We start from the raw sequence: 55424 nt of genomic DNA on the forward strand, positions 1-55424 counted from the left end.
AATGTCGCGGAGGGTGGGATCATCCTGAGTCCAGTCCATCTGTCTGCGGCTCCTTCGTGCCCTGGCTCAGAGGGATCCATCTGCGGTGTGTCCGTCCCATGTGGCCCGCAGGTATTCGCTTTCCATACGGGTCATGGCCTTGAGGAACTCCTCGAGCAGGTCGGCGCAGTGCTCCAGGCGCGCCCTCCCGTCGGCGATATCAAGCCAGTCGTTTCCGTGCATATCTTTCGTCGTCACGGCTGAATAACGAGCGCCATAGGGCGTAAGGCATTCGGGCATTCAGGGGAATGTGTGTCCATAGATCCACAGATCAATAGAGATGATCGTTGTGTTATCGAGGGGAGGCCCCGCCGGGTTTCCGGCGGGGCCCGTTGGGGGATCCGTGGGGGCGGACGTCAGCTCGTTTCGACGCCGACCGTCAGCGTGCCCGTGTAGCCCGACGCGGCCGTGCTGCCCAGCGCCGTCAGGGTGAGGAGGCCGGACGCGGCACCTCCGTCGTCGTAGATCGAGTCCTGGGCGAGGGTGGTGCGGTTGACCGTGTTCGTGGAGTACGGGGAGATCTTGGCCACCGCCGTGGTGATCGTCTCGTCGAAGAAGAGCTGGCCGGTGTGGAGTTCCCGGCCGCCGGTGAAGCTGCCGTCCGAGGTGAGCGTGACTCCCGTGTGCACCTTGAGGTGGATGTGGACGCAGCGGCCCCGGTACCAGCCGGGGTAGATCGTGGTGAGGTTCGCGACGCCGCTGGAGTTGGTGAGGACGCCGCCCCGCAGGAACGAACCGTCGTCCGGTTCGCTGTGGCCGTTGTTGCCGACGAAGCCGGAGTACTCGCCCAGTGCGTCGCAGTGCCAGATCTCCACGAGGGCGCCGGAGAGCGGGGCGCAGGTGTCGTCGTCGACGACGGTGAGCGCGAGCTTGAGCGGGACGCCCGGCTTGCTCTCGGTGATGTCGGCGCGGACCAGGGCGCCGTCCAGGTAGTAGGGGCCTTCGGTCATCTCCTTGGTGAGGGTGCAGACGGCCGCCGCGGCGACGGGGGCCGAGTCCACCGTCTTGGCCGTGTCGGTTGTGGGGGCTTCCGGCGCGGCGGCGCCCACGGCCAGGGTGGCGGCCGTGGCGCCGGTGGCGATCAGTACCGTGCGGCGACCGATCGGGTGTGCTGCTCCTGAAGTGTCTGTCATGAACACGGCAGATTAGGAACGGATGCTGTTGGCCAGCTGTCAGTACGGCAAAGTGATGGACCGTCAAGTTCCTTGTGAGACACATGAACCAGCTCCGAGCCGGATCGGTTCAGACGGTCGCCTCGAGGGTCACGTCGATGTTCCCCCGGGTGACGTTGGAGTAGGGGCAGACCTGGTGGGTGGTCTGTACGAGCTGGTCGGCGGTCGCCTGTTCCAGGCCGGGCAGGTGGACCGACAGCTTGACGGCCAGGGTGAAGCCCCCGTCCTCCTTGCTCAGCAGGCTCACGGTGGACGTGACGGTGGAACCGGGCACCTTCACATCCTGCTGGGCCGCGATCAGCCGCAGTCCGTTGTGGAAGCAGGCCGCGTAGCCCGCCGCGAAGAGCTGCTCGGGGTTGGTCTTGTCGCCGCCGGGGCCGCCCATCTCCTTCGGCACGGCGAGGACCTCGTCGAGGACTCCGTCGAGGGTACGGACCTCTCCGTTGCGGCCGTCGCCGGTCGAGAGGGCCTGGGTGGTGTAGAGCGTGGTGGTGGGCATGGTGTCTCCTTCTGGCTGGACTTGGGCAGGTTTGAGTAGGCATGTGTGGGCATGCCGAAGAAGGGGGTGAGGGTCACCCCGGCTACTGGACGGAAACGGGATCCGTGTCGGCGGCGGTCCGCGTGCGCGGGGTGGCATCGGTCGGGGCGGTGACCTGGGCGAGCAGGGTCAGCGCGGCCTGCGAGGAGGACCCCCTCGCCGCGGTGACCGCGACGATGCGCTGACCCGGCTCGTTCGGGACCGGCATCGCCTGCTGGATGACGTCCATCGGGCCGACCAGAGGATGCCGCATCCGGTGTGTCGCTATGTCCCAGGCGCGAACGCGGTGTTCGGACCACAGAGACGTGAACTCACGGCTCCTCATCGTCAGTTGACCGATCAGTTCGGCCAGCTCCGGATCGTCGGGGTACTCCCCGACCGCGAGCCGCAGCTTGCCCACCGCGTCCCTGGCCTTGCGTGGCCAGTCCTCGTACAGATCACGCGTGTGCGGATCCAGGAAGACGAGCCGGGCGGTGTTGGGGCGCCGGGCCGGCTGCTCGGGACTGTCCGGATCGAGATGCCCGGCGAACAGCGCGTGCCCGGTGCGGTTCCATGCCAGGACGTCGCTCCGGCGGCCCAGCACGATCACCGGGGTGTCCCCGAAGGCGACGATCAACTGCCTCGTCGCCTCGCAGACGCGCTCGGGTGCCGGGCGGCGGGGCCGGCTCCTGCCGCTCTTGCGCACCACCCCGGCGAGGTCGTGCAGGTGGCGGTGTTCGGTCTCGTCCAGGCGCAGTGCCCGGGCGATCGCGTCCAGTACCTCCACGGAGGCGTTGAGGGACAGTCCCTGTTCCAGTCGCGTGTAGTACGACTGGCTCACCCCCGCCAGCTGGGCCAGCTCGTCGCGCCGCAGCCCGGGCACGCGTCGGCGCTCCCCGAACGTCGAGAGCCCGACGTCGGCGGCCCGCAGCTGCGCGCGACGCGTACGGAGGAATCGACCGAGCTGGTCCTTGCTGTTCATGGACTCGAGTATGGGCGGGTCTGGCGTGGGTAGCCTGCCCCTCCCAGTGACACGTTGTGACTCCGTCGGTTCAGCGGTGGTTGGCGGAGGCGTAGGTGAGGAAGTCGGCCCAGGTGGTGGGGGAGAGGGTGAGGTGGGGGCCGTCCGTGTTCTTGGAGTCGCGGACGTGGATGGTGGAGGGGCAGGTGGCGACCTCGACGCAGTCGCCGTCGCCACCGCTGCTGTAGCTCGACTTGTGCCAGGAGAGGGCGACTTCGACGCAGTCGCCGGAACCGCCGCTGCTGTAGCTCGACTTGAACCACGTCAGTTCGCTGGTGCTCATAACGCTCCTCGCATCCGCTGCAACAGGCTCACGGAGTCCGGGATGGTGAGAGCCTGTGAACGCATCCTGGCATAGCGCCGTTGGAGGACGCTGATCTCCTTCGGATCGGGGATGAGTAAGCCGCCTCGCTGGCCCTCGCAGTAGGCGAACCAGGTGTTGTCCGGCGTCTCCAGCAACTGCATGGGACCGTCCAGTCCCGCATGCGTCTCCTGCACCTGCGGCATGACCTGGATCTCGACGTTGCGCAGCTCGGCGATCGCCAAGAGGTGATCGATGAGTCCCCGCGTGACCTCCACCCCTCCCATGCGTCGCAGGATCAGCCCCTCCTCCAGGATGAAGCTGAACGCCGTGTTCGGCCGCTCCCGCAGCAGTCGTTGCCGCTCAGCTCGCGCCACCCACTGCGCCTCAACCTGCTCGTCGTCCATTGGAGGCAGCTGGTTCGTGAACAACGTCCGCGCATACGCCTCCGTCTGCAACAACCCCGGAATCAACCGGCACTCATAGGTATAGAGAGTGATCGCCGTCGTCTCCAGCCTCGCCCACTGCCTGAACCACGCCGCCAACCCCGGCTGCCTCGCCAGATGCCCCGCCGCCTTGCGTAACGCCCCGGTGTTGCCCAGCACCTCCTCCGCCCGCTCGACGAACGTCGGATCCGGCATCCTCCGCCCCAGCTCCACCGACGCCACCGTGTGTTTGGAGAACCGCACCCGTTCCCCGAACTCCTCCCGGCTCAGCCCCGCGTGCTCCCGCAGGGCCTGTACGACCGCCCCGAACGTCCGCAGACTGTCCGACGACTCGGGCTCTCCACCCGTCCCCACCGCACCATCGACCACCATGGGTCACCTCCCACACCCCATGGTCACGCCCAGTGACCGGTACTGTCCAGCCCGTCACCGCGTACGCTCCCGCAGCGTACGCGGCGCCCACCTGGCGAAGTGGCCGTGATCACCGCCAGATTGGGCCCATGACCGCACCACCCACCCCCCAACAGCCGGTTACCGTACGTGTGTTCACGCAGCGCCTCAGTGCCACCCCACGCGGCGCCCGCCTCGCACGTCACCTCGCCCTGCACCAGCTGCACGCCTGGGGCATCCCGCACGGCACGGACGCCTCCGACATCGTCGCCGTGATCGTCGCCGAGCTGGCCGCCAACGCGGTCACGCACGGGCGCGTACCGGGGCGGGACTTCGAGCTGCGGCTGTCGCTCGTCACGGGCAGCGTCCGCGTCGAGGTCACCGACACGCGCAGTGGGCCGCGTCCGCCGGGACCCGGTGACGTACCGGCCGCACGCCCCCTCGACGAAGGCGGTCGGGGCCTCGTACTCGTCGAGGCGCTCGCGGACCGGTGGGAGGTGCTGGACCGGGAGCCGCCCGGCAAGACCGTACGCGCCGAGGTCGACCTGCCCGGGTGGCTGTCCCTGGTGAAGCGGTCGAGCGGGCCGTGAGCGGGGTTCCCGCGGTTCAGCGCGTCGTCGTCGCGATCGACGACAGGACCGATGCCGGATCGCCGCCGGGGGCCACCGCCTTGCCGATCCGTGCCCTGATCGACGCCGCCACCTGGGACCAGTTGGTCTCGGAGAGGGGGTAGAGCTCCATGTTGCCCAGGGCGTCCAGGCCGTTCCAGAGCTTGCTGTACTGCTTGTCCTCGCGCATGGCGCTGGTCGCCGCGGTGGTGACGGGCAGGAGCTGGTACTCGGCGGCCTGCTGGGTGACGTACTTGTCGTCGTAGAGGAAGTCGAGGAACTCGCCCGTCTCCTTGCGGTGGCCGGCCGAGCGGAAGGCGATCGTCCAGTCGGCGGTGCCCATGGTCGGCACGGTCCGGCCGGTACGGCTCGGGAGGGCGACGGTGCCGTAGGGGACGCTCAGGGTCGAGTCCTCGATCTGGCGCATCAGCGAGAGCGGGGCGTTGACCATGGCCGCCTTGCCGTCCATGAAGGCCTGGAGGGCGGCGCCGCGGTTGAGCCTGCCGGGGAGGGTCGGGCCCGTGAGACCTTCGGCGACGAGGGAGGAGCGCAGCCACTCCAGCGTGGAGACGTTCTCCTTGGAGGTGAGGGCGTAGCTGCCGCTGTTGTCGGTGTAGCCGCCGCCCCCGGCCAGCAGCCAGGTCAGGGTCTCGGCCTCCGCCTCCTCCGGGCCGAGGGGCAGCGCGATCGGGTACGTCACGCCCATGGCCTTCAACACGCGGGCGTCCGCGAGCAGTTGCTGCCAGGTGGTGGGAGGCTTCAGGCCCGCCCGGGAGAAGAGGTCCTTGTTGTAGTACAGGAGGCGGGTGCTCGCCGTGAACGGCAGACCGTACTGGACGCGGCGCACCTGCCCGGCCTGAGCGAGGCTCGGTACGAAGCTGCCCTGGGCGGAGATCGACAGCAGCTCGTCCGCCCGGTAGAGCATGCCCTTGGCCGCGTACTCGGCGTAGCTGTCGGTCTGCACGACGTCCGGCGCCTTGCCCTGCTTGACGAGGGCGGCGACCTTCGCGTCGACCTCGTCGGCCGGGTAGACCTTCGTGTCCACCCGGATATCGGGATGGGCGGCCTGGAAGGCGAGACCGACGCGGTCCCAGAAGCCGATCGAGTTCTTGTGGACGCTGTCGCCGTAGTTCGTCGCGACGACGGTGAGGGTCGTGGTCTTCGCCCCCGCCCCGGAGTCCTTGCCGCAGCCGCTCACGCCCACCGTGAGGCTCAGCGCGGCCGTCATCGTCATCATGATCCGGGCTCTGCGGCGCACGGTTCCCACCCTTGTTTTTCCAGCCACCCGCGAGGACGCGTGTGGACGAAGAGCGTTGATCGTAGGCCGCGAGAGGCCGCGGCCACAGGGCCGCCGCCATTGCGTTTTGGTTCCGGTGGTGTGACGGGACAGGTGATCTCATGGGCGCCGTCAGGTGCCCTCGGCTCCATCAAACGTCAAACCTTCACACGACCGCTCACAAGGAGATCGACCGTTGGTTGCCAGCAATCTTGTTCTCATCTCCAACGCCGGTGACGTGGGCCGCACGGTCCTCGACCAGCTGCGCGCGCAGAACGTGCCCGCGCGTGTGATGGTCCGCCGCGACGACGAGCGTGCGGCTGAGCTGCGTGCGCTCGGCGCGGAGGTCGTCATCGGAGATCTGACCCGACCCGAGACCGTCGCCGCCGCGCTGGAGGGTGTCGGGCGGATGTACTTCGCGATGCCCGTATCGCCGGACCAGCTGCTGGCGGCGGCCGTGGTGGCCAGCGTGGCGCGCGAGCAGGGGGAGCTGGACGGCCTGGTCGACATGTCCCAGATGACGGTGTCGCAGATGACCGCCACCAGCACAGGGGAGTCGCACCAGCAGCGGCTGCACTGGCTGTCGGAGCAGGTGCTGAACTGGTCGGGTCTGCCAGTGGTCCACATCCGGCCGACGGCGTTCCTGGACAATCCGCTGTTCACCACGCTGGCGGCGCGATCGATCCGGGACAACGGCACGATCACGCTGCCGTTCGGCACCGGACGCACCTCGCCGGTCGCCGTGGAGGACGTCGCCCGGGTCGTCGCCACCGTGCTGCGCGACCCGGCTCCGCACGTCGGGCACGTCTACGAGCTGACCGGGCCGCGCACGGTCGACATGACCGAGGTGGCCGAGGAGTTCTCACGGGCGCTGGGGCGTCCGGTGTCCTATGCCGACGTGCCGCTCGGCCAGTGGCGGACCGAGGTGCTCGCCGAGGCGGGCCTGCCGCCGCACACCGAACAGCACATCGCCACCATGGCCCGACTGCACCGGGAGAACCGCTACGACCGCGCATCCGACGACGTCGAACGCGTCACGGGTGTGCCTGCCCAGACGATCGAGGCCTTCGTGGCCGCGCGCAGGGACTTCTACCTGGGCTGAGCCCCGCGCACGCCGTGACGGACAGGCCCTAGCCGACCTGGTTGTACATCGCGCCCGCCGCCGGCCAGCCCGTGGGCTGGGGTGCGGGCGTGGGTTCCGGCTCGGTGCGGCCCCGTACCTGGGCGGCGGTCAGGCCCCGGTTGCGCAGGCCCGGCATGCCGGTCTGGCCCAGCCCGGCGGCCGGGGCGGGGGCCATGGCGGGCATCGCCGGTGCCTGCGGCGGCGGCTGCATCGACCGTGCCTGTGCCTGGGCCGCCGGTGACGGGGCCTGGGTGACGGCGGGGATGGGCGCCTGCTGTCGCTGTGCCTGTGCCTGAGCCTGTGCGGTCTGGGCCATCTGCGCCATCTGAGCGACCGCGGACATCGGCGGCGTCTGCGGCATCATCTGGGCGGCCGGCTGCATCTGCGGGGCGGGCTGCATCTGGGCCACCCCTGGCATCTGTGCGACACCGGGCATCTGGGCGACCGCGGGCATGGGCTGCTGCTGGGGCGGGGCAGGCGCGGGCATGCGTGCCGCGGGCTGCTGCTGGGGCGGCATCATCGCGGCGGCGGGGGCCGGAGCCGGGGCGGGGACCAGGCCCGGCATCCCGGTGGGGGCCTGCGCCGGGGCCGGGCCCGGCCAGGTCTGGGCGGGCGGCAGGCTCGGCATCGCGGTGGCCTGCGCGGCCAGCGGCATGCCGACCCCGTTCGTCTCGCTGATCAGACGGTCCACCGCCGCCGTACCCGAGCTGTAGCTGGTCCCTGTGCCCAGCTCGGGTACGGCGGCTCCCCTCCTGGACCCGTAGAGCACCTGTTCCATGCCGGACACCAGGCGACGCACGTCCGTCTGGGGGCGCACCACGAGTCTCAGGAAGCGACTGGACGAGCCGATCTTGTTGCCGCACTCACGGACCAGGATCCGGTGCTCGCTCAGCAGCCGGTCGCGGACGACGGTGCCCTCGGCGCCCACGGGAAGCCGTACGAAGAGGAAGTTGCCCTGCGAGGGGTAGACCGTCAGACCGGGGAGGGCCGAGAGCTGGCGGGCCATGTCGAGGCGGTCGCGGCGCACCAGGTGCAGGCTCTCCATGTATTCCTGTCCGTGCTCCTTGAGCATGAACACCACGGTCTCCGCGAAGGAGTTGAGGTTCCACTTGGGCAGCATGGAGCGGACCTTGCCCGCGAGCGCGGGGTTGGCCACGAGGTAGCCGAAGCGGATGCCGTGCAGGCCGAAGTTCTTGCCGAGGCTGCGCAGGACGATGACGTTGGGCCGCAGGACGGCCTCTTCCACGACGCTCGGGTCGTTCTCGGCGTCGGCGAACTCCAGGAACGACTCGTCGATGACGATCAGGTCCAGGTCCTGGAGCTGGTCCATGAAGTTGACGACCGCGCGGCGGCTGAGGAAACCGCCGTCGGGGTTGTTCGGGTTGCAGATGACCGCGACACGGGTGCCGCGGGCGCGGATGAACTGGATGTACTGGGCCGGGTCCAGAGCGAAGCCGTTGGACTCCATGAGCGGGAACATGTCGACCCGCTTGCCGGTCTCCATGGGCTGGTCGGTCCAGCGGCCGAAGGTGGGGACGGGGATGGCGAGGGACTCGCGCACGAGCAGATGGTCGATCCAGGTGATCAGTTCCGTGGAACCGTTGCCCATCGCGACGCAGCTCGGCGGGAGTTGGAGCAGCGCGCACAGCTCGGCCGTGATCGTGTCGGCGCTGCTCGGGTAGTACGTGATGATCTCGCGCAACCGCCCGGCCAGTTCGTCGAACATGCCGGGGGTGGGGAAGTACGGGTTGCACGGGATGCAGAAGTCGATCGGGCCGACTCCATCGCTCTCGCGGGCCAGCGCAGCCATCGAGGGGCTGTGCGCCGCAGTACCGCGGAACAGCGAGGCGACGTTGTCGGCCATGGAACCTCCGGTCTCTGGGTGGCCCGCGCGGGGGAGCACGGGCCGCCCTCTCATACGGAGGCGGAGGAGGCGCCGTTCAACTCGTGGGGATCGAGTAAGGGTTGACTTTCCCAGGCAACCGAAAGGGCCCCGGTGGCGTCACCCACCGAGGCCCCGATGTCACGCGGAGGTCACGCGCTGAACGAGTGGACCGTCGTCGTGCGGTACGTCTGCCCAGGTCGCAGCACCGTCGAGGGGAACGACGGGTGGTTCGGCGAGTCCGGGAAGTGCTGGGTCTCCAGGCACATGCCATCGCCCTGCCGGTAGGTGTGTCCGGAGGGGCCGACCAGGGTGCCGTCCAGGAAGTTGCCCGAGTAGAACTGCACGCCCGGCTGGTCCGTCGCGATCTTCAGGGTGCGGCCGGACTTCGGGTCTCGCAGGGTCGCGATGTGCTCGGGCCTGGCGGTGACGCCCTTGTCGAGGACCCAGTTGTGGTCGAAGCCCTTGGCGGTGACCAGCTGCGGGTGGCCGACGCGGATGTCCCGGCCGATCGGCTTGGCCTTGCGGAAGTCGAAGGGGGTGCCCGCGACCTTGGCCAGCTCACCGGTGGGGATCAGCCCCGAGTCGGTGGGCGTGAAGCGGCCCGCGGCCAGGTGCAGCTCGTGGTCGTAGATGCCGCCGCTGCCCTCACCGGCGAGGTTGTAGTACGTGTGGTTGGTGAGGTTGACGACCGTGGCCTTGTCGGTGGTGGCCCGGTAGTCGATGCGCCAGTCGCCGTGCCTGGTGAGGGTGTACGTCACCCGCACCTTCAGCGTTCCCGGGTAGCCCATCTCGCCGTCGACGCTGGTGTAGTGGAGGTGCAGGCCGACGTCGGAGCCCGAGGTGAAGCCCTCGATGTCCCACACCTTGGTGTTGAAGCCCTTGGCGCCGCCGTGCAGGCTGTTCACGCCGTCGTTGACGGAGAGCTGGTAGGCCTTGCCGTCCAGAGTGAACTGTCCCTTGGCGATGCGGTTGCCGTAGCGGCCGATCGTCGCCCCGAAGAACGTCGTCCCGGCGACGTACGAGGCGAGGTTGTCGTATCCGAGGGAGACGTTGGCGTAGCGGCCGTGCCGGTCGGGGATCTCCAGGGACTGGATGATGCCGCCGTAGGAGATGACCTTCAGGCGCGTGCCGCCGTTCTCCAGCGACCAGCGGTGGACCTTGGTGCCGTCGGCGAGCTTGCCGAAGAGCTCCTTCACCGGCTTCCTGCCTCCTGTGCTCGCGTGGGCGGTGCCGACCGTGCCGGCGGCGAGTCCCGCTGCCGCGGCCGCGGCGATGACCGTACGTCTGCTCGTTTCCATTGCGGCTCCTGCAATAGGTACGGGGGCCCGTGAGGACCCCCGTACGACCGGACTTACGAACCGACCTTGCGCTTGTTCCACACGTCGAAGCCGACCGCGGCCAGCAGTACCAGTCCCTTGATGACCTGCTGCCAGTCGGAGCCGATGCCGACGAGGTTCATACCGTTGTTCAGCACGCCCAGGACGAGACCACCGATGATCGCGCCGAGGACCGTGCCCACGCCGCCGCTCATCGACGCGCCGCCGATGAACGAGGCCGCGATCGCCTCGAGTTCGAAGTTCAGACCGGCCTTGGGCGAGGCCGCGTTGAAGCGGGCGGCGAAGACCAGACCCGCCAGGGCCGCGAGCATGCCCATGTTCAGGAAGACCAGGAAGGTGACCTTCTTGTCCTTCACACCCGACAGCTTGGCCGCCGGGAGGTTGCCGCCGATCGCGTAGATGTGCCGGCCGATGACCGCGTTGCGCATCAGGTAGCCGAAGCCGGCGACCAGGACGCCGAGGATCAGCAGGACCACCGGAGCGCCCTTGTAGCTGGCGAGCAGCATGGTGACGGTGGCGACGGCGGCGATCAGCGCGACGAGCTTCAGGAGGAAGAGGTTGCGCGGCAGGATGTCGAGCGAGAACTCCTGCTGCCGCTTACGGTCGCGGACCTCCTTGACCACCACGAACGCGATCAGCCCGATGCCCAGCAGCAGGGTGAGGTTGTGGTAGTTCGTGTGGGGGCCGACCTCGGGCAGGAAGCTGTTGGCGACCTTCTGCAGCCCCTCGGGGAACGGGCCGATCGTCTGGCCCTTGAGGAAGATCTCGGTCAGACCGCGGAAGGTCAGCATGCCCGCCAGGGTCACGATGAACGACGGTATGCCGAGATACGCGATGAGGAACCCCTGCGCGGCGCCCGCGGCGGCGCCCATGGCCAGACACAGCACCAGGGCGATGGGCCAGGAGATGGCGTGGTTGACCATCAGCACGGCTCCCACCGCGCCCACGAACGCCGTCAGCGAGCCGACCGACAGGTCGATGTGGCCCGCGATGATGACGAGCATCATGCCGATCGCGAGGATCAGGATGTAGCTGTTCTGCAGCACCAGGTTGGAGACGTTGCGCGGCAGCAGCAGGTCGCCGTCGGTCCACACGGCGAACAGCACCACGATCAGACCGAGGGCGAACAGCATGCCGTACTGCCGCATGTTGCGGCGCATGCCGTCCAGCATCAGCTGAAGCAGGCTCTCGCCCGCGGCCGAGCCGCTCTTGCCGGGCGGCGCCGGGGCCGGCGTCTTGGCGGTCACATCCGTGCTCATCGGGTTACCTCTTTGTCCTTCGTCATCTGGCGCATCAGCGTTTCCTGCGAGGCCTCCGCCCGCGAGAACTCACCCGTCAGCCGTCCCGCGGCCATCGTGTAGATGCGGTCGCACATTCCGAGCAGCTCCGGGAGCTCGGAGGAGATGAAGACGACCGCCTTGCCCTCGGCCGCCAGCTTGTCGATGACCGTGTAGATCTCGAACTTGGCGCCCACGTCGATCCCGCGGGTCGGCTCGTCGAGGATCAGCACCTCGGGGCCCGCGAAGATCCACTTGCTGAGGACGACCTTCTGCTGGTTGCCGCCCGACAGCTTGCCCACCGGCTCGAAGACGGTCGGCGCCTTGATGTTCATGGACTTGCGGTAGCCCTCGGAGACCTGCCGCTCCTCGTGCTCGTCGACGATCCCGCGCTTCGACACCTTGCCCAGGGCACTGAGCGTGATGTTGCGGTTGATGGTGTCGATGAGGTTGAGCCCGTAGTGCTTGCGGTCCTCGGTGACGTACGCGATGCCGTGTCCGACCGCTTCGGACACGGTCTTCGTACGGATCTCCTTGCCGTCCCGGAGCACCGTGCCGCCCGCGTACCGGCCGTAGGTGCGTCCGAAGACGTTCATCGCCAGTTCGGTGCGTCCGGCGCCCATGAGCCCCGCGATCCCGACGATCTCCCCGCGCCGCACGGAGACTGACACGTCGTCAACGACCTTGCGCTGCTGGTCGATCGGGTGGAACACGGTCCAGTCGCGGATCTCCAGGGCGGGCGCGGCTCCCTCCTGCGGGTGGTGCGGCGTCCGCTCCGGGAAGCGGTGTTCGAGGTCGCGGCCCACCATGCCGCTGATGATCCGGTCCTCGGTGGTCTCCGGGGCCTTCACGTCGAGGGTCTCGATGGTCCGGCCGTCGCGCAGGATGGTCACCGAGTCCGCGACCCGCGCGATCTCATTCAGCTTGTGGGAGATGATGATCGCGGTGATGCCCTGGTTCTTCAACTCCAGGATCAGATCGAGGAGTTTGCCGCTGTCCTCGTCGTTCAGGGCGGCCGTCGGCTCATCCAGGATGAGCAGCTTCACCTGCTTCGACAGTGCCTTCGCGATCTCCACGAGCTGCTGCTTGCCCACGCCGATGTCGGCGACGCGGGTCTGCGGGTTCTCGTCGAGCCCGACCCGCCGCAGCAGCTCCGAGGCGTGCCGCAGCGTCTCGGTCCAGCTGATGAGCCCGCGGGTGGCGTGCTCGTTGCCGAGGAAGATGTTCTCGGCGATGGAGAGATAGGGAACCAGGGCCAGTTCCTGGTGGATGATCACGATGCCGCGGTGCTCACTGGCCCTGATGTCCTTGAACGAGCAGACCTCCCCCTCGAAGAGGATGTCCCCCTCGTAACTCCCGTGCGGGTGAACGCCGGAGAGGACCTTCATCAAGGTCGACTTGCCGGCGCCGTTCTCCCCGCAGATGGCATGGACCTCGCCCTGCTGGACGGTCAGAGTGACGTCCGACAGCGCCTTGACGCCGGGAAAGGTCTTGACGATCGAGCGCATTTCCAGGACGGGTCCCGCCATGGTCGTGCCTTCCAATCACTAGGGGGTGGCGGTTACTTGAGGTCGCTGTCCTTGTAGTAGCCGGTGCCGACCAGTTCCTTCTCGTAGTTGGTCTTGTCGACGCTGACCGGCTGGAGCAGGAAGGCGGGGACGACCTTGGTGCCGTTGTCGTACGTCTTGGTGTCGTTCAGCTCGGGCTTCTTGCCCTTGAGGGCCGCGTCGACCATGCCCGAGGCCACCGTCGCCAGCTTGCGGGTGTCCTTGTAGACGGTCTGCGTCTGCTCGCCCGCGATGATCGACTTCACCGAGGCGAGCTCGGCGTCCTGGCCGGTGACGACCGGCAGCGGCTTGCTCTTGGAGCCGTAGTCGTCCGACTTCAGCGAGGAGAGGATGCCGATGGAGATGCCGTCGTAGGGCGAGAGTACCGCGTCGACCCGGGCGCTCTTGTACGACGAGGTCAGGATGTCGTCCATGCGCTTCTGGGCGGTGCCGCCGTCCCAGCGCAGGGTGGTGACCTGGTTCAGCGCGGTCTGGCCGGACTTGACGACGAGCTGCTTCTTGTCGATGTACGGCTGCAGGACCTTCATCGCGCCGCCGAAGAAGTACTTCGTGTTGTTGTCGTCGTTCGAGCCGGCGAAGAGCTCGATGTTGAACGGGCCCTTCTTGGAGCCGTCCGCGAGACCGAGCTTCTGCAGGATGTAGTTGCCCTGGAGCTCGCCGACCTTCTCGTTGTCGAACGACGCGTAGTAGTCGACGTTCTTGGTGCCGAGGATCAGCCGGTCGTAGGAGATCACCGGGATCTTGGCGTCGGCGGCCTGCTGGAGCACGTTGTTCATCGACTTGTTGTCGATGGCCGCGATGATCAGGGCCTTCACGCCCTGCGTGATCATGTTCTCGATCTGCGAGACCTGCGTGTCGGGGTCGTCCTCGCCGAAGGCCAGCTTGGTCTTGTAGCCCTTCGACTCAAGGTCCTTGACCACGTTGTTTCCGTCGCCGATCCAGCGCTCGGAGGACTTGGTCGGCATCGAGATGCCGATCGTGGCGCCCTTGGTGCTCCCCGAGGAGTCCTTGCTGCCGCCGTCGCTGTTCTGGCCGCAGGCGGTCAGGGTGAGGGCGAGGGAGGCCGCGCCGGCAATGGCGGTGAGGGCGGCTCTGCGGTTACGCATGATCATCATCCTTGATGTCTTGGACCGGCTCGGTCTCGCGTTACGGGGATGCTCCGAGAGCGTTGCGAGGGAAAGACCGAGTAGAGGTGTGTGGGATTGTGCGCGGCTGTGTCGGCTTGTGTGAAGGGGGTTTGTGCGAACGTTATGAGGTGGTGTCGAAGCGCGTGAGAGTTCCGGGCAGCCGGGATCCGAGCGGCGCCATGTCGCCGTCCGCTCCGTGACGCGCGAGCAGGTCAAGGGCGAGCCGGCCGCGACGCACCCGTTCCTTGGCGGTGTTGAGCGTCAGATCCCTCAAGTGGTGCCCGTACGGGTAGATTCCGGGGGCTTTGGACAGGCCGAACTTGAGGTAGATCGGCGCGCCGCGCCGGATCAGCTCGGCGACCTCGTACATGCGCACATAGCCGCCGAGGTCGTCGGGAGCCTCGATGTACATGTCCATCGGGGCGGCCGAAACTCGCCGTATCTCGGTGAGATGATCGAGCGTCAGATCGCTCGGCACGTTGATGGAGTCCGCGCCGAGGTTCTCGTACACCGCGTACGACGCCGGGTTGACCGGGCCCACCAGTGCCGAGAGCTTGAGGGTGGTGTCGGCCGGGATGATTCCGGCGGCGCGCGCCCGGTGCAGGGTCCACAACACGCCCTCGTCGGCGACGAGGAGGCACTTGACGCCCAACTCCGTTGCCCGGACGGCGTCTTCGACGCAGCCGGCCACCGCGTCGTGGCCACGGGCCCGCAGGCCGCCGCCGCGAGAGTCCGAACGCACCGAACCGCCGATGTCCCAGGTGCCGCGCGGCCCGGTGAACAGGCACAGCTCGATGTCTCGTTCACCGGCGGCCTCGACCATCTCGGTGATCTCGGCGTCGGTCAGCATCCAGACGCCGCTGCCCTGGCTGATCCGGTGGATCGGTACGTCGAGGCGTGAGGATTCCTTGAGGACCACGGCCAGGGCCTCGGGCCCCTCCACGGAGGGAACCTCGGTGCGCCAGCGACCGCCCCCCGGGAAGGTGTGCGGCGAGGCGTCGGCGGGAGAGAGGGCGGGCGCGCCCAGGCCGAGCGCGGCGAGCGCCTGCTCACCGGGTCGACGGGCTGCCGTAGGAGCGGCGTCGGTCACTGGCTGTCCTTCGTGATCGAGGGGGCGCGTACAGATGTGGTGCGCGTGCTGATGTGGCGCGTGTACTGGCATGTTCGATATTTCGAACGAAGTTCGCGGCCTTGGGTGTGCGGGGCCTGGGTGGTACGCCGGTACGAAGCCGTCAGGTAACTCCGTACCGGCGTACGGCTCGGGGGACTACGGCTTCAGCAGGACCTTTCCGACCTTGGGGTCGCCGGACCCCACCAACTCGATGGCCTGCGGGAACTCGGCGAGCGGCAGCTCGTGCGTGACCAGCGGCAACGGACTGAGCAGCCCCGCCCCGAAGACCCGCACGGTGTGCGCCCAGGCCGCCGGCGGCGCCCCGAACACGGTGTGCACCTCCAGCTGCCGTACGACGAGATCGGTGGGATCGAGCCCCTCCGCGCCGGGCGCCGGGATCCCCGTGAGGACGAGGCGTCCGCCGCGCCTCAGCAGGGAGGCGGCGGTGCGCGCGGCGGACGCGGACCCGGCGGTCTCGATCACGACGTCGAAGTCGTCGGGGAGTTCCTGGTCCTTCGTGCGGAAGTCGGTGGCGCCGAAGTCCTTCGACAGCGCCGCCCGGTCGGGCCGGGTCCCGACCACGAGCAGCTCCGCCGGAGAGTTCGCCTTCAGGAACTGGACCGCGAACATCCCGAGCGTGCCGGTCCCGACCACCGCGACCCGCTCACCGGGCCGGGCGTCGGCCTTCAGCGCGGCGGCCGCGACGCAGGCGGCGGGCTCCAGGAGGGCCGCCGCCGTCAGGTCGGCGTCGTCCGGCAGTACGTGCAGCAGCCGGGCCGGGAGGGTCAGCGTGGTCGCCATCGCACCCGGCTGGGTGAACCCGGTCTCCTCGTACCCCGCCGTGCACAACGTTGTCTCGCCCGCGTGGCAGCGGTCGCAGACCTGGCAGTTGCGGAAGCCCTCACCGACGACCTTGCGCCCGACGATCGACTCCGGCACCCCGGCCCCGACCGCCTCGACGGTCCCCGACCACTCGTGGCCGGGCGTGAGCGGATAGCGGACGTACCCGTCAGGACGGTTCCCCTGGTAGACCTCACGGTCGCTGCCGCAGATCCCCACGGCGTGCACCCGCACCAGGGCCTCACCGGCGCCCGGCCGCACCGGCTCGTGCTCGATCAGCCGGTGCTCGCCCGGCGCCTCGATGACGACCGCGGTGCTCACTGCGACCCCTTGGGCCTGCGCTGCTCCCAGCCGTCGGCCCACAGGTCGAAACGGGCCTGCTGCTGCGGGAACTCGGCCGCCGCGTCGACGTCCAGCTCGACGCCGAGACCGGGCTCGTGGGACAGCTCGAAGTAGCCGTCGACGACCTGCGGGGCGCCCTTCACGACCTTCTTGATCTCCGCGTCCGCGAAGTCGTTGAAGTGTTCGAGGATCTTGAAGTTGGGGGAGGTGAAGCCGACTTGGAGGGAGGCGGCGGTGAGGACGGGGCCACCGACGTTGTGCGGCGCGACGAGGACGTAGTGCGCCTCGGCGGTGGCGGCCAGCTTCCGTGTCTCCCAGATGCCGCCGATGTGACCGACGTCGGGCTGGATGATGTCCACGGCCTGGCTCTCGAAGAGCTCGCGGAACTCGATGCGGTCGTGGATGCGCTCACCGGTCGCGACCGGGATGTCCACCTTGGCGGCGACCTTCTCCAGGGCCTTCAGGTTCTCCGGCGGGACCGGCTCCTCCAGCCACGCGGGCTTGAAGGGCGCGAGCTCGCGGGCGAGCCGGACGGCGGTGGAAGGGGAGAACCGTCCGTGCATCTCCAGCATCAACTCGGCCTCGGGGCCGATCGCGTCGCGCACGGCCTCGATGAGCGAGACGGAGTAGAGCGTGGCCTCGTGGTCGAGCTCGAAGTGCCCGGTCCCGAAGGGGTCGATCTTCAGCGCCCTGTACCCGCGCGCCACGACCTCCTGGGCGGCCTTGTGGTAGGCCTCCGGAGTTCGCTCGGTCGTGTACCACCCATTGGCGTAGGCCTTCACCTTGTCGGTGACCTTGCCACCGAGCAGCTGCCAGACGGGGACGCCGAGGGCCTTGCCCTTGATGTCCCAGCAGGCCATCTCGATGACCGCGATGCCGGACATCACGATCTCGCCGGCGCGCCCGTAGTCGCCGTACTTCATCCGTCGGACGAGGTCCTCGACAGCGAACGGGTCGGAACCGAGAATGTGATTGGCCTCCGCCTCTCGCAGATAGCCGATCAGCGCGTCGGTGTGGCCCAGCATGCGGGTCTCGCCGACTCCGGTCAGGCCCTCGTCGGTGTGCACCTGGACGTACGTCAGGTTGCGCCAGGGCGTCCCGACCACGTGTGTGCTGATTCCCGTGATGCGCACGGCAGTTGCCCCCTGTGCTCTTGCGACTCTGTTCGAAATTTCGTCACACGTTCGAAATGCTGGCGTGACAGTAAGGACGTGGCCCCGGAGGTGTCAATGGGTCGAACGGAACGGTCGGCGACGGATTTTGCCGGTATGCCTCGGCTCGTCGCGCGCGCGATGGTGTGAACGGGGTGCGGGGCGCGCCGGAACAGGTGGTTCCCTACATAACTTTCACAGCTGTGACTATGAACGTTACCTGTGAGGAACTTAGTCTTCCGGCGTCATGGACTACTGCGACCCGTGCCGACGGCACCTCAACGGCGCCCTTGCCTGCCCGGGGTGCGGCACCTCCGCCGAACAGCTGCGCACACATGCGGAGCAGACCGACATGCGTGCCGGAACGGGCGCGGGGGCGGTCGATGCCGGTGTCGACTCGTTGCACGAGGGCGACAACGACGTCGAGGATTACGGCGAGGACGACGACGAGGACGAAGGGGACGGCGAGGGGGAGCGGTCCGGGCGGGCCGCTGCCCGACGGCGGAACCGTGGGCGTGGACGAGGCCGGGGCCGGGACTCGGAGGGTCCTGGTGGTTCGGGCGGTGCGAGCCGGCGGGACCGGAAGGCCGCGGCGCACCGTCGTCGGCGGCGTCGGGTGCTGCTCGTCGCCGCGGGGTTCGTGCTGGCGGCGGGTGGGCTGAGCCTCGCGGAGCTCGGCATAGACGGGCCTGGGCTGTTGCCGCGGCCGGCCGCGGCCGGGGGTGAGTCGGTGGACGGGTCGGCGACCTCGGACGCCGGGACGGCGCGGCCGATCGGCGACAAGGGTTCGTCCGGTAGTACGTCCGCTGCGACGGCCTCTCCGGACGCGTCGGCGTCTCCCTCCGCTTCCAAGTCCGCCAAGGACGACAAGTCCAAGGACGACAAGAAGAAGGACACGCAGGAGCAGTCGGCCACGGCGGGTACGGGTGTGGTGCCGTCCGCGACGTCCGGCCCCGTGTCCTCGACTCCGCCGAAGTCGTCGCCCACGCCGACGGCCGCGCCGACCTCGGCCGCGCCGTCGCCGTCGCCCTCGCCTTCAAAGTGCAACCGGTTCCTCTGGTGGTGCACGTAGGGGTTCCTCGCCCCCGCCGCGGTTCTTCTTCGGCTGCGGCGGGTGGGGGCTTGTCGCGCAGTTCCCCGCGCCCCTGAGACGGGGCTTCGCCCCGAGCTTTCACCCGCGGCCGAGAACTACGGCGTGAGCATTCTCTGGAGGAGGTCCCGGAGGGACAGGCGCTCCTCGGTGGAGAGGCCCGCCAGGGGCTCGCGGGCGAAGTTGAGCGCGTCGCGGAGGGAGCGTGCGACACGCCGGCCCTCCTCCGTCGTCGCGGCCAGCTTCACACGGCGGTCGGACGGGTCGGGGCGCCGCTCGACCAGGCCCCGCGCCTCCAGCCGGTCCACGATCCCGGTCACGTTCGACGGCTCGCACTTCAGCTTCTGGGCGAGCCGCCGCATCGGCAGCGGCTCCAGGGAGAGCAGGCTCAGAAGTCGCGCCTGCGCCCCGGTCAGCGCATGCTCGGCGGCAGCGTCCTCGTACTCCTCGTGATAGCGGGCCACGACCGTGCCGATGAGGCCCACGACCTCAAGGGTCAGCGGGTCGATACGGGGTGTTCTTCGCGTGGCCATGGGCTCCAGGTTACCGCGTTACTTGACATCATGAAATATCTAGGAGCATGGTTGTTTCAGGTACTGAAGTATTAGAGCCGTAGTCGCACGTACCCGTGCATGCACGCAGGAAGGGCACCCCCTCATGACCGAGACCCAGCTCCCCGCCGTCAACCGCGAATGGCACCTGGTCAGCCGCCCGGTCGGCTGGCCGAAGCCCGAGGACTTCGCCCTGGTCGAGGCCGAGGTCCCGCAGCCGGGGGAGGGCCAGGTCCTCGTACGGAACGCGTACGTGTCCGTCGACCCGTACATGCGCGGCCGTATGAGCGCCGCCAAGTCCTACGTCGCCCCCTTCGAGCTGGGCAAGGTCATGCAGGGTGGCGCGGTCGGTGAGGTCATCGCCTCCAACGCCGAGGGCGTCGAGGTCGGCGACCACCTCCTGCACTTCTTCGGCTGGCGCGAACTCGCCGTCGTGGACGCCAAGCAGGCCGTCAAGGTGGACCCGGAGGCCGCGCCGCTGTCGACGTACCTCGGCGTCCTCGGCATGACCGGACTCACCGCCTACGCGGGCCTCCTGCGCACCGCCTCCTTCAAGGAGGGCGACTCCGTCTTCGTGTCGGGTGCGGCCGGCGCCGTCGGCAGCCAGGTCGGGCAGATCGCCAAGCTCAAGGGCGCCTCGCGCGTCATCGGCTCCGCCGGGTCCGACGACAAGGTCAAGCTGCTCATCGAGGAGTACGGCTTCGACGCCGCCTTCAACTACAAGAACGGGCCGGTCGGCGAGCAGCTGCGCGCCGCCGCCCCCGACGGCGTCGACGTCTACTTCGACAACGTCGGTGGTGACCACCTGGAGGCGGCCATCGGCCAGCTCAACCGGGACGGCCGCATCGCCGTCTGCGGCGCGATCTCCGTCTACAACAGCACCGAGCCCGTCCCCGGCCCGAAGAACCTCGCCCGTCTCATCCAGACCCGCGGCCGCATCGAGGGCTTCCTGGTCGGTGACCACTACGACCTGCAGCCGCAGTTCGTGCAGGAGGTCGGCGCCTGGGTCCGCTCCGGCGAGCTCAAGTACAGCGAGACGGTCGTCGAGGGCATCGAGAACAACCTGGAGGCGTTCTTCGGCGTCCTGCGCGGCGACAACGTCGGCAAGATGATCGTCAAGCTCTGACCTTCCGGCCTCCGGGAAGGTACCGGGAAGGCTGTCGCTGGACTTCCGGCATACGGTAACTTCTTTCCGAAGTCGTCGCGATCGTGGGCGCGAGTCGCGGCGGACCAAGGAGGAACACACCGTATGTCCATCCAGCAGACCGATGTCCTCTACACCGCCGTCGCCACCGCCGAGAACGGTCGCGGCGGCCGGGTCGCCACCGACGACGGCAGGCTCGACGTCGTCGTGAACCCGCCCAAGGAGATGGGCGGAAGCGGCGCCGGGACCAACCCGGAACAGCTCTTCGCCGCCGGGTACAGCGCCTGTTTCCAGGGCGCCCTCGGCGTCGTGGCCCGCCAGGAGAACGCCGACGTCTCCGGCTCGACCGTCACCGCGAAGGTCGGCATCGGCAAGAACGAGGACGGGTTCGGGATCATCGTGGAGATCTCCGCGACGATTCCGAATGTGGACCCGGCCGCCGCGCGGGGCCTTCTCGAGAAGGCCCACGAGGTCTGCCCCTACTCGAAGGCGACCCGCGGCAACATCACCGTGACGCTCGTCTGACGGCGCTCGTTGTACGGGGCGGAGGCCGCACCCTAGGACGTGGGGTGCGGCCTCCGTCTGTCGTGAGAGACGGTCGGCAGTGTCCTACGAGACGGTCAGCAGTGCCCTTCCCACCTGGGGGAACTCCCCCTTGGGGTGGTCGCGGAAGAGCGGTTCCGTACCGAAGAGCACGGCATGCGGACCGCTGACGACAGCGGCCCGGCCGCCGGCGGCCGTAGGCCCTCCCGTCCCGTCGGCCAGCGGGCGCCAGTGGCCGGAGACGAGCGGATTGCCCGGCGCGTACGCCTGCTCGACGCGCACCCCGGGGCCGAGATCGGTGAACCAGACCGGCGCGTAGACGAAGCCGTGGTCGGGCGCGTCCGCGGTGAGCGGCCCGCCCGAATTCACCACCCGCACCACACCGTTGGCGTCACCGTTGCCCTCCACCGGCCGCACCGCCAGCAGCCCGGCCGCCGAGTTGAGCGCGGCTCCGACGGCTCCGCGGCCGACGAGACCGTGAGTGTGGAGGAAGGTGTCCAGCGCCGCCCGCGCTCCCGCGTTCAAACGGGCGTGGTCGAGCCCCGACGACACGAACAGCGCCTGCACCGTGGACCAGTCGAAGCCCGCGTTCAGGACGGCCGTCGACACCGGCACGACGTCGAACTTCATCTCCCGCAGCGCGAAGAGCTCACCCGGGGTGACGGCCGCGGCGACGCGGACGCGGTGCAGAGGAGTTCCCCGCCCGCCCCCGGTCGCCTTCGTCGCATCGAAGGCCACGTCGTACGTACGGGCGAGATCGGCGGCCCGCGCCCGCGCCGAGCCCGGCACGACGACACCGCCGTCCGCGAGCTGCCGTACCGAAACCCTCTGCTGGAGAAGGGAGTTGAGGGCGGCGATCTCCTGCGGGGTGTCGAGACGCAGACGCAGATCGCCGCGCGGGGCGACGTACCCGACCTGTGCGGCGGCTTCGACCCGGCGGGCGGCCACGGCCGACAACCCCCCGCTCCGTACGGGCACGACCGTCGCACCCCACAACCGCCCCAGACTCCAGCCCGAGATGTCGTACATCACCGACACCTTGTCACTGATGTCCCGCCCGTCGGCCAGCATCACATTGGCCAGACCGCGTTTGGGCTGGTGCAGGTCGACGACGTACGAACCCTTCGCGTACGACCGTCCGGCCAGCCGGAAGTCACGGGTCGCGCGCGTGACGCGGACGTCGTTGGCAAGGAGGTGGTCGACGAGGCGGGCGGCGGCCGTCGCCGAACGCTGGGCGCCGCCCGCCGGGATCACGTAGGCACGCGGGAAGTCGGTCGTGTAGACGTCCTCGGGACCGATGCCCGGCACCCCCGGCACGGTTTCCGCCGAGACCGGCACCTGGGCCGCGCCCGTCGCGCCACGCCGGAAGACCTCGATCTGGTCGGCGATGATCGAGGCGCGGTGGTTCTGGGCGTAGGCGAGGGTCGCGCGCATGGCCGCGCCGGCCACGTCCACGTTGATGGCGGCCCTGCGCCGGAGTTCGGCCACGGGCAGGGTGTCGTACGCCGAGTCGTTCACCGTCAGCGGGATCTCCACGGTGTGCGCGGCGACCGCGCCGTGGAACGCCTGGTACTGGGGAGTGAAGATCGGCGGCCAGTCGTCCCAGCCCTCCTGCTGGTCGCGGAAGGGGATCTGGACGGGCTCGACACCGTCCTTCGCGGGGGTGTGGCCGAGGCCGTTGACGGCGGCCTCCATGCCGAGGGCGTTGGCGTAGGTGTTCTTGAGGAAGAGGTCGTACTCGTAGTTCTCGCCGTGCGGCGGGGTCGTCGGCTCGATCAGGGTGCCGTTGACGTACCCGTGCAGGTCGAGCATCACGGCCGGCTGCTTGTCGATGGCGATCTGGCGGATCGCGCGCGTCTCGGGCTGCGAGGCGGTGATGAAGTCCCGGTTCAGATCGAAGCCGTTGGCGTTGGCGCGGGTGCCCGCGATCCGGCCGTCCGGGTTCGCCGTGATGTTGAAGTAGAGACGGTTGTGGGCGAGGAGGTCGCTCGTCCGAGCGTCCTTCGCGCTCGCGAGCCGCTCGATGAGCCCGAGGGCGGCGTCGGTGCCCTCCCACTCGTTGCCGTGGATGTTGTTGTCGAAGAAGACCGGTGTCTTGTACGACGCCTTGACGGCCGGGTCCTTCGCCGCCGCCCGCGGCGCGTTCTCGATCAGCTCGCGCATCCGCTCCTGGCCGAGGGACTGGCGGGCGGACTCCGGGGCGGTGACGGTGACCAGATAGAGCCGGTGACCGCCGGCCGAGCGGCCCGCGACCTCCACGCTGACACGGTCGCCGAGCTGTTGAAGCGCGTTCAGCTTCGGGGCGATGGCGTGGTACGGGGTGAGGCCCAGCTTGATGGACTTGTCCGCCGGGTTCTCCGGATCGGGGGAGAGGACCTGCTCACGCGGATAGCCACGGCGGGTGGAGTCGAGGCCGGAGTCGGACAGGTCGGTGACGGGACTGGTGAGGGCGTTGCGGGCGGCGTTCGCCGGAGCCTTGGCGGCACCCTGCGGCTGGTCCGCCCCTTCGCGGACGGGGGGTTCGCGGTCCGCGGTGGCGCTGTGCGGGGCGAGGAGAAGCGATCCGGTCGCGGCGGTGAGGACAGTGGCGATCAGGACGGGTCTCGGTAGGCGCACGCGTCGTACCTCCGGTGGGGGGCCTGAGATCGGTACGGGTCGGTAGGACGTACGGGGTCGATAGGGCGTACGGGTCGGTAGGGCGAGGTGTACCTGTTCGACTCTTCCGCAACAAGAGGGCGTTGGGGCCGCGGTGGCCCCGCTGGACGCCATGGATGCCACGGATGGGGCATCGCCGACGGGCGGGAGGGGGCATGCTGAGGCCATAGGACGCCACAGGAGGCCGGCGGGCGGGTCCAGGTGGCGAGGTGCCGTGCGTGGCCAGGAGGGCTCATGTCCCCGATTCCGTCGCTTCCCAGCATCCCCAGCATCCCCAGCAGGGATGACGTGCTGCGCGTGGCGCGCAGCACGACCGACATCACCGGCCAACTCCTCGACACGGCCGGGAACATCACCAGAATCGCCCTCAACACCTTCGACCCCCGGGACGGGTCGGGGGCGGAGGCGCTGCGTGTGCTCCGGGAGACGACGGCGGAGCTGGCGGAGGCGAGCGCGTCTCCGCAGGCGCAGGAGGCGTTCTACCGGATCGTGGACACGCTGACGCGGCTCGGGACGACCGGGGCGCCGCTCGCGGTGCATCCCGTGAGCCGGCCCGCGCAGGCGTTGCTGGCCGCGCTGGGGGACAGTCTGCTGCCGATCCTCGACGCGGTGGAGCCCGCGGTGCAGGAGGCGGCGGACGCGTTGGGGGACCTGATGGAGGCGGGGTCGCCGTTACTGCCCGCGGTGGCCGGGGTGGCGGCGGGGGCGTTGCTCGCGTTGACGCCGGTGATACGGGCGGCGGCGGACGTGTTGCGCGACTCGTCGCCCGAACTCCGCCGTATCGCCGACGCGTTGACTTCAGCCCTGGCTCCTTTGCTGCCGCTTCAGGTGGCGCTGGCCGAGCGGGCGGCAGCGGCGGGGGTGGGGGTGGTGCGGGCCGCGCTGCCGCCGCTCGCCGACCTCACGGAGGCGGCGGCGGCCACGACGAACGCGGTGCGGCCGGTGCTGGTCGCCGGCGAGGAGTTCCTGGTCTCCGGCCTCGAACACCTACAGCCCCTGCTCCTGGCGTCGGCGTCACGGACGGGGCGGGTGGCTCGGGCGGTGGCGGTGCGGGTGTCCGCGGCGGTGTCGCCTGCGGCGGAGCGGGGGCTTGTGGTGGCGGTGACTCCGACGTAGCCGGGTCTCCGCCTCCCGCCTTCCGCCTCCCGCCTTCGGCCGCAGGCCGGCGGGGGCGGGGGCTGCGCCCCCACATCCCCCGCCCACCCGGATTCGTTCGGCCGCGGCCCGGTGGGGGCTGGTCGCGCAGTTCCCCGCGCCCCTAGGGGACCCGGGTGGGCGCTGTGCGCGTCTTTCAGCCTGTCCGGCGATTGAGGACGAGGCCGTTCAGGCCGACGGGGGTCCGGGGCGCAGCCCCGGCGGGGTGGAAGGGGCGGAGCCCCTGGGATGGGACGGGTAGGGGCGGCGGGGGCGAGGAAACCGCCGGTAAAGTTCGGGGTATGCGTGATCTCGGGGCGGGGTTCGGTTATCTCATACAGGGCCAGCGATGGGTGGCACGGCACGGGAAGCAGTACGGATTCGGACTGCTGCCGGGCCTGATCACCCTCGTGCTGTACGCCGCAGCGCTCGTCACCCTCGCCCTGTACGGCGAGGACTTCGTCACCTGGTCCACCCCCTTCGCCGATGACTGGTCCACCCCCTGGCCGGCCCTCTTCCGCGGCTTCCTCACCGTCGTACTCTTCGCCCTCGCCCTCCTCCTCGCCGTCCTCACCTTCACCGCCGTCACCCTCCTCATCGGCCAGCCCTTCTACGAGTCCCTCTCGGAGACGGTCGACAGGGACGTCTCCCCGGACGGCACGGCCCCGGAGTCGGGCCTCCCGCTCTGGCGCGAGCTGTGGATCTCCGCGCGAGACAGCCTCCGCATCCTCGTGCGGGCCGCCGTCTGGGGCGTCCTCCTCTTCGCCCTCGGCTTCCTCCCGTTCATCGGCCAGACCGTCGTCCCCGTGCTCGGCTTCTTCGTCACCGGCTTCTTCCTCACGGAGGAACTGACCGCGGTCGCCCTCCAGCGCCGGGGCGTCGACCTCCGCGACCGCCTCACCCTGCTCCGCTCCCGCAAGACGCTGGTCTGGGGCTTCGGCACCCCGCTGGGCCTCGCCTTCCTGGTCCCGTTCGTCGCCGTCTTCCTGATGCCGGGCGCGGTCGCGGGCGCCACACTGATGGCCCGCGACCTGCTGGAGGAGGAAACGGGCGACCCGGACGACGACCACGACAACCACGGCAACCACGACGACCACGAACAACGCACCGCCGCGTGACCGGGACCCTCGCCCTGGCCGTCATCACGGTCCTCGTCGTTATCGCCCCGTCCCCCCGATGGCCACCGTCACGATCGCCCGCACCTGGGCGATGATGTCCAGCCGGTTCTGAACGAACTCGGGGTCCGTGACGGTCCCCGTCGCCGGGTCCGTGTTACCCGTGCCGAACTGCAGTACGGGCGTGTGGACATGCCCGCCGGGCAGGCTGTCGTGCAGTCCGAGGCGGTCGCGCAGCAACGTCGCGCGATAGGCGATCTCGTTGGAGAGATAGTCCCCGCCGCCCCCGGCGCGCGCCGTCGAACCCGGGGTCGGCCCGTCGGGGCGTACGACCGGATCGGTGCCTCCCGCCGGGATCTCGGTCACCGAGGTGTGGTCGTACACGGGGAAACGGCCCGTGGCCGCGGCCACGATCCGCGCGTAGGGGAGCGTCGTCGACGTCCATTGCGGCTGCGAGGCCGGGTCGGTGACGGGGACCGTCTCGGTGCGGGAGACGTTCTCGTTGTCCGGGAAGCCGCCCCGCCAGGCCCCGTTGGTCCGCTCCACGTCGAAACGGCCGACGCGGCCCTGGCTCACCGTGGTGAACAGATCCACGCGCGGGAGCTGGCGGCGCAGCGTCCGCTCCACCGTGCCCTCGGCGAAGTCCTGCCAGCGGACCGGGAACACGGCGGTCTCGATGCGCGCCGGGCCGTCCGCGGTCTGGATCGTCGTGCCGTCCAGGGCGAGGGCGGTGGCCCCGGACGGGTTGGAGATCCGGACGTCGCGGTCCAGCGTGAACGGGTCGAACCCGGTGAGCAGGATCCGCTTCACGCCCTTGGCGCGCGGATAGCGGATGGCGTTCTCGCCGCGCGAGTTCTCCTCCAACTCGTCCAGCAGTCCGGCGCGTTGTGCGTCGGTGAGACCGAACTCGGGCTCCCACTGCCGTATTTCGCGCGTCATGCCCAGCCGCGCCCAGTACAGCGGCCGGTCGTCGTCCCGGCTCAGGTCGCCGCCCGCGGGGCCCCGCCCCTGCGCCCGGTCGACGGCCCGCTGCCACAGCCGTGCCCCCTGCCGTACGACGACACGCTCGGCCTGCCCGAACGAGCCCGCCCGCTCCAGCGCCCGCGCGAACCCGGGGGCCACCGTGTCGAATCCGGAGCGCCGCAGGATCTCCTGGGGAGCGGCCTGGTCGAGGCGCTGTTCCTCGACGGTGGCGGGGGCCGCCGCTGCCGCCGACGCGGTGGGCGCCGCGGCCAGGCCGCCCACCAGGGCCAGCCCGAGTACGCCTATGCCGATCCGAACGCGTATGTATGTCAAGGGAGTTCATGCCTTCCGTCGCCGCGGGGTGCTGCCGGACGGCCGCAGTATCGCGTGACGGAGGGGACGTACGCCATGAGGTGTGGCACCGGCGGCCGAAGCGGCTCGAGCGGCCCGGGCGGCGGGTGGCTCAGGCGGGCAGGCGGGTTGCCGCCTCCCGCAGTGCCCCCAGGAACGCCTGCGCCGCCGGTCCCAGTGACCGGCCCCGCACCGTCGCCGCGTACACCGCCCGCGCCGGTGCCTCCTCGTCGCGTACCGGAAGCAGCGCGATGTCCGGGCGTACGGACTCGGCGGCGAGCGCCGGGACCAGGGTCACCCCGAGCCCGGCGGCGACGTACCCCTGCTTGGCCGTCCACTCGGCCACGACGTGTGCGACGCGCGGGCGGAAGCCGTGCCGCAGGGCCGCGTCCAGAAGGGTGCCCTCGGGGCGGGCGGAGCCGGATATCCAGTCGGCGTCGGCGAGTTGGGGGAGGCGGACGGAGGGCTCGGCGGCGAGCGGATGGTCGGTGGGGACGGCGACGTACAGGGACTCGTCGAGGAGGTGGTGCAGGGTGTACGGGTCCAGCGGGGCGCGGCCCGTCGTGGAGACGATCGCCAGGTCGAGGCCGCCCGCGGAGAGCCGCTCCAGGAGCACGGGCGTCAGGCCCTCCTCGCGGGTGAGCCGCACCCCCGGATGGCGCCCGCGGAACGCGGCGATGGCACGGGGTACGAGCGCGGCGTCGGCCGTGGCGAACGCGCCGAAGCGCAGCCGGCCGACCGCGACCCGTCGCAGCGCGGCCAGTTCGCGGTTCGCGCCGTGCAGCCGCTCGACCACCGCCTCGGCGTGCGGCACGAGGACCCGTCCGGCCTCCGTCAGCCGTACGCCCCGGGGCAGCCGGTCGAAGAGCGGGGCCCCGCCGAGCGCCGACTCCAATGAGGAGATCTGCCGGGACACCGCGGACTGCGTCCAGCCGAGGGCCCGCGCGGCCACCGTGAACGAACCGTGCCGGGCGACCTCCAGGAAGACCCGTAGCCAGGTGGTGGAGAGGTCGGGTACGGCATGCGGGTTGAGCATGAGAGCCATGCTAGACATTCGCTTGTCGCATCACGTGTGCCCGCCTAGCGTCGAAGGCATGGAAAAGATCGCATTCCTCGGGCTCGGGCACATGGGCGCCGCGATGGCGGGCCGACTCCTTGCCGCGGGATTCCCGCTGACCGTCTGGAACCGCACCGCCGAGAAGGCCGAGCCGCTGGTCGCCAAGGGCGCCACCCTCGCCGCGTCCCCGGCCGAGGCCGTACGGGACGCGGACGTGGTGATCACCATGCTCGCCAACCCGGCCGCGCTCGACGCGGTCGCGGACGCCATCGTGCCGGAGCTGCGCAAGGGCACCACCTGGGTGGAGATGTCGACCGTCGGCCCCGACGTGGTCAAGGAACTCGCCGCCCGGATCGGGGAGGGCGTGACGTTCCTCGACGCGCCCGTGGCGGGCAGCACCGACAAGGCGGCCGCCGGGCAGCTCGGCATCCTCGCGGGCGGCGATGTGTCGGGCGTCGAGCAGGTGCTCGCCCACCTCGGCACCGTCACCCGCACCGGCCCGCTCGGCTCCGGCGCCGCCCTCAAGCTCATCGTCAACACGGCCCTGCTCGGCGGGGTCGCCCTCGTCGCCGAGACCATGGCCCTCGCGGACAAGCTCGGTATCGACGAGAACGTGGCGCGCACCGCGCTCACGAACGGCCCGCTCGGCGGCGCCGCCGGCCGCGCCTTCGCCGAGGACGTGTACTTCGCCACCGCGCTCGCCGCCAAGGACGTCGCCCTCGCCACGAAGGTCGCCGAACTCCCCGTACTCGAAGCGGTGTCGGAGCACTTCAAGCGCGCCGCCGCCGATCCCGACGTCGCCGGCGCGGACATCGCGAAGGCCGTCGAACGCATCCGCCGCTCCGCCTGAGAGGGCCTCCCATGCAGATCACGTTCGACAACCCGCCGTCGGCGCCGGGGCCCGCCAACGGCTACTACTCCCAGGTCGCACGGGTCGAACTGCCGGGCGCGGGGGCCCTGTTGTACCTCTCCGGACAGGTCGCGGACGGCGCCGACCTCGCCGAACAGAGCCGCGGTGTCTTCGAGACCATCGACGCCCTGCTGGGGGCGCACGGGGCGGGCCTGGCGGACGTCATCAACATCCGTACGTATCTGACGGACATCACCCAACTCCCCGCCTACGGTGCCGTACGCGCCCAGTACCTCACCGGCGCCCCGCCCACCAGCATGACCTTCGAGGTCTCCCGTCTCTTCAAGCCGGAGGCGCTCATCGAGATCGAGGTCGTGGCCGCCGTACCGGCCGTACCGGCCCCGCGTGACGCACACGGGCCGGAGTGATCCCTTCCGGGTGATACTGCCGCCCATGAAGGCAGCGAACCTGGGCGTCCTCTTCCTCATCGAACTCGGCGCCCTCGCGGCCGTCGGGTACTGGGGCTTCACCCGCGACGCGGCGACGCCGCTGACCTGGCTCCTCGGCCTGGGCGCCCCGGCCGTACTCATCACGCTGTGGGCGCTGTTCGGCTCGCAGAAGGCGTCGTACAAGACGCGCGGCGCGGTCCGCGCAGGGTTCGAACTGCTCTGGTTCGGGGCCGGCGTGGCCGCGCTGGCCCTCGCCGGGGCCTACGGGTGGGCGATCGCCTTCGCCGCCGTCTGCGCGGCGAGCAAGACGCTGGCCGTCGTCTGGCGCCAGTAGCAGGGGAGTTCAGCCCTCGCCCAGCAATGCCAGAAAGTCCCGGAACGCCCCCGGCATGTCCACCGACTCCGGGTCCAGGAGCCACTGGAACTGGAGGCCGTCCATCACCGCCACCAGCAGCGGAGCGGTGCGTTCCGGCGTGAGCCCGTTCGGCAGCCGCTCCCCGTACTCGGCGCGCAGGACCGCCGCCATGCTCGCGCGCACCCGCGCGTACCGCTCGGTGAAGTACTCGCGCGCCGGATGCCCCTCGGTGACGCTCTCGCCGAGCAGCGCCGAGAACGTCTGGATGATCCCGGGCCGCATGGCGTTGTACTCGACCAGTGAGGCGAGCAGGTCGACCCGCCACCGGGTGTCGGGCACGGCGTCCCACTGGTCCCGCTCCTTGAGCACCGCGACGAGCAGCGCGTCCTTCGTCGGGAAGTAGTGCAGCAGCCCCTGCTGGGTCAGCCCCACGCGCTCCGCGACCGACGCCATGCTCGCGCCCCGGTAGCCGCGCTCGGCGATCACCTCCAGGGCCGCCCGGACGATCTCGGCGCGCCGCTCCTCACTTCTGGCCCTGGTGCTCATGGCGTCACCGTACGGCATGCGCACCCGCTCAATATAACGAAGAAATAACGAAACCTACTGCCCTACAGGCAATGGATGCAGGATGGACGCACGGAACGGACTCAATGAGGAGGCACCGCGATGGCGGGAACGCGCACACCGGCCGACGAGGCCCGCGAGGCGGTCGTCGAGGCGGCACTCGGCAAGCTGGACCTGGACGCGAAGACGAGGCTGCTCGCCGGGCAGGACATGTGGTCGCTGCCCGCGCTGCCCGAGATCGGCCTCAAGTCGCTCGTCATGTCCGACGGCCCGATCGGTGTCCGCGGCGTCCACTGGACCGCCGACGACCCGTCGATCGCGCTCCCCTCACCGACCGCGCTCGCCGCCACCTGGGACCCTGGCCTCGCCCGCCGGGCCGGTGTCCTGCTCGCCCAGGAGGCCCGCCGCAAGCAGGTCCACGTCCTGCTCGCGCCCACCGTCAACCTGCACCGCTCCCCGCTCGGCGGCCGTCACTTCGAGGCGTACAGCGAGGACCCGTACCTGACCGGCGAGATCGGCTCCGGCTATGTCCAGGGCGTCCAGTCGGGCGGCGTCGGCACCACCGTCAAGCACTTCGTCGCCAACGACGCCGAGACCGACCGCTTCACGGTGAACAACCTGCTCTCCGAACGCGCCCTGCGCGAGCTGTACCTGGCGCCCTTCGAGGCGATCGTCGCCAACGCCCACCCCTGGGGCATCATGACCGCCTACAACTCGGTCAACGGCACCACGATGACCGAGCACCACCACCTCGTGAACGAGATCCTGCGCGGCGAGTGGGGCTTCGACGGCTTCAACGTCTCCGACTGGACCGCCGCCCGCGCCACGGCCGGCGCCATCGAGGGCGGCCTCGACGTCGCCATGCCCGGCCCCCGGACCGTGTACGGGGAGGCGCTCGCCGCCGCCGTCCGCGCGGGCGAGGTCGAGGAGGCCAAGGTCGACGAGGCCGTCCGCAACGTCCTGCGGCTCGCCGCCCGCGTCGGCATCCTGGAGGGCGCCGAGCCGGTCGTCCCCGAACCGCCCCAGGCCGTGGACGGCGAGGCCCTGGCCCGCGAGATCGCCCGCCGCTCCTTCGTCCTCGTGCGCAACGAAGGGGCTCTTCCGCTCGGGGAAGGGCATGGCGAAGGGCCCGGCGAAGGGCACAAGGTCGCCCTGATCGGTGCCGCCGCCCGCGACGCCCGCGTCCTCGGCGGCGGCTCCGCCACCGTCTTCCCCTCCCGGGTCGTCCCGCCCCTCGACGGCCTCACCGCCGCCCTCCCCGAGGGCAGCCTCACGTACGCGGTCGGCGCCGACCCGAACGAGGAACTCGCCGTCGCCGACAAGGGGTTCACCCTGCGGGCCGTCTGCCGCGACCGGGCCGGCACGGTCATCGGCACCGGCTCCGTCCCGGGCGGCCAGATCCAGTGGATGGGTAACGACCTCCCCGAGGGCGTCACCCACGCCACTCTCCACAGCGTCGAGCTGACCGGCACCTTCACCCCGCGCGAGAGCGGCACCCACACCCTCGGTATCAAGGGCCTCGGCGCGTTCACGCTCACCGTCGACGGCACGGTCCACTTCGACGGCATCCAGCGCAGCACGGCGGACGACCCCTTCGAGGCGTTCTTCGGCGCCCCCGTCGAGCGTGCCCAGGTGGATCTCGTCGCCGGTGAGACGTACGGGGTGGCGCTGCGGCACGTCATCGTCGTGCCCGAGGGCGCGCCGCTGAAGATGATCGGCTTCGCGCTCGCCCACCAGGACCCGCGCCGCGACCCCGACGAACTCATCGCCGAGGCCGTCGAAGCCGCCCGCGCCGCCGACACCGCCGTCGTCGTGGTCGCCACCACCGACCGCGTCGAGTCCGAGGGCTTCGACCGCAAGAACCTCCGACTGCCCGGCCGTCAGGACGAGTTGGTGCACGCCGTCGCCGCCGCCAACCCCCACACCGTCGTGGTCGTCAACGCCGGTTCCCCGGTCGAGCTGCCGTGGCGCGAGGAGGTCGCGGCGGTACTCCTCAGCTGGTTCCCCGGCCAGGAAGGCGGCGCCGCCCTCGCCGACGTCCTCACGGGCGCCCACGAGCCCGGCGGCCGGCTGCCCACCACCTGGGGCTCCCTCACGGCCGCCCCGGTCTCCCAAGTGGTCCCGGCCGACGGCGAACTCCCCTACACCGAGGGCGTGTTCATCGGCTACCGCGCCTGGGAGAAGGAGGGCAGGACCCCCTCGTACGCCTTCGGACACGGCCTCGGCTACACCGACTGGACGTACGAGTCGATCGAGCTCGGCGGCGACGGCGACGGCGGTTCCGGTTCGGGTACGACGGCCACGGTCCGTGTCCGCAACTCCGGTGCGCGTCCCGGGCGCGAGGTCGTCCAGGTCTATCTGGCGCCCGTCGAGGCCGACGCCGAGCGTCCGGCCCGATGGCTCGCCGCCTTCGCGGGCGTCGAGGCGGGCCCCGGCGAGAGCGTCGACGTCGTCCTCGTACTCCCGCGCCGGGCCTTCGAGGTCTGGGACGAGAGCACCGGAGCCTGGGTGTTTGTGAAGGGTTCGTACGAGGTTGCGGCGGGTCGCTCGATCAGCGACCGTCGGGTCGCGGGGACGATTAACGTCTGACGCGGGACGAGTCCACCCCGAGCAGCCCCGGTCCGGAACCTGACATCCGGACCGGGGCTCGTCGGTTCTCGGCCACCTGTGGCAGACTCGCGGGCCGGAACACGCCGGTTCGGGGGAGAACAACGCATGTACCCAGGTCAGCAGCCAGGCCCGTACCCACCGCAGGGGCCGTATCAGGGGCAGCAGCCCTACTACCCGCCGCCGCAGCAGGGCCCGTACCCGCCTCAGCAGGGCCACCCGCAACAGCCGCAGCAGCCGTACCAGCCCTATCCACCCGCCCCTCCTCAGTACCAGCAGCAGCCCCAGGCCCCCCAACAGCACCTGGGCGAGGGCGAGATGCGGCTGGACCCCAGCCTCACCCCCGACCAGCGACAGCTGGTGGTGCGCATCCAGCAGCAGGCGAAGACGTACGCGTACGGCTTCGTCCTCGGCATCCCGCTGACCTTCGGCGGCGCCCACTACGGCATCACGCGGACACCGATCGGCTTCGCGGCCACGGCCGTCGGACTGGTCGCCGTGGCCGTCGGTCTCTTCGCCATGACACGGATGCGGGTCCTCAAGCAGCAGCTGCGGCTGATCACCCCGGACGCCTGGCGCTCCCCGGCCGCGCATCTGCCGGGCGCCCGCAAGGCCGCCACCCTCGCCGCGTACCTCAACGGCGTACTCGTCCTGCTGTCCTTCGGCGCCGCCGGCTATCTGCTCTACAAGGGCGCCGGATGGGGCGCGTACGGCAACTCGTTCGGCTTCGGCGCCCTGGTGCTCGGCGCGTTCATCCCGTTCGGCATGGGCATCGCCGCCGCCACGACGATCCCGCAGCTGCTGCGGGTGATCCCGGCCGGTGCCAGGGTCGGCCGGAGCCTGTACTCGATCATCATGGTGCTGGCCACCACCGTGCTCGTCGAGGGGATCAAGGGCAAGGCCCCGCTTCCCGCGCTGATCGGCGCCGTGGTGGTCGCGCTCTGCCTCGGCGCGATGACCCTGCTGGGCAGGGCCACCAAGCGGATGCGCGGCGACAGCGTCTGACGGTCGGTCGCCGGTCGCAGGTTACCGGCCGCGGACGCCGAACCCGTACACGGTCTTTGACCGGTACACCCCGCCCGGCCGCAGTTCCGTGCTCGGGAACTCGGGCCGGTTGGGGGAGTCGGGGAAGTGCTGGGTCTCCAGCGCGACGCCGTCGCCGGGGGCGAAGGGGTCGCTCAGGTGCTCCGCGGTGTACAGCTGGAGCCCGGGTTCGGTGGTCGCGACCGTCAGCGTCCGCCCGGAGGACGGGTCGTGCACCTCGGCGACCTCGACGGCGGTCTCCGTGAGCCCCTTGTCGAGCACGAAGTTGTGGTCGTAGCAGGCGCCGATCTTCCGCGCCGTACGGAAGTCGAACCGTGTCCCGTCGACGGCGTCCAGTGCCCCGGTGGGGATCAGGTCGGCGTCCACCGGCGTCAACCGCGAGGCGTCCAGCCGGAGTTCATGGCCGCCCGCGTTGCCCGTACCGGCCAGGTTCCAGTACGTGTGGTTCGTCAGGTTCACCACGGTCGGCGCGTCCGTGACCGCCTCGTACGAGATCCCCAGCGCACCCGCCTCGTCCAGCGTGTACGTCGCCGAGACCTCCAGACGGCCCGGGAAGCCCTCCTCGCCGTGCGGGGAGACCCGGGTGAGGCGCAGCCCGTGATCGACCGGCTCCGCGTCCCACACCCGCTTGTCGAACCCGCGTTCCCCGCCGTGCAGGGAGTTGGGCGGGTTGTTCTGCGCCAGGTGATAGGTGAGGCCGTCGAGGAGGAAGCGGCCGCCGGCGATCCGGTTCGCGTACCGCCCGACCAGCGCCCCGAAGTACGGCCCCGTGTGCGTCAGATAGCCGTCGAGGTCGGAGAACCCCAGCACCACGTCCGCGCGCACCCCGTCCCGGTCCGGGACCTCGACCGACTGGACGATCCCGCCGTACGTCAGGATCCGCACCCGCGCCCCGGCGCGCTCCAGCGTCCAGCGGTGGACCGGGGTGCCGTCGGGAAGAGTGCCGAAGAATTCGCTGTGCATGATCGAAAGCCTAGGCCAAGGAGACGAACGACAAGTACGTCCAGTACGAGGGCCTCCGGCCGGCACGCCGAGAGCACGCACCGGACGCCGCTCCTTGACGGGCAAACGTTGCCTGCCGCGGCACTAGCTCATCGGCTTCGTCGCCGTCACCACCCGATAGGCCATCTCCGCGAGCCGCGCCTGCCCGTCCCTGCTCGGGTGGAACCAGTCCCAGTGGCTCAGCTGGTCCGTGCCGAAGCGGTAGCCGAAGACCGCGCCCCCGTCGAAGCGGCAGTGCTGGTCCTTGGCGCACACCTCCTTCAGGACCTGGTTGTACGCCTCCACCCGGTCCTGCACCGTCGTGCGCCGCCGCATCGCCGCCGTGGTCAGGGAGTCCGCGTCGCTCAGCATCGAGGGGCAGATGCCCAGCTTCCAGATCTGCTTGCCCAACTGGTTGCTCCGCCCCTCGGACCACAGCCGCTTCAGATCCGGCACGCTCGACACGTACACCTGGGTCTTGGGCAGCGCCTCGCGCAGCGTGTCCATGGCGTCCTCGAACTCCGCGCGGAAGTCGGCGACGGAGGTCATCGCCGACACCGACGAGCGGCAGGCGTCGTTCGCGCCCGCCATCACGGTCACCAGCTCCGGCTTGTTCGTGACGGCCTGTGCCATCTGGTCGGGGAGATCCACCATCCGGGCGCCGGTCACCGCGTAGTTCCAGCTGCGCTCGGCGGCCCCGGCCTGCCCGAGCAGCCGTACGGCGAGGCTCTTGACCTTCGTGTCGCTGCCGGTCGCCCAGGACACCTCCGGACAGTCGGACAGCACGGTGCACGCGTCGAAGCCGCGGGTGATGGAGTCCCCGACGGCGGCCATCGACTTCGGGCTGCGGTCCCAGGTGGGGGTCGGCTTCGGGAACGCCTTGGTCGTCCCCCGGGGCGCCGGGGAGTTGTCACCGACGGCGTCGCAGCCGGCGACGGCGACGCCCAGCAGCGCCGCCGACGCGAGGGCGAGGACGGCCCGAGAACGGTGACTCCTGTGACGCATCCCCTGGTCCCCTCGTTCGTCAAGCACGATTACTCAGCACCATTGCCCAGCACCATTGCCCAGCACCCGTGCGACACGGTTGGCCGACACCCCGCAGTACACGACCGGTCGCACCGCGTCCCCTTGGGTGAAACCTCAATGTTTCTAAGCGCTGGGACCGACGGTACGTCACACTCCTTGCGCCGCTGCACGGTAGCCTCGCCACGTGGCCGCCCTGCCACTGCCTTTCCGCTAAGTTACAAGATGTCTCGCTCTGTCCGGAGGCCCCAGTGACGACACGTGGAGTTCTCTACGTGCACTCCGCGCCCCGCGCGCTGTGCCCGCACGTCGAGTGGGCGGTCGCGGGCGTGCTCGGTACCCGCGTCAACCTCGACTGGATCCGGCAGCCCGCCGCGCCGGGCACCTGGAGATCCGAGTTCTCCTGGAAGGGCGAGGTCGGCACCGCCTCCAAGATGGCCTCCGCGCTGCGCGGCTGGCAGATGCTGCGCTTCGAGGTCACCGCCGAGCCCTGCCCCACGGCCGAGGGCGAGCGCTACAGCTGCACCCCCGAACTGGGCATCTTCCACGCCGTCACCGGAATCCACGGCGACATCCTGATCCCCGAGGACCGCCTGCGCGCCGCCCTCCTGCGCTCCCAGCGCGGCGAGAGCGACCTGGAGTCCGACCTCGCCAAGCTCCTGGGCAAGCCCTGGGACGACGAGCTGGAACCCTTCCGCTACGCGGGAGAAGGCGCTCCGGTCCGCTGGCTCCACCAGGTGGTCTGACGGGTTTTTGGACGGCTTCTTCGAGGCGCCCTGTGCAGGAGCGCCCCTTTGGGGGGCGCGGGGAACTGCGCGACCAGCCCTCACCCGCCCCCGACCGACAACCAGATGTGGCCCGGACTCCGACAGGGAGTCCGGGCCACACGCCGGTTCAGTACGACTACGGCCCAATTCAGATCGTACGGAACGCCAGCACCACGTTGTGCCCACCGAACCCGAACGAGTCGTTCAGGGCGGCGATGCGGCCCTCGACAGGCAGCTTGCGGGCCTCCCCGCGCACGATGTCGGCGTTCGCCTCGGCCTCGGGGTCGAGGTTGTCGACGTTGATGGTCGGCGGAGCGATCCGGTTGTACAGCGCCAGCACCGACGCCACCGACTCCACACCCCCCGCGCCACCGAGGAGATGACCGGTCATCGACTTGGTCGCGGAGACCGCCATGTGGTCGGCGTCGTCACCGAAGACCTTGCGCAGCGCCTTCAGTTCCGCCACGTCACCGGCGGGCGTCGAGGTCGCGTGCGCGTTCACGTGCACGATCTCGGCCGGGTCCAGGTCGGTGTTGTCGAGCAGGTTCTGCAGGGCGCGGGAGATGCCACGCCCCTCCGGCTCCGGCTGCACGATGTCGTGGCCGTCGGCGGAGATGCCCTGGCCGACCGCCTCCGCGTATACCCGGGCGCCGCGCCCCGCGGCGTGCTCGGCGGACTCCAGGACGAGGACGCCGGCGCCCTCACCGAGGACGAAGCCGTCACGGGAGACGTCGTAGGGACGCGAGGCGCCCTGCGGGTCGTCGTTGTTCTTGGACATCGCCATCATGTTGCCGAACGCGGCGATGGGCAGCGGGTGGATCGCCGCCTCCGTACCACCGGCGACGACGACGTCGGCGCGCCCGGTGCGGATCATCTCGATGGCGTAGCCGATGGCCTCGGCGCCCGAGGCGCAGGCGGAGACGGGGGTGTGCACGCCGGCGCGGGCGCCGACGAGCAGGCCCACGTTGGCCGACGGGCCGTTCGGCATGAGCATGGGGACGGTGTGCGGGGAGACGCGGCGTACGCCCTTCTCCTTCAGCACGTCGTACTGGTCGAGCAGGGTCGTCACGCCACCGATGCCGGAGGCGATGACGGTGCCGAGCCGGTCCGGGTCGATGGAGGCGTCGTCACCGGCCTTGTCGGTGAAACCGGCGTCGGCCCAGGCTTCCTTGGCGGCGATCAGAGCGAACTGCGCCGAGCGGTCGAGACGGCGGGCCTGCGGGCGGGGGATGACCTCGCCCGGCTCCACGGCGATCTGTGCCGCGATACGGACCGCCTGGTCGGCGGCCCAGTCCTGCTCCAGGGCGCGGACACCGGACTTGCCGGCGACCAGGCCCTCCCAGGTAGAGGCTGCGTCGCCACCCAGCGGTGTGGTTGCGCCGATACCGGTGACGACCACGGTGCGATTGGTCGAGCTCACGGGAATTCTTTCTCCAAATACGAGGATTCAGCGGCGCCACCGCCGGGTGGCGGGGCAACGGACTGATCAGCGGACGGGCCAGGGCGAACCGGGCCCGATCGCTGGATCAGGCCTGGTGCTTGAGGATGTAGTCGGTCGCGTCGCCGACGGTCTTGAGGTTCTTGACGTCGTCGTCCGGGATCTTGACGTCGAAGCGCTCTTCGGCGGCGACGACGACCTCGACCATGGACAGCGAGTCGACGTCCAGGTCGTCGGTGAAGGACTTGTCCAGCTGGACGTCCTCGGTGGGGATCCCGGCGATCTCGTTCACGATCTCGGCGAGACCTTCGACGATCTCTTCCTGAGTGGCGGCCATGTCAGGCGCTCCTTCGGTGTGTATCCAGAGAGGGTTGGCGGTATTCCGTACGGACCGGATGATCCGGCACGGAGTGCCTAGGGGAGGGTAACGACCGTCGCGGCGTACACGAGACCCGCCCCGAAGCCGATGACGAGCGCGGTGTCGCCGCTCTTCGCCTCGCCGGTCGCCAGAAGCCGCTCCATCGCGAGCGGGATCGAGGCGGCCGAGGTGTTGCCGGTGGTGCGTACGTCACGCGCGACCGTGACGTGCTGCGGCAGTTTCAACGTCTTCACCATCGAGTCGATGATCCGCTCGTTGGCCTGGTGGGGAATGAAGACGTCCAGGTCGTCCGCGGTGATTCCGGCCGCGTCCAGCGCCTGCTGGGCGACCTTCGCCATCTCGAACACGGCCCAGCGGAACACCGCCTGGCCCTCCTGCGTGATCGCAGGGAACTTGATCTCGCCCTTGGAGTCGAGGGGAAGCTCCGACACGTCGCCGATGCGGTAACGGTCCCACGGCACGGTCTGCTTGATCGTGCCGGCCTTGTCGCCCTCGCTGCCCCACACGGTCGGGCCGATGTGCGGCTCCTCGGAGGGGCCCACGACGACCGCGCCCGCGCCGTCACCGAACAGGAAGGCCGTCGCACGGTCCTCCAGGTCGGTCAGGTCGGACAGCCGCTCCACGCCGATGACGAGGACGTACTCCGCCGAACCCTCGACGATCATGCCCTTGGCGAGCGTGAGGCCGTAGCCGAAGCCCGCGCAGCCGGCCGAGATGTCGAAGGCGGCGGCCTTCTGTGTGCCGAGCTTGTCGGCGATCTCCGTCGCGACGGCCGGAGTCTGGCTGAAGTGCGAGACGGTCGAGACGACCACGGCGCCGATCTGGTCGGCGTTGATCCCGGCGTCGGCGATGGCCTTGCCGGACGCCTCGATCGACATCGCGGCGACGGTCTCCTCGTCGGAGGCCCAGTGCCGGGTCTCGATGCCGGAGCGCGAGCGGATCCACTCGTCGGAGGAGTCGATCGTCTCGAGGATCACCTCGTTCGGCACGACCCGGACGGGACGGTAGCCGCCCACACCCAGGATCCGCGCGTACGGGGCGCCCTTGCTGGGCCTGATCTTCGACATGCTCTGTCGGCTCCTTAGGCGGAGGCGTGCTCGGCGATGAGCTCGCGAGCCGCGTCGAGGTCGTCGGGGGTCTTCAGCGCCAGGGTCTTCACACCCGGCAGCGCGCGCTTGGCGAGCCCGGTCAGGGTGCCGCCCGGGCAGACCTCGATCAGCGCGGTCGCGCCGAGCTCCTGGAAGGTCTCCATGCACAGGTCCCAGCGGACCGGGTTCGCGACCTGGCCGACCAGTCGCTGCACGACCTCGGAGCCGGTCGTGACGGTCTTGCCGTCCTTGTTCGAGACGTACGCGATCTTCGGGTCCACGGGGCTCAGGGCCTCGGCGGCCCGAGCCAGCGTCTCGACCGCGGGCGCCATGTGGTGCGTGTGGAACGCGCCGGCGACCTTCAGGGCCACCACGCGGCGGACGCCCTCGGGCTTGTCCGCCTCTAGGGCGGCCAGCTGCTCCAGCGTGCCGGCGGCCACGATCTGGCCCGCGCCGTTCACGTTCGCCGGAGTCAGACCGAGCTTCTCCAGGTGCGGGACCGTGGTCTCGGGGTCCCCGCCGAGCAGCGCCGACATACCGGTCTCGGTGATCGCGGCTGCCTCGGCCATCGCCAGACCCCGGGTGCGCACGAGCTTCAGCGCGGCCGTGGCGTCGAGCACGCCCGCGAACGCGGCGGCGGTGATCTCACCGACGCTGTGACCGGCGACGGCACCGGGGCCGAGGTCGGCGACGTCACCGAGCGCGGCGGCGGAGAGGAGACCGGCCGCGACCAGGAGCGGCTGCGCGACAGCCGTGTCCCGGATCTCGTCCGCGTCTGCCTGCGTGCCGTAGCGGGCAAGGTCGAGCCCGATGGCGTCCGACCACGCGGCGAGGCGGTCGGCGGCACCGGGGAGATCGAGCCAAGGGGTCAGGAAGCCAGGCGTCTGAGCGCCCTGGCCGGGAGCGACGAGTACGAGCACTCTCACACTCTCTCTTGTGGACGGCCACGGCCGCCCGTGGGGACAGGGACGAAGAACACGAAGGGGAATTGTAGAGCCCCGACAAAAGCCTAGGTTTGAGGATCCCCATCGGCCAGACGCCCCAGGATCAACGCGATCCGTAGTGTGAAGGCGGATCGTACATCCGAAGGCGACCAACCGGTGACGTCAGTCACACGTCGGAGCCGGTAGCGCACGGTGTTGGGGTGAACGAAGAGCATCCGGGCCGCGCCTTCGAGACTGCTCGCCTGTTCCAGATAGACACTGAGCGTTTCCAGCAGCGCGGAGCCGGCCTCCTCGAGCGGTCTGTAGATCTCCTCCACCAGTTGCTCGCGGGCCGAGGGGTCCGAGGCGATCGCGCGCTCCGGCAGCAGATCGTCCGCCAGAACCGGGCGCGGGGCGTCCTGCCAGGCAAAACACGCCTTCAGCCCGGCTGCGGCGGCCTGCGCGGAGCGGGTCGCGGCGAGCAGATCGGGCACGATCGGCCCCGCGACGACGGGCCCGGCGGCATACGGCCCGATCAACGACTTCGCGACCCCGAGCGGATTGTTGTTACCCCCCGCGATGACCACGAGCCGGTCCCCGAGCACACCGGTGAGCACCTGCAGCTTGGCGTGCCGTGCCGCCCGCCGGATCGCCTCGACCGTCAGCTCGCTGTCACCGTCGGGCGCCGTACCCAGCACCACGCAGACATGTTCGGGCGAGTTCCACCCGAGGGCGGCGGCCCGGCTGACGGCACCCTCGTCGGCCTCGCCGGAGAGCACGGCGTTCACGACGAGCGATTCGAGGCGGGCGTCCCAGGCGCCCCGCGCCTCGGCGGCCTGCGCGTACACCTGGGCGGTGGCGAAGGCGATCTCCCGGGCGTACACGAGCAGCGCCTCGCGCAGTACGGACTCGTCTCCCGGGGCGGCGACCTCGTCGATCGCGCTCTCCATGACCTCGATGGTCGTCCGCACCATCTCCACGGTCTGCCGCAGGGTGATCGCCCTGGTCAGCTCGCGTGGCGCGGTCCCGAACACATCGGTGGAGATGGCCTGCGGGGCGTTCGGGTGCCGGAACCACTCGGTGAAGGCGGCGATACCGGCCTGAGCGACGAGCCCGATCCAGGAACGGTTCTCCGGTGGCATGGCCCGGTACCACGGCAGCGTCTCGTCCATCCGCGCGATGGCCTGGGCGGCGAGACTGCCGGAGGACTTCTCCAGCCGCTTCAGGGTCGCTGAGTGCGCGTGGATGTCGTGCGCTGGGCGCTCGGTGTTGCTGGATTCGGGTTCGGGCACGGGACAAGACTGCCTTATCAGGACGCAGACGTGCGGCGGCGGGTCGCAAGTAGGCGGGGGGAGGGCCTGGGGCGGGTCTACGGTGTCCGTTGTGACGGACGTACGGCGACGACGGCGGAACGAGCGGATCTGATGGACGTACGGCGCGACGACGAGCGCTACCACGGAGGTGACCCGGACGCCGGGATCACCTCCTTCCACGCCTTCTCCTTCGGACCGCACTACGACCCCGACAACCTCCGCTTCGGTGCGGTGATCGCCTGCAACGAGGAGTGGCTCGCGCCCGGCGCCGGCTTCGACGAGCACCCGCACAGCCACACCGAGATCGTCACGTGGGTGGTGGAGGGGGAGCTGACCCATCGCGACTCGGCGGGCCACGAGTCGGTGGTCCGCCCCGGAGACGTCCAGCGCCTCAGCTCCGCGGGGGGCGTCCGCCACGTGGAACGCAACGACGGCTCGGTCCCCCTCGTCTTCGTCCAGATGTGGCTGGCCCCGCTGTCACCCGGCGGCGAACCGTCCTACGAGGTCGTCCACGGCATCGCGGACTCCACGCCGTACGCCGTCCCCGAGGCCGGGGCGATGCTCCACGTGCGCCGCCTGGCGGCAGGCGAACGCACGGCGGTGCCGGATGCCGGGTTCGTGTACGTCCATGTCGTACGGGGCGAAGTACTCCTGGACGGAGAGGAACTGGGTCCCGGTGACGCGGCCCGCATCACCGACGCCAAGGACCTGGAAGCGGTGGCGGGAGCCCCCGCGGAACTATTGCTGTGGGAGATGACCCCCACGATCTGACCCCGGACAGTTCTTCGGCCACGGGCCGGTGGGGCCTGGTCGCGCAGTTCCCCGCGCCCCTGGAGGCCTCGGGGCGTCCGGCGTTTGAGGATGAGGCCGGAGGCCGATGCCCCACTCGTCCCGGGCGGTGTCTTTCAGCCTGTCCGGCGTTTGAGGACGAGGCCGTTCAGGCCGTTGGGGGTTTGGGGGCGGAGCCCCCGGGTGGGGATGGGACGGGTAGGGGCGGCGGGGGCGAGAAAAACGGTGGGATCAGCCTCGTAGGGCTGTCAGTACGGCGTCCGTGAACGGCGTCCACGCACCCGCCGCCCAGGGCCCGAACGCCCGATCCGTGAGGGCGACGCACCCCGCACCCGCCACCGGGTCGATCCACAGGAACGTACCGGACTGCCCGAAGTGACCGAAGGTCCCGGGGGAGGAGGAAACCCCCGTCCAGTGGGGGGACTTGGAGTCGCGGATCTCGAAGCCGAGCCCCCAGTCGTTGGGGTTCTGGTGGCCGTACCCGGGCAGCACCCCCTTCGTACCGGGGTACTGGACGGTCATGGCCTCCACGACCGTACGCGGATCGAGCAGCCGCGGCACCTGCACCTCGGCCACGAAACGCACCAGGTCCGCCACCGTCGACACCCCGTCCTTCGCGGGCGAGCCGTCCAGCGACGTCCTCGTCATCCCCAGCGGCTCCAGCACCGCCTGCCGCAGATACTCCCCGAAGGGAATGTCGGTCGCCTTGGCGACATGGTCCCCGAGCACCTCGAACCCGGCGTTGGAGTACAACCGCCGCTCCCCAGGCGCGGCTGTCACCCGGTGCTCGTCGAACGCGAGCCCGGAGGTGTGCGCGAGGAGATGACGAACCGTCGAACCGGCCGGCCCGGCAGGCTCGTCGAGCTCGATCGCCCCCTCCTCGTACGCGACGAGCGCGGCGTACGCGGCCAGCGGCTTGGTGACCGAGGCGAGGGCGAAACGGTGATCGACAAGGCCGTGCGACCCGAGCACCGCCCCGTCCGCGCGGACGACGGCCGCGGCCGCCGTGGGAACGGGCCAGTTCTCGATCGACGCCAGGCTGCTCTGCAAAGACATGCCTACGAGCCTAAGCGGCTCACAGCTGCAGCCGCATCGACGGGTCGGGCTTGCGGACGAATCCGAGCGAGGCGTACAGCGGCTCGGCCGCGGCGGACGCGTTGAGATCGACCTGGGGGACGTTCCGCTCGCGGAACCAGTCGAGGAGCGTTTCCATGCACGCCCGCGCGTACCCCCGCCGCCGCGCGTCCGGATCGGTCGCGACGCTGAAGACGTGCCCGACCGCGCCCTGCGGATTGCCCGCACGCCCGATCCGGTACTCGATCGTCCCCGCGACGAGCGCCGCGAGAGCGCCGGGCCGGTCGGGATCGTCGACGACGAAGGCCGCGAAGTCCCCGTCGGGGTCGGCGAGCCTGCCGCGTACGGTCGGGAGGGACCGGGCGTGCCACTCGGTGGACGAGGGGCCGGCGGAGGCGAAGACCGAGTCGATCATCACCTGGCGCAGGCGCAGCACTTCCTCGGCGTCCGCGGGCACGGCACGGCGTACGAGACTCATGATCCGCACGGTAGCCAGGGTGCCCCGCGCACGTCTCCGTAATTTCGGCGGGCGTCCGTCGGACGGTGCCGTACGGGTTCTCACCCGAATCCGCTTGCTTCGAGTGCACTCGAAGGTTTTAGCGTGGAGGTCATGACGGTGATGGAGACCACGGCCGAGGGCGCCGAGACCGGCACCAGTACGCGCACCCGGGACTGCGCCGCCCCGCCCCACCGGCACCGGCGCCCGGACGGCCAGGACAACTACACGATCAGCGAGGTCGTCGCCTTCACCGGCCTCACCGCGCACACCCTGCGCTGGTACGAGCGGATCGGGCTGATGCCGCACATCGACCGCTCGCACACCGGCCAGCGCCGCTACAGCAACCGCGACCTGGACTGGCTCGACCTCGTCGGCAAGCTACGGCTGACCGGTATGCCGGTCGCCGACATGGTCCGGTACGCGGAGCTGGTGCGCGCGGGGGACGACACCTACCTCGCGCGCTTCGAGCTCCTGGAGGCGACCCGCCGCGACGTCAAGGCGCGGATCGCCGAACTCCAGGACACCCTGGCGGTTCTCGACCACAAGATCAGTTTCTATGCGGACGCCGGGCGTGCCCTGGCGTCGGAGAGGTCCCGATGACGGACAGCAGGATCGCGAACGTGGCACTGGGCACCGGCGGCCCCGAGGTCGGAGTGCAGGGCCTCGGCTGCATGGGCATGAGCTTCGCGTACGGGCCCACGGACGCCGACGAGGCCCGGGCCACCCTGGAACGGGCGCTGGAACTCGGCGTCACGCTCTTCGACACGGCGGACGTGTACGGCCTGGGGGAGAACGAGAAGTTCATCTCGCCCTTCATCAAGGCGCACCGCGACGAGGTGGTCCTCGCCACGAAGTTCGGCATCTTCCGTGATCCCGCCGAGCCGACGAAGCGGGTCATCCGCAACGACACGCCGTACATCCGCCAGGCGGTCGAGGGGAGCCTGCGGCGGCTGGACGTCGAGGTGATCGACCTCTACTACATGCACCGCCGTGACGTGAACATTCCCATCGAGGAGACCGTCGCCGCGATGGCCGAGCTGGTGCGCGAGGGCAAGGTCAAGCACCTCGGGCTGAGCGAGGTCACCGGCGGGGAGCTGCGCGCCGCGCACGCCGTGCACCCGATCACGGCGCTGCAGTCGGAGTGGTCGCTGTTCAGCCGGGACATCGAGGCGGGCGTGGTGCCGGCGGTCCGTGAGCTGGGCGTCGCCCTGGTGCCGTACTCGCCGCTCGGGCGCGGTTTCCTCACCGGTTCGTTCGTCGACGCCGACCAGGATCTGACCTCGGACGACTTCCGCCGTACGATGCCGCGCTTCACCGGCGACAACGCGGCCGCCAACGCCGCGCTGCTGGAGCCGGTGCGTGCGGTCGCCCAGGCGCACGGGGCGTCGCTGGGACAGATCGCGCTGGCCTGGGTGCAGCAGCAGGCGTCGTTGCTCGGGTTGCCGGTGGTGCCGATCCCGGGCACGCGCAGGCGCAGCCGGGTCGAGGAGAACACCGCGGCCACACGGATTGTCCTGACGGAGGACGAGTTGGCGGTGCTGGAGCCGATCGCCTCGAAGGTGGCGGGGGAGCGGTACGCGGACATGTCGTTCTCGTCGGCGGGGCGGGAGTAGAGCCGCGCCGCGCAGCCGACGTCAGAGCTCGGCCAGCAGTTCCGCCTTCTTCGTCGTGAACTCCTCGTCCGTGACCAGGCCCGCCTGGTGGAGTTCGCCGAGGTGGCGGATGCGGTCGGCGATGTCGGCCGGGTCGCGGCGGGGAGCCGCGGCCGCGGTCACCGGGGCGGGACCCGAGGCCCGTACGGCCGCGAGGACCGACGCGGCGAACGGGAGGGACTCGTGGACGGGGCCGTAACCGAGGCCGAAGACGACGGCCGCCGGGTCCTGGTCCGCCTGGGCGGGCTGTGCGGCGGCGGGCTCGCGCCGCAGTAGCCGCAGATGGCCCTCGAAGACCTCGGGGGAGCGCCACTCGACCCCGCTGAGGCCGGTGACCGGGAAGCTCTGGTCGCCGGCCTTCCACTTGGCGGAGGACGCGCCCGTCCAGAACCAGCGGAAGGACACCGCCCTGCCGTCGAAGGAGGCCTTCCCGTCGTACGCCTTGAAGTGGAGCGGCGCCTCGGGCGGCGCTACGAGGTAGCGCTCGGGCGGTTCGGCGTCCTCGGTGAGCGCGGCGCGCAGTTCGTCCGCGTAGTACTCGGCGAGGGTCTCCCGGTCGGCCGGCAGCACCAGCCGATAGGGGTCGCCGCCTTCCTTCAGCTGTCCCGCGGCCGCCTCCATCAGCGGATCGGCGCCCGCTCGCGGCACGGCGTGCAGGACGACCGTTCCGCGCTTGCCCGGCGTCAGTGTGACCCCCGCTATCGCCTCCAGGGGGATACGCCTTTCGCCGAGCGCCTGGAACAGCTTCGGCGAACGGATCCCCCGTTCGAAGCGGATGAGCACGGAGTCGGACTCGAACTCCCAGGCGGCATGAAATCCGGCCAGTACGTCACCCATGCGGGCCATCGTAAGCGGCTCGCACGTCTGCGTCGCCTCCCCGGGCGGACCGCAGTTCTTCGTCCTCTACGCGCGTCCCGCCGCCGGGGCGTCGGACAAACCCTCTCGGCACGCGTCATCCTCGTGTGCGCACTGCACCGCCTGGTACGCGCCAATGCCGATCTCGGCGAAGTTGCGCAGGCTCTCGGTGCCCGGCTCGAAATAGCCTCCGTGGCCGTTCGCGCCCCGCGCGGACAGCACCCGGGCCCCGAACGCCTTCGACACCGGGTCGGCGCCGTGTCCGAGCCCGCCGAATTCGAGGTAGGGCACGTCCTGGATCCAGTCACCGGAGTCCCGCATCGCCCAGACCCGGGCGGTGGTGTGCAGCGAGGACGCCTTCTGGGCCCGCATGCCGGGGCTGCCGGCGACCGCTATGTCGGAGACCCGGGAGGGCATGGTGCGGGCGGCGAGGCCGCACAGCACGGAGCCGTAGCTGTGGCAGTAGAGCGCGACGGGCGCACGGCCGGGCAGGGCGCGCAGCAGCGCGTTCAGCCGGATCGCGCCCTCCTCGGCGCGGCTGCCGGTGGCGGCGTCCACGCCGAGTCCGCTGGGCGCGGTGTAGTCGGCCCAGGCGATCACGGCCGTACGGGCCTGGGGGGCGGCGGCGTGCTCGGCCCCGTACAGGGCCTGCGCCATGCCGACCGGCGCCGAGTACTTCTTGTTGGTGCGCTGGAACGTGAGCAGATCGGTGTCGACGCCTGGCACCACGATGGAGATCCGCTCGGCCCGTTCGAGGTTTCCGAAGACTTCCGCTACCCGGCCGGAACCCATGGGGTCGAAGGCGAGGAAATCGCGCCCCTTCTGCAGCATCGCCTCGTAGCGGTGCATGCGGCGCCCGGCCTGCTGCTGTCCCAGGGACGAGAGCCGGTTGTCGTGCATGCGCTGCTTCTCGACCTTGCGCTGCTGGTCGATGGCGACGCGGTTGGCCTCGTAGCGCAGGGTCACGGGCGCGCCGTTCATGTTGCCGACCGCGAGTGGATAGCGGTGGGCGAGACCGGTGCGCTCGCGGGCGTCGAGGGACGCGAAGAAGCGAGCGAGGCGGCTCGGCGTGGAGTCAGGGTCGGGCAGTCGCTGTCCGGCGATGCTGCCGTGCTCCCACGCGGAGCGGGACGCCTGGAGAGGGGCTGCCCCTCGATGGCCCTGGAGTGCGGTCCAGCCACTGGTGGCCAGCATCACGAACACCACGGCCAGCGCGAGCAGTGCGCGCCAGACGTTCAGTTGGGGGGATGTGTCGAAGGAAGTCACTGAGAGGACACCCTAGGAGAAGGTTGGCGCCTCCCGTTAAACGAGTGACTGGTATCACGTTTCTCGCAGGGTAATTGGGGCAAACCGGGTTCAGTTTCAGATAAATAGTGACGCTGTGTGCCCGGAGTTGATCGTTCCGTACGTCGTTCCGCGCGTCATTCCGTGCGTCGCTCCACGCGTCGTTCCGCACGCCGTTGCGTGCGTCACTCCACACGTCACTTCGTCACTCCGTGCGCCACTTCTCCGCCAACGCGGGCCCCACCTGGTCGAGGTAAGCGGTGGTCAACTCGCGGATCGCCGGGATGCTGTGGTCGGCCCCCTCGCTCCACAGACGGCCCGTGATGCGCATCACTCCGCCGAACACGGCCACCGCGACGCGCGGTCTCGGGTCCGCGTCCACGTCGAGTCCCTCGCGCTCGGCGATGACCCGCGCGATCTCCTCCTCCAGTTCCGCGGAGCGGCGCAGATAGGCGGCCAAGAGGGCGGGCGTCGACTCGATCAACTGGTAGGCGCGCATGTGCAGTTCGAGCGGTACGACGGACTCGACCGCCTCGCCGATGGTGTCCCAGCCCTCCAGGACGGCGCGGCGCAGCGCCTCCAACGGGGCTTCCTGGGACGGGCGTTCGCGTACGGCGGCGAGGAAGCGCGCCTCGGCGACCCCCTGGGTGAACAGGGCGACCTCCTCCTTGCCCGCGAAGTACCGGAAGAAGGTGCGCTGCGAGACGTCGACGGCCTCCGCGATCTCGTCGACGGTCGTCCGTTCGTAACCCTGGGTGGTGAACAGTTCGAGGGCGGCCCGCAGCAGCGCCTCCCGGGTGCGCTGCTTCTTGCGCTCGCGCAGGCCCGCCCCGGGCGACGTCTGGGCGGCTGTCGTCTCCATGTGGTCCTCTTCTGTTCTTCCAGCCCAGATCAGCGTACTGGTGGGTGACGTGACAGTTACCGACTTGTGAATTGGTTTGTCAATTGTCAGTGGCTGTCACTAGCCTCGAAGGTATGACTAGTCAGACCACCATCGACACGACGGGTTCGGGGGACAAGGCTCCGGTCACTCCGTCGGACAAGGCGCCGTCCGACGGGCTGCGCGGCCATCCGTGGTTCACCCTGTTCACCGTCGCCGTCGGCGTCATGATGGTCGCCCTGGACGGCACCATCGTGGCCATCGCCAACCCGGCCATCCAGAAGGACCTGGACGCGAGCTTCGCCGACGTCCAGTGGATCACCAACGGCTACTTCCTCGCGCTCGCGGTCACCCTGATCACCGCGGGCAAGCTCGGTGACCGCTTCGGCCACCGCCAGACCTTCCTCATCGGTGTGGTCGGTTTCGCCGCGGCCTCCGGCGCGATCGGCTTCTCCAGCAGCATCGCCCTGGTCGTCACCTTCCGCGTCTTCCAGGGCCTGTTCGGCGCGCTGCTGATGCCGGCCGCGCTCGGCCTGCTGCGGGCCACCTTCCCGGCCGAGAAGCTGAACATGGCGATCGGCATCTGGGGCATGGTCATCGGCGCCTCCACCGCGGGCGGCCCGATCCTCGGCGGTCTGCTGGTCCAGCACGTCAGCTGGCAGTCGGTGTTCTTCATCAACGTGCCGGTGGGCATCATCGCGCTGGTCCTCGGCCTGATGATCCTTCTCGACCACCGCGCCGAGAACGCCCCCCGCTCCTTCGACGTCCTGGGCATCGCGCTGCTCTCCGGCGCCATGTTCTGCCTGGTCTGGGCGCTCATCAAGGCCCCGACCTGGGGCTGGGGTGACGGCCTGACCTGGACGTTCCTGGGTGCCTCGGCACTCGGCTTCGTGCTCTTCGCCCTGTGGGAGAAGCGGGTCGAGGAGCCGCTGATCCCGCTGGGACTGTTCCGCTCCGTACCGCTGTCGGCCGGCGTGGTCCTCATGGTGCTGATGGCCATCGCCTTCCTGGGCGGCCTCTTCTTCGTCACGTTCTACTTGCAGAACGTGCACGGCATGAGCCCGGTCGACGCGGGTCTGCACCTCCTCCCGCTCACCGGAATGATGATCGTGGGCTCACCGCTGGCCGGTGCCCTGATCACCAAGACGGGCCCGCGCATCCCGCTGGCGGGCGGCATGGCCCTCACCGCGATCTCCATGTACGGCATGTCCACGCTGGACACGGGCACCAGCGGCGCCGTCATGTCGCTCTGGTTCGCCGGTCTCGGTCTCGGCCTCGCGCCGGTCATGGTCGGCGCCACCGAGGTCATCGTGGGCAACGCGCCGATGGAGCTCTCCGGCGTGGCCGGCGGTCTCCAGCAGGCCGCGATGCAGATCGGCGGCAGCCTCGGTACGGCCGTGCTGGGCGCCGTGATGGCCTCCAAGGTCGACGGCGACCTCGCGGGCAACTGGGCCGACGCCAAGCTGCCGCCGCTCACCCCGGCCCAGCTCGACCAGGCCTCCGAAGCCGTCCAGGTCGGCGCCGCACCGGTCGCCCCGGGCACCCCGGCCGCACTCGCCGAGAAGATCACGACCGTCGCCCACGACACGTTCATCTCCGGCATGAGCCTGGCCTGCCTGGTCGCCGCCGGGGTCGCCGTCGTGGCGGTCTTCGTCGCGCTCCTCACCAAGCGGGGCGAGAACGCCGAGGCGGCGGGGGCGGGCGCCGGCCATATCTGAGTCCGGGCGTCCGACCAGCCCTTTTTTGTACAGGTTTCACCTATCCGGGTGACACCGTCGAAGATCCCTCCCACCCGGCAGCCGTCGCACGTCACAGTGGGTCAACTCCTCCGCACGACATGGGAGGACCACCGGAACTGCGGCGCGCTGCCGGAGGGGGGCAGCGCGCCCGCAGTCGGAAGACGCGGGAGCGCCCCTTCATGGGGCGCCCCTGAAGGGGCGCGGGGAACCGCGCGCCCAGCCACGACGGACCCGCACCCGACAACGAGCCCCCGCGCGCTAGCGCGAACGCTCCTCCGCACCCCCCGGCACCGGGTGCCGACCCCCACCGGCCAGCGCAGCCACCTCCGCACGGAGCGCCCGCACTTCCTCCGTGAGCGACTCGATCGCCGCCGTCTGCCGCCGCTCCTCCACATCGTCCTTCTCGAACCGCGAGATGAACCACGCGGCGATGTTCGCGGTCACGACACCGAGCAGCGCGATCCCGGAGAGCATCAGCCCGACCGCGATCATCCGGCCGAGACCGGTGGTCGGCGCGTGATCCCCGTACCCCACCGTCGTCATCGTGGTGAACGACCACCACACGGCGTCACCCAGCGTCTTGATGTTCCCGTTCGGCGACTCCCGCTCCACCGACAGCACCGCGAGCGAGCCGAACATCAGCAGTCCGACGACCGCGCCCCCGACATAGGTGGTCAGCCGGATCTGCTGATCCATCCGAGCCCGCCGCCCGACGAGCGTGAGCGTCGCGACGAGCCGCAGCAGCCGCAGCGGCTGGAGGATCGGCAGGATCACCGCGCACAGGTCCATCCAGTGCGTACGGACGAAGTCCTTGCGGTCCCGGACGAGTATGAGGCGCACGAGATAGTCGGTGGCGAACGCGCCCCACACCGTCCACTCCACGGCCGTGCACGCGCCCGTCAGGCCACGGCTCGCGTCGCTGTCCACGATCGGCACGGCATAGGCGACGGCGAAGGCCACCGCGAGTCCCAGCAGGGGCCGCTGCGTGCGCTGCTCCCAACGGACCTGCACCGATTGCTCGTTCATGTCCGCATCGTAGGTGCCCACAGCACACGTCACGCGGCACACGTAAGGGGCGCGGGAAACTGGGTGTCCCAGCTCCCCGCGCCCCCTCGGACTGCACCGGCGCTCGCGCGGAACGCCTACGCGTCGCCGCCCGCGGCTCCCGGGTCGGCCGACGCCACGTCGAGCAGCTGATAGCGGTCGATCGCCTGCTTGAGCACCGACCGGTCGACCTTGCCCTCACGGGCCAGCTCGGTCAGCACCGCGACCACGATCGACTGCGCGTCGATGTGGAAGAAGCGCCGGGCCGCGCCGCGCGTGTCCGCGAAGCCGAAGCCGTCCGCGCCCAGCGACTGGTACGTGCCCGGCACCCACCGCGAGATCTGGTCCGGAACCGATCGCATCCAGTCGGAGACGGCCACGAACGGACCCTCGGCGCCGCTCAGCTTCTGCGTCACATAGGGGACGCGCTGCTCCTCCTCGGGGTGCAGCAGATTGTGCCGCTCCACGTCGACGGCCTCGCGCCGCAGCTCGTTCCAGGAGGTCGCCGACCAGACATCGGCGCGCACGTTCCACTCCTCGGCGAGGATCCGCTGCGCCTCGACCGCCCACGGCACGGCGACACCGGAGGCCAGGATCTGCGCCGGGACGGAACCCGAAGTTCCTTCCGAGAAGCGGTGGATGCCCTTGAGGATGCCGTCCACGTCGACGTTCGCGGGCTCGGCCGGGTGCTGGATCGGCTCGTTGTAGACGGTGAGGTAGTAGAAGACGTCCTCGCCGTGCGGGTGTTCGTCGGACGAGCCGTACATCCGGCGCAGACCGTCCTTGACGATGTGCGCGATCTCGAACCCGAACGCCGGGTCGTACGCGACACAGCCCGGGTTGGTCGAGGCGAGCAGCTGCGAGTGGCCGTCCGCGTGCTGAAGGCCCTCACCGGTCAGAGTCGTACGGCCGGCGGTCGCGCCCAGGACGAAACCGCGCGCCAACTGGTCGGCCATCTGCCAGAACTGGTCACCGGTGCGCTGGAAACCGAACATCGAGTAGAAGACGTAGACCGGGATCAGCGGCTCGCCGTGCGTGGCGTACGCCGAACCCGCGGCGATCAGCGAGGCCGTGCAGCCCGCCTCGGAGATGCCGTCGTGCAGCATCTGACCGGTCGGCGACTCCTTGTAGGCCAGGAGCAGATCGCGGTCCACGGACTCGTACTGCTGACCGAGCGGGTTGTAGATCTTCGCGCTCGGGAAGAACGAGTCCATGCCGAACGTGCGGTACTCGTCGGGCGCGATCAGCACGAACCGCTTGCCGATCTCCTTGTCCCGCATGAGGTCCTTCAGCAGTCGCACGAACGCCATGGTCGTGGCGATCGACTGCTGACCGGAGCCTTTCTTCACACTCGCGTACGCCTTGTCGTCCGGCAGGGCCAGCGGCTGCGACCGTACGACGCGTGTGGGGACGTATCCGCCGAGCCCCTTGCGGCGGTCGTGCATGTACTGGATCTCTTCCGAGTCGCGGCCCGGGTGGTAGTACGGCGGCGCGCCGGACTCCAGCTCCTTGTCGGAGATCGGCAGGTGCAGACGGTCCCGGAAGCCCTTGAGGTCGTCGACCGTCAGCTTCTTCATCTGGTGCGTGGCGTTGCGGCCCTCGAAGTTCGGGCCGAGCGTCCAGCCCTTGACCGTCTGCGCCAGGATCACCGTCGGCTGGCCCGCGTGCGCCTTGGCCGCCGAGAACGCCGCGAAGATCTTCTTGTGGTCGTGACCGCCGCGCCCCAGGTGCAGGATCTGGTCGTCGGTCATGTTCTCGACCATCGCCCGCAGCCGGTGGTCGTCACCGAAGAAGTGCCGGCGGATGTAGTCGCCCGTCTCGGTGGCGTACGTCTGGAACTGGCCGTCCGGGGTGGTGTTCAGCTTGTTGACCAGCACGCCGTCGCGGTCCTGCGCGAGCAGCGGGTCCCAGGTGCGGTCCCAGACCAGCTTGATGACGTTCCAGCCGGCGCCCCGGAACTGGGACTCCAGCTCCTGGATGATCTTTCCGTTGCCGCGTACCGGGCCGTCGAGGCGCTGGAGGTTGCAGTTGACGACGAAGGTCAGGTTGTCCAGGCCCTCTCGAGCGGCGATGGACAGCTGTCCGAGCGATTCCGGCTCGTCCATCTCGCCGTCCCCGAGGAACGCCCAGACGTGTGACTTGGAGGTGTCCGCGATACCGCGCGCCTCCATGTAGCGGTTCATCCGCGCCTGGAAGATCGCGCCGAGCGGACCGAGGCCCATGGAGACGGTCGGGAACTCCCAGAAGCCCGGCATCAGGCGGGGGTGCGGGTACGAGGACAGACCGTACGGAGCCTTCGACTTCTCCTGCCGGAACGCGTCGAGCTGCTGCTCGGAGAGCCGGTCGAGGAGGAACGCGCGGGCGTAGATACCGGGGGAGGCGTGCCCCTGGAAGAAGATCTGGTCGCCGCCGTCGCCCTTGTCCTTGCCACGGAAGAAGTGGTTGAAGCCGACGTCGTAGAGCGAGGCGGAGGAGGCGAAGGTGGCGATGTGACCGCCGACGCCGATGCCGGGACGCTGGGCGCGCGAGACCATCACGGCGGCGTTCCAGCGGGTGGCGTTGAGGACCTTGCGCTCGATCTCCTCGTTGCCGGGGAAGAAGGGCTCGTCCTTGGTGGCGATCGTGTTGACGTAGTCCGTGCTGCGCATCTCGGGCACGGCCACGCGCTTCTCGCGGGCCCTTTCGATCAGCCGCAGCATCAGATAGCGGGCGCGCTCACGGCCGCGCTCGTCGACAGCGGCGTCGAGGGAGTCGAGCCACTCCTGGGTCTCTTCGGGGTCGAAGTCCGGGACCTGACTGGGAAGGCCGCCAATGATGATCGGATTGCGATCGGATCCGGAAGCCACGCTGTTCCTTCACTGTCAGAGGGGCGTGTGAGGGCTGCCCGAGGGGTTGTCTGGGAGGCTGTCTGGGGCGGTTTTTCGGTCTGTCTGCACCGTTCCCCATCGTGTACCTCGGGAACGGAATCGTCATCTCTACCGAGAGGTAACCAACACATTCCTGCAGTTCGTTGGGACGTGCCCGACCAAAACGCAACGATACGCTCACTCCGTGACGCGTTCCGCAAAGTCGTTCGGGTCTCGTACGCTCCAAGGGTTCCGAAATTCATAAATGGGGCAGAAGGGTGTGGTGTGCGTCACTTATGGCCTTGAATCCACGCCTGGGGTTGCGCCGACACCGCCGGGATCGTCACCGTTTCGGCGGTCTCGACGGCCGGGTACTTGCGCGATCCGTCCCGCCCGTGTGGACTACGGCCAATGCTTCGCGTACGCGCGTGGCTGAGACATCTACCGAAACATGATCAGGAGGCAAGCCGTGAGCGCGACCGCGGACCACGCGGAGGAGCGGACCAACCCGGCCGGCAGGCTGGGGTTCGAGCCCGGACAGGTGGTCCAGGAGATCGGCTTCGACGACGACGTTGACCACGAGCTCCGTGAAGGTATCGAATCGTTGATCGGCCAGGACCTGGTCGACGAGGACTACGACGACGTCGCTGACGTCGTGTTGCTGTGGTTCCGCGACGAGGACGGCGACCTTACGGACGCTCTGGTGGACGCCATCGGTCTCCTTGAGGACGGCGGCATGATCTGGCTGCTGACTCCGAAGACCGGCCGGGACGGCTACGTCGAGCCCAGCGACATCAGTGACGCCGCCCAGACTGCCGGCCTCTCCCAGACGAAGAGCATCTCGGTC

At 70.0% G+C, this 55424-nt stretch carries 53 protein-coding genes (2 of these 53 running past the window's edge); 18 read left to right on the forward strand and 35 right to left on the reverse strand.

Annotation, left to right across the window (positions count from 1 at the left end; translation table 11 throughout):
- From ACIQTP_RS03830 to ACIQTP_RS03860, 7 genes are all read right to left on the reverse strand, one after another.
- A protein-coding gene (locus ACIQTP_RS03830; protein WP_403395901.1) for a DUF2637 domain-containing protein crosses the window boundary here: on the reverse strand, nucleotides 1-39 show its beginning. Its footprint begins 702 nt before the window's first position; the window shows 39 of its 741 coding nt (coding positions 1-39); the start codon lies at nucleotides 37-39; its stop codon lies off the left edge, out of view.
- Nucleotides 40-66: 27 nt separating this feature from the next.
- A complete protein-coding gene (locus tag ACIQTP_RS03835; protein WP_159064366.1) occupies nucleotides 67-279 on the reverse strand; it encodes a hypothetical protein in 213 nt (70 codons plus the stop codon).
- Nucleotides 280-395: 116 nt separating this feature from the next.
- The gene (locus tag ACIQTP_RS03840; RefSeq protein ID WP_403395903.1) at nucleotides 396-1172 is read right to left on the reverse strand and encodes an intradiol ring-cleavage dioxygenase; all 777 of its coding nucleotides are present in this window, start codon (nucleotides 1170-1172) and stop codon (nucleotides 396-398) included.
- A gap of 109 nt (nucleotides 1173-1281) precedes the next feature.
- A complete protein-coding gene (locus tag ACIQTP_RS03845; RefSeq protein WP_403395905.1) occupies nucleotides 1282-1710 on the reverse strand; it encodes an organic hydroperoxide resistance protein in 429 nt (142 codons plus the stop codon).
- Between the two features lie 82 nt (nucleotides 1711-1792).
- On the reverse strand, nucleotides 1793-2710 hold the full coding sequence (locus ACIQTP_RS03850; protein ID WP_403395908.1) for a helix-turn-helix domain-containing protein: 918 nt from the start codon (nucleotides 2708-2710) through the stop codon (nucleotides 1793-1795).
- Between the two features lie 70 nt (nucleotides 2711-2780).
- The gene (locus ACIQTP_RS03855) at nucleotides 2781-3032 is read right to left on the reverse strand and encodes a DUF397 domain-containing protein (protein WP_403395910.1); all 252 of its coding nucleotides are present in this window, start codon (nucleotides 3030-3032) and stop codon (nucleotides 2781-2783) included.
- Entirely contained in the window at nucleotides 3029-3868 is an 840-nt protein-coding gene (locus ACIQTP_RS03860) for a Scr1 family TA system antitoxin-like transcriptional regulator (protein WP_403395912.1), read from the reverse strand. Before ACIQTP_RS03860 ends, ACIQTP_RS03855 begins: the two co-directional genes overlap by 4 nt.
- A 128-nt stretch (nucleotides 3869-3996) precedes the next feature.
- On the opposite strand from ACIQTP_RS03860, the gene ACIQTP_RS03865 reads away from it, so the two are divergent.
- The gene (locus ACIQTP_RS03865; protein WP_402036603.1) at nucleotides 3997-4476 is read left to right on the forward strand and encodes an ATP-binding protein; all 480 of its coding nucleotides are present in this window, start codon (nucleotides 3997-3999) and stop codon (nucleotides 4474-4476) included.
- A 16-nt stretch (nucleotides 4477-4492) separates the two neighbouring features.
- Here the strand turns inward: ACIQTP_RS03865 and ACIQTP_RS03870 are convergent, their stop codons facing one another.
- The gene (locus ACIQTP_RS03870) at nucleotides 4493-5752 is read right to left on the reverse strand and encodes an ABC transporter substrate-binding protein (protein ID WP_403395914.1); all 1260 of its coding nucleotides are present in this window, start codon (nucleotides 5750-5752) and stop codon (nucleotides 4493-4495) included.
- 214 nt (nucleotides 5753-5966) lie between these two features.
- Here ACIQTP_RS03870 and ACIQTP_RS03875 point away from each other — a divergent pair, with 214 nt between their 5' ends.
- Entirely contained in the window at nucleotides 5967-6872 is a 906-nt protein-coding gene (locus ACIQTP_RS03875; protein WP_403395916.1) for an NAD(P)H-binding protein, read from the forward strand.
- A 28-nt stretch (nucleotides 6873-6900) separates the two neighbouring features.
- Here the strand turns inward: ACIQTP_RS03875 and ACIQTP_RS03880 are convergent, their stop codons facing one another.
- The 8 genes from ACIQTP_RS03880 to ACIQTP_RS03915 form a co-directional block, all read right to left on the reverse strand.
- Complete coding sequence (locus tag ACIQTP_RS03880; protein ID WP_403395918.1) at nucleotides 6901-8757, reverse strand: pyridoxal phosphate-dependent aminotransferase; 1857 nt, start codon at nucleotides 8755-8757, stop codon at nucleotides 6901-6903.
- Between the two features lie 170 nt (nucleotides 8758-8927).
- On the reverse strand, nucleotides 8928-10076 hold the full coding sequence (locus tag ACIQTP_RS03885; protein WP_403395920.1) for an aldose epimerase family protein: 1149 nt from the start codon (nucleotides 10074-10076) through the stop codon (nucleotides 8928-8930).
- Nucleotides 10077-10129: 53 nt separating this feature from the next.
- A complete protein-coding gene (mmsB, locus tag ACIQTP_RS03890) occupies nucleotides 10130-11374 on the reverse strand; it encodes a multiple monosaccharide ABC transporter permease (protein ID WP_403395923.1) in 1245 nt (414 codons plus the stop codon).
- Nucleotides 11371-12921: a multiple monosaccharide ABC transporter ATP-binding protein gene (gene mmsA / locus ACIQTP_RS03895; RefSeq protein ID WP_403395925.1), complete on the reverse strand. Its 1551-nt coding sequence runs from the start codon at nucleotides 12919-12921 to the stop codon at nucleotides 11371-11373. Before mmsA ends, mmsB begins: the two co-directional genes overlap by 4 nt.
- A 32-nt stretch (nucleotides 12922-12953) precedes the next feature.
- The gene (gene chvE / locus ACIQTP_RS03900) at nucleotides 12954-14066 is read right to left on the reverse strand and encodes a multiple monosaccharide ABC transporter substrate-binding protein (RefSeq protein ID WP_402036619.1); all 1113 of its coding nucleotides are present in this window, start codon (nucleotides 14064-14066) and stop codon (nucleotides 12954-12956) included.
- Between the two features lie 142 nt (nucleotides 14067-14208).
- Nucleotides 14209-15177, reverse strand: coding sequence for a hypothetical protein (locus tag ACIQTP_RS03905; RefSeq protein ID WP_403395928.1), 969 nt, complete (start codon nucleotides 15175-15177; stop codon nucleotides 14209-14211).
- Nucleotides 15178-15354: 177 nt separating this feature from the next.
- On the reverse strand, nucleotides 15355-16359 hold the full coding sequence (locus ACIQTP_RS03910; protein ID WP_403395930.1) for a zinc-binding dehydrogenase: 1005 nt from the start codon (nucleotides 16357-16359) through the stop codon (nucleotides 15355-15357).
- The gene (locus ACIQTP_RS03915; protein ID WP_403395932.1) at nucleotides 16356-17513 is read right to left on the reverse strand and encodes a mandelate racemase/muconate lactonizing enzyme family protein; all 1158 of its coding nucleotides are present in this window, start codon (nucleotides 17511-17513) and stop codon (nucleotides 16356-16358) included. The genes ACIQTP_RS03910 and ACIQTP_RS03915 overlap by 4 nt, the downstream gene beginning before the upstream one ends.
- 265 nt (nucleotides 17514-17778) lie before the next feature.
- On the opposite strand from ACIQTP_RS03915, the gene ACIQTP_RS03920 reads away from it, so the two are divergent.
- Nucleotides 17779-18603 carry a hypothetical protein gene (locus tag ACIQTP_RS03920; RefSeq protein WP_403395934.1) on the forward strand — a complete coding sequence of 275 codons (825 nt, stop codon included), beginning with the start codon at nucleotides 17779-17781 and terminating at the stop codon, nucleotides 18601-18603.
- A gap of 116 nt (nucleotides 18604-18719) precedes the next feature.
- Here the strand turns inward: ACIQTP_RS03920 and ACIQTP_RS03925 are convergent, their stop codons facing one another.
- Complete coding sequence (locus ACIQTP_RS03925; RefSeq protein ID WP_403395935.1) at nucleotides 18720-19154, reverse strand: MarR family winged helix-turn-helix transcriptional regulator; 435 nt, start codon at nucleotides 19152-19154, stop codon at nucleotides 18720-18722.
- A gap of 124 nt (nucleotides 19155-19278) precedes the next feature.
- On the opposite strand from ACIQTP_RS03925, the gene ACIQTP_RS03930 reads away from it, so the two are divergent.
- Nucleotides 19279-20298 carry an NADP-dependent oxidoreductase gene (locus ACIQTP_RS03930; protein WP_403395937.1) on the forward strand — a complete coding sequence of 340 codons (1020 nt, stop codon included), beginning with the start codon at nucleotides 19279-19281 and terminating at the stop codon, nucleotides 20296-20298.
- A gap of 123 nt (nucleotides 20299-20421) precedes the next feature.
- Nucleotides 20422-20841 carry an organic hydroperoxide resistance protein gene (locus ACIQTP_RS03935; protein WP_403395939.1) on the forward strand — a complete coding sequence of 140 codons (420 nt, stop codon included), beginning with the start codon at nucleotides 20422-20424 and terminating at the stop codon, nucleotides 20839-20841.
- Nucleotides 20842-20925: 84 nt separating this feature from the next.
- On the opposite strand, the gene ACIQTP_RS03940 is transcribed toward ACIQTP_RS03935, so the two are convergent.
- Nucleotides 20926-23475, reverse strand: coding sequence for a M14 family zinc carboxypeptidase (locus ACIQTP_RS03940; RefSeq protein WP_403395941.1), 2550 nt, complete (start codon nucleotides 23473-23475; stop codon nucleotides 20926-20928).
- A 273-nt stretch (nucleotides 23476-23748) separates the two neighbouring features.
- Between ACIQTP_RS03940 and ACIQTP_RS03945 the strand changes: the two genes are divergently transcribed.
- On the forward strand, nucleotides 23749-24630 hold the full coding sequence (locus tag ACIQTP_RS03945) for a hypothetical protein (RefSeq protein WP_403395943.1): 882 nt from the start codon (nucleotides 23749-23751) through the stop codon (nucleotides 24628-24630).
- A 320-nt stretch (nucleotides 24631-24950) separates the two neighbouring features.
- Nucleotides 24951-25766 carry an EI24 domain-containing protein gene (locus tag ACIQTP_RS03950; RefSeq protein WP_403395946.1) on the forward strand — a complete coding sequence of 272 codons (816 nt, stop codon included), beginning with the start codon at nucleotides 24951-24953 and terminating at the stop codon, nucleotides 25764-25766.
- A gap of 39 nt (nucleotides 25767-25805) precedes the next feature.
- On the opposite strand, the gene ACIQTP_RS03955 is transcribed toward ACIQTP_RS03950, so the two are convergent.
- Together ACIQTP_RS03955 and ACIQTP_RS03960 are read right to left on the reverse strand one after the other, a co-directional pair.
- A complete protein-coding gene (locus ACIQTP_RS03955) occupies nucleotides 25806-27059 on the reverse strand; it encodes a pyroglutamyl peptidase (protein WP_403395948.1) in 1254 nt (417 codons plus the stop codon).
- 130 nt (nucleotides 27060-27189) lie between these two features.
- A complete protein-coding gene (locus tag ACIQTP_RS03960) occupies nucleotides 27190-28122 on the reverse strand; it encodes a LysR family transcriptional regulator (RefSeq protein ID WP_403395950.1) in 933 nt (310 codons plus the stop codon).
- A 49-nt stretch (nucleotides 28123-28171) separates the two neighbouring features.
- On the opposite strand from ACIQTP_RS03960, the gene ACIQTP_RS03965 reads away from it, so the two are divergent.
- From ACIQTP_RS03965 to ACIQTP_RS03975, 3 genes are read left to right on the forward strand one after another with little or no spacing between them, the layout of a single operon-like run.
- Nucleotides 28172-28984, forward strand: coding sequence for an NAD(P)-dependent oxidoreductase (locus ACIQTP_RS03965; RefSeq protein ID WP_403395952.1), 813 nt, complete (start codon nucleotides 28172-28174; stop codon nucleotides 28982-28984).
- An 11-nt stretch (nucleotides 28985-28995) separates the two neighbouring features.
- Nucleotides 28996-29412, forward strand: a complete 417-nt coding sequence (locus ACIQTP_RS03970) for a RidA family protein (protein WP_403395954.1) — start codon at nucleotides 28996-28998, stop codon at nucleotides 29410-29412.
- A 25-nt stretch (nucleotides 29413-29437) separates the two neighbouring features.
- Nucleotides 29438-29767 (forward strand): YrdB family protein, encoded by a 330-nt coding sequence (locus tag ACIQTP_RS03975; protein WP_403395956.1) that lies wholly within the window; start codon nucleotides 29438-29440, stop codon nucleotides 29765-29767.
- A 9-nt stretch (nucleotides 29768-29776) separates the two neighbouring features.
- On the opposite strand, the gene ACIQTP_RS03980 is transcribed toward ACIQTP_RS03975, so the two are convergent.
- Nucleotides 29777-30352 carry a TetR/AcrR family transcriptional regulator gene (locus ACIQTP_RS03980; protein ID WP_403396099.1) on the reverse strand — a complete coding sequence of 192 codons (576 nt, stop codon included), beginning with the start codon at nucleotides 30350-30352 and terminating at the stop codon, nucleotides 29777-29779.
- A gap of 102 nt (nucleotides 30353-30454) precedes the next feature.
- On the opposite strand from ACIQTP_RS03980, the gene ACIQTP_RS03985 reads away from it, so the two are divergent.
- Together ACIQTP_RS03985 and ACIQTP_RS03990 are read left to right on the forward strand one after the other, a co-directional pair.
- On the forward strand, nucleotides 30455-32941 hold the full coding sequence (locus ACIQTP_RS03985) for a glycoside hydrolase family 3 protein (RefSeq protein ID WP_403395958.1): 2487 nt from the start codon (nucleotides 30455-30457) through the stop codon (nucleotides 32939-32941).
- A 126-nt stretch (nucleotides 32942-33067) separates the two neighbouring features.
- Entirely contained in the window at nucleotides 33068-33964 is an 897-nt protein-coding gene (locus ACIQTP_RS03990; RefSeq protein ID WP_403395960.1) for a hypothetical protein, read from the forward strand.
- Nucleotides 33965-33985: 21 nt separating this feature from the next.
- Here ACIQTP_RS03990 and ACIQTP_RS03995 read toward each other — a convergent pair whose 3' ends face one another.
- Both ACIQTP_RS03995 and ACIQTP_RS04000 read right to left on the reverse strand, forming a co-directional pair.
- Nucleotides 33986-34966 (reverse strand): aldose epimerase family protein, encoded by a 981-nt coding sequence (locus ACIQTP_RS03995; RefSeq protein ID WP_403395962.1) that lies wholly within the window; start codon nucleotides 34964-34966, stop codon nucleotides 33986-33988.
- A gap of 123 nt (nucleotides 34967-35089) precedes the next feature.
- Entirely contained in the window at nucleotides 35090-35989 is a 900-nt protein-coding gene (locus ACIQTP_RS04000) for an SGNH/GDSL hydrolase family protein (protein ID WP_403395964.1), read from the reverse strand.
- Nucleotides 35990-36258: 269 nt separating this feature from the next.
- On the opposite strand from ACIQTP_RS04000, the gene ACIQTP_RS04005 reads away from it, so the two are divergent.
- Nucleotides 36259-36753: a DUF3145 domain-containing protein gene (locus ACIQTP_RS04005; RefSeq protein ID WP_402036662.1), complete on the forward strand. Its 495-nt coding sequence runs from the start codon at nucleotides 36259-36261 to the stop codon at nucleotides 36751-36753.
- A 169-nt stretch (nucleotides 36754-36922) separates the two neighbouring features.
- Here the strand turns inward: ACIQTP_RS04005 and fabF are convergent, their stop codons facing one another.
- From fabF to fasR, 5 genes are all read right to left on the reverse strand, one after another.
- Complete coding sequence (gene fabF / locus ACIQTP_RS04010) at nucleotides 36923-38194, reverse strand: beta-ketoacyl-ACP synthase II (protein WP_403395966.1); 1272 nt, start codon at nucleotides 38192-38194, stop codon at nucleotides 36923-36925.
- Between the two features lie 106 nt (nucleotides 38195-38300).
- Nucleotides 38301-38549, reverse strand: a complete 249-nt coding sequence (locus ACIQTP_RS04015) for an acyl carrier protein (RefSeq protein WP_028800941.1) — start codon at nucleotides 38547-38549, stop codon at nucleotides 38301-38303.
- A 77-nt stretch (nucleotides 38550-38626) separates the two neighbouring features.
- Nucleotides 38627-39658, reverse strand: coding sequence for a ketoacyl-ACP synthase III (locus tag ACIQTP_RS04020; protein WP_403395968.1), 1032 nt, complete (start codon nucleotides 39656-39658; stop codon nucleotides 38627-38629).
- Nucleotides 39659-39672: 14 nt separating this feature from the next.
- Entirely contained in the window at nucleotides 39673-40599 is a 927-nt protein-coding gene (locus tag ACIQTP_RS04025; RefSeq protein WP_403395970.1) for an ACP S-malonyltransferase, read from the reverse strand.
- 89 nt (nucleotides 40600-40688) lie between these two features.
- Nucleotides 40689-41894, reverse strand: a complete 1206-nt coding sequence (gene fasR / locus ACIQTP_RS04030) for a fatty acid biosynthesis transcriptional regulator FasR (RefSeq protein WP_067369466.1) — start codon at nucleotides 41892-41894, stop codon at nucleotides 40689-40691.
- 132 nt (nucleotides 41895-42026) lie between these two features.
- Between fasR and ACIQTP_RS04035 the strand changes: the two genes are divergently transcribed.
- Nucleotides 42027-42686: a pirin family protein gene (locus ACIQTP_RS04035; protein WP_403395971.1), complete on the forward strand. Its 660-nt coding sequence runs from the start codon at nucleotides 42027-42029 to the stop codon at nucleotides 42684-42686.
- Nucleotides 42687-42935: 249 nt separating this feature from the next.
- On the opposite strand, the gene ACIQTP_RS04040 is transcribed toward ACIQTP_RS04035, so the two are convergent.
- Nucleotides 42936-43760, reverse strand: a complete 825-nt coding sequence (locus tag ACIQTP_RS04040; protein WP_403395973.1) for a serine hydrolase domain-containing protein — start codon at nucleotides 43758-43760, stop codon at nucleotides 42936-42938.
- A gap of 19 nt (nucleotides 43761-43779) precedes the next feature.
- Nucleotides 43780-44256, reverse strand: a complete 477-nt coding sequence (locus ACIQTP_RS04045; RefSeq protein ID WP_403395976.1) for a GNAT family N-acetyltransferase — start codon at nucleotides 44254-44256, stop codon at nucleotides 43780-43782.
- 132 nt (nucleotides 44257-44388) lie between these two features.
- Between ACIQTP_RS04045 and ACIQTP_RS04050 the strand changes: the two genes are divergently transcribed.
- Both ACIQTP_RS04050 and ACIQTP_RS04055 read left to right on the forward strand, forming a co-directional pair.
- Nucleotides 44389-44877, forward strand: a complete 489-nt coding sequence (locus ACIQTP_RS04050; RefSeq protein WP_402036678.1) for a MerR family transcriptional regulator — start codon at nucleotides 44389-44391, stop codon at nucleotides 44875-44877.
- Nucleotides 44874-45890: an aldo/keto reductase gene (locus ACIQTP_RS04055; protein ID WP_403395980.1), complete on the forward strand. Its 1017-nt coding sequence runs from the start codon at nucleotides 44874-44876 to the stop codon at nucleotides 45888-45890. The genes ACIQTP_RS04050 and ACIQTP_RS04055 overlap by 4 nt, the downstream gene beginning before the upstream one ends.
- A gap of 21 nt (nucleotides 45891-45911) precedes the next feature.
- Here the strand turns inward: ACIQTP_RS04055 and ACIQTP_RS04060 are convergent, their stop codons facing one another.
- The 3 genes from ACIQTP_RS04060 to ACIQTP_RS04070 all read right to left on the reverse strand — a co-directional run bounded on the left by ACIQTP_RS04060 (nucleotide 45912) and on the right by ACIQTP_RS04070 (nucleotide 48930).
- Nucleotides 45912-46766 (reverse strand): DUF4429 domain-containing protein, encoded by an 855-nt coding sequence (locus ACIQTP_RS04060; RefSeq protein ID WP_403395982.1) that lies wholly within the window; start codon nucleotides 46764-46766, stop codon nucleotides 45912-45914.
- A 66-nt stretch (nucleotides 46767-46832) separates the two neighbouring features.
- A complete protein-coding gene (locus tag ACIQTP_RS04065) occupies nucleotides 46833-48050 on the reverse strand; it encodes an alpha/beta hydrolase (protein WP_403395985.1) in 1218 nt (405 codons plus the stop codon).
- 223 nt (nucleotides 48051-48273) lie between these two features.
- A complete protein-coding gene (locus tag ACIQTP_RS04070; RefSeq protein WP_403395988.1) occupies nucleotides 48274-48930 on the reverse strand; it encodes a TetR family transcriptional regulator in 657 nt (218 codons plus the stop codon).
- 113 nt (nucleotides 48931-49043) lie between these two features.
- Between ACIQTP_RS04070 and ACIQTP_RS04075 the strand changes: the two genes are divergently transcribed.
- Nucleotides 49044-50666 carry an MFS transporter gene (locus tag ACIQTP_RS04075; RefSeq protein ID WP_403395991.1) on the forward strand — a complete coding sequence of 541 codons (1623 nt, stop codon included), beginning with the start codon at nucleotides 49044-49046 and terminating at the stop codon, nucleotides 50664-50666.
- A gap of 279 nt (nucleotides 50667-50945) precedes the next feature.
- Here ACIQTP_RS04075 and ACIQTP_RS04080 read toward each other — a convergent pair whose 3' ends face one another.
- Both ACIQTP_RS04080 and aceE read right to left on the reverse strand, forming a co-directional pair.
- On the reverse strand, nucleotides 50946-51713 hold the full coding sequence (locus ACIQTP_RS04080; RefSeq protein ID WP_403395994.1) for a potassium channel family protein: 768 nt from the start codon (nucleotides 51711-51713) through the stop codon (nucleotides 50946-50948).
- A gap of 116 nt (nucleotides 51714-51829) precedes the next feature.
- Entirely contained in the window at nucleotides 51830-54577 is a 2748-nt protein-coding gene (aceE, locus tag ACIQTP_RS04085; protein ID WP_403395995.1) for a pyruvate dehydrogenase (acetyl-transferring), homodimeric type, read from the reverse strand.
- A 469-nt stretch (nucleotides 54578-55046) separates the two neighbouring features.
- Between aceE and ACIQTP_RS04090 the strand changes: the two genes are divergently transcribed.
- Nucleotides 55047-55424: the 5' portion of a DUF3052 domain-containing protein gene (locus tag ACIQTP_RS04090; RefSeq protein WP_054231000.1), read on the forward strand. It continues 51 nt past the right edge of the window; 378 of the gene's 429 nt are visible here — the first part of the coding sequence; its start codon is at nucleotides 55047-55049; the stop codon falls past the right edge of the window.

This window comes from Streptomyces sp. NPDC090798 (genome assembly GCF_044768965.1).
GTDB lineage: Bacteria > Actinomycetota > Actinomycetes > Streptomycetales > Streptomycetaceae > Streptomyces.

Excerpts from the sequence above, each read along its gene's own strand:
- ACIQTP_RS04055 (WP_403395980.1), top strand. The coding sequence starts at position 44,874 with ATGACGGACAGCAGGATCGCGAACGTGGCACTGGGCACCGGCGGCCCC.
- ACIQTP_RS04040 (WP_403395973.1), bottom strand. The coding sequence starts at position 43,760 with ATGTCTTTGCAGAGCAGCCTGGCGTCGATCGAGAACTGGCCCGTTCCC.
- ACIQTP_RS03850 (WP_403395908.1), bottom strand. The coding sequence starts at position 2,710 with ATGAACAGCAAGGACCAGCTCGGTCGATTCCTCCGTACGCGTCGCGCG.
- ACIQTP_RS04060 (WP_403395982.1), bottom strand. The coding sequence starts at position 46,766 with ATGGGTGACGTACTGGCCGGATTTCATGCCGCCTGGGAGTTCGAGTCC.
- ACIQTP_RS03975 (WP_403395956.1), top strand. The coding sequence starts at position 29,438 with ATGAAGGCAGCGAACCTGGGCGTCCTCTTCCTCATCGAACTCGGCGCC.
- ACIQTP_RS03860 (WP_403395912.1), bottom strand. The coding sequence starts at position 3,868 with ATGGTGGTCGATGGTGCGGTGGGGACGGGTGGAGAGCCCGAGTCGTCG.
- ACIQTP_RS04070 (WP_403395988.1), bottom strand. The coding sequence starts at position 48,930 with ATGGAGACGACAGCCGCCCAGACGTCGCCCGGGGCGGGCCTGCGCGAG.
- ACIQTP_RS03965 (WP_403395952.1), top strand. The coding sequence starts at position 28,172 with ATGGAAAAGATCGCATTCCTCGGGCTCGGGCACATGGGCGCCGCGATG.
- ACIQTP_RS04020 (WP_403395968.1), bottom strand. The coding sequence starts at position 39,658 with ATGTCGAAGATCAGGCCCAGCAAGGGCGCCCCGTACGCGCGGATCCTG.
- ACIQTP_RS03845 (WP_403395905.1), bottom strand. The coding sequence starts at position 1,710 with ATGCCCACCACCACGCTCTACACCACCCAGGCCCTCTCGACCGGCGAC.
- ACIQTP_RS03970 (WP_403395954.1), top strand. The coding sequence starts at position 28,996 with ATGCAGATCACGTTCGACAACCCGCCGTCGGCGCCGGGGCCCGCCAAC.
- ACIQTP_RS03960 (WP_403395950.1), bottom strand. The coding sequence starts at position 28,122 with ATGGCTCTCATGCTCAACCCGCATGCCGTACCCGACCTCTCCACCACC.
- ACIQTP_RS03995 (WP_403395962.1), bottom strand. The coding sequence starts at position 34,966 with ATGCACAGCGAATTCTTCGGCACTCTTCCCGACGGCACCCCGGTCCAC.
- mmsA (WP_403395925.1), bottom strand. The coding sequence starts at position 12,921 with ATGGCGGGACCCGTCCTGGAAATGCGCTCGATCGTCAAGACCTTTCCC.
- ACIQTP_RS03840 (WP_403395903.1), bottom strand. The coding sequence starts at position 1,172 with ATGACAGACACTTCAGGAGCAGCACACCCGATCGGTCGCCGCACGGTA.
- ACIQTP_RS03885 (WP_403395920.1), bottom strand. The coding sequence starts at position 10,076 with ATGGAAACGAGCAGACGTACGGTCATCGCCGCGGCCGCGGCAGCGGGA.
- ACIQTP_RS04045 (WP_403395976.1), bottom strand. The coding sequence starts at position 44,256 with ATGAGTCTCGTACGCCGTGCCGTGCCCGCGGACGCCGAGGAAGTGCTG.
- ACIQTP_RS03990 (WP_403395960.1), top strand. The coding sequence starts at position 33,068 with ATGTACCCAGGTCAGCAGCCAGGCCCGTACCCACCGCAGGGGCCGTAT.
- ACIQTP_RS04000 (WP_403395964.1), bottom strand. The coding sequence starts at position 35,989 with ATGCGTCACAGGAGTCACCGTTCTCGGGCCGTCCTCGCCCTCGCGTCG.
- ACIQTP_RS03945 (WP_403395943.1), top strand. The coding sequence starts at position 23,749 with ATGTCCCCGATTCCGTCGCTTCCCAGCATCCCCAGCATCCCCAGCAGG.
- ACIQTP_RS03925 (WP_403395935.1), bottom strand. The coding sequence starts at position 19,154 with ATGGCCACGCGAAGAACACCCCGTATCGACCCGCTGACCCTTGAGGTC.
- mmsB (WP_403395923.1), bottom strand. The coding sequence starts at position 11,374 with ATGAGCACGGATGTGACCGCCAAGACGCCGGCCCCGGCGCCGCCCGGC.
- ACIQTP_RS03920 (WP_403395934.1), top strand. The coding sequence starts at position 17,779 with ATGGACTACTGCGACCCGTGCCGACGGCACCTCAACGGCGCCCTTGCC.
- ACIQTP_RS04050 (WP_402036678.1), top strand. The coding sequence starts at position 44,389 with ATGACGGTGATGGAGACCACGGCCGAGGGCGCCGAGACCGGCACCAGT.
- ACIQTP_RS03835 (WP_159064366.1), bottom strand. The coding sequence starts at position 279 with ATGCCCGAATGCCTTACGCCCTATGGCGCTCGTTATTCAGCCGTGACG.
- ACIQTP_RS04035 (WP_403395971.1), top strand. The coding sequence starts at position 42,027 with ATGGACGTACGGCGCGACGACGAGCGCTACCACGGAGGTGACCCGGAC.
- ACIQTP_RS03865 (WP_402036603.1), top strand. The coding sequence starts at position 3,997 with ATGACCGCACCACCCACCCCCCAACAGCCGGTTACCGTACGTGTGTTC.
- ACIQTP_RS03880 (WP_403395918.1), bottom strand. The coding sequence starts at position 8,757 with ATGGCCGACAACGTCGCCTCGCTGTTCCGCGGTACTGCGGCGCACAGC.
- ACIQTP_RS03935 (WP_403395939.1), top strand. The coding sequence starts at position 20,422 with ATGTCCATCCAGCAGACCGATGTCCTCTACACCGCCGTCGCCACCGCC.
- ACIQTP_RS03855 (WP_403395910.1), bottom strand. The coding sequence starts at position 3,032 with ATGAGCACCAGCGAACTGACGTGGTTCAAGTCGAGCTACAGCAGCGGC.
- ACIQTP_RS04075 (WP_403395991.1), top strand. The coding sequence starts at position 49,044 with ATGACTAGTCAGACCACCATCGACACGACGGGTTCGGGGGACAAGGCT.
- ACIQTP_RS03930 (WP_403395937.1), top strand. The coding sequence starts at position 19,279 with ATGACCGAGACCCAGCTCCCCGCCGTCAACCGCGAATGGCACCTGGTC.
- ACIQTP_RS03950 (WP_403395946.1), top strand. The coding sequence starts at position 24,951 with ATGCGTGATCTCGGGGCGGGGTTCGGTTATCTCATACAGGGCCAGCGA.
- ACIQTP_RS04015 (WP_028800941.1), bottom strand. The coding sequence starts at position 38,549 with ATGGCCGCCACTCAGGAAGAGATCGTCGAAGGTCTCGCCGAGATCGTG.
- ACIQTP_RS03985 (WP_403395958.1), top strand. The coding sequence starts at position 30,455 with ATGGCGGGAACGCGCACACCGGCCGACGAGGCCCGCGAGGCGGTCGTC.
- ACIQTP_RS03980 (WP_403396099.1), bottom strand. The coding sequence starts at position 30,352 with ATGCCGTACGGTGACGCCATGAGCACCAGGGCCAGAAGTGAGGAGCGG.
- chvE (WP_402036619.1), bottom strand. The coding sequence starts at position 14,066 with ATGCGTAACCGCAGAGCCGCCCTCACCGCCATTGCCGGCGCGGCCTCC.
- ACIQTP_RS04080 (WP_403395994.1), bottom strand. The coding sequence starts at position 51,713 with ATGAACGAGCAATCGGTGCAGGTCCGTTGGGAGCAGCGCACGCAGCGG.